The sequence below is a fragment of the Bartonella vinsonii subsp. berkhoffii ATCC 51672 genome (genome assembly GCF_902825225.1).
GTDB lineage: Bacteria > Pseudomonadota > Alphaproteobacteria > Rhizobiales > Rhizobiaceae > Bartonella > Bartonella berkhoffii.
Window position 1 is genome coordinate 57,672 of the sequence record NZ_CADEAK010000008.1, and the last position, 41,726, is coordinate 99,397.

General features: G+C 35.3%; 33 protein-coding genes, 1 tRNA gene and 1 pseudogene (1 of these 35 only partly in view). 19 read left to right on the forward strand and 16 right to left on the reverse strand.

Translation table 11 applies throughout. From position 1 onward, the window contains the following. The 6 genes from J7R10_RS05425 to J7R10_RS05450 form a co-directional block, all read left to right on the forward strand. Nucleotides 1–396 carry the 3' portion of a lipoprotein-releasing ABC transporter permease subunit gene (locus J7R10_RS05425; protein WP_010705249.1) on the forward strand. The gene continues 873 nt to the left of window position 1, outside the view, so only the last 396 of its 1,269 coding nucleotides appear in the window; its start codon lies beyond the left edge, outside the window; its stop codon occupies nt 394–396. Beyond that, nucleotides 396–1,076, forward strand: coding sequence for an ABC transporter ATP-binding protein (locus J7R10_RS05430; protein ID WP_010705250.1), 681 nt, complete (start codon nt 396–398; stop codon nt 1,074–1,076). The genes J7R10_RS05425 and J7R10_RS05430 overlap by 1 nt, the downstream gene beginning before the upstream one ends. A gap of 75 nt (nt 1,077–1,151) precedes the next feature. After that, nucleotides 1,152–1,442 (forward strand): FAD assembly factor SdhE, encoded by a 291-nt coding sequence (locus tag J7R10_RS05435; RefSeq protein ID WP_010705251.1) that lies wholly within the window; start codon nt 1,152–1,154, stop codon nt 1,440–1,442. 5 nt (nt 1,443–1,447) lie between these two features. Beyond that, nucleotides 1,448–4,948, forward strand: coding sequence for a transcription-repair coupling factor (gene mfd, locus J7R10_RS05440; RefSeq protein ID WP_010705252.1), 3,501 nt, complete (start codon nt 1,448–1,450; stop codon nt 4,946–4,948). A 265-nt stretch (nt 4,949–5,213) separates the two neighbouring features. After that, a complete protein-coding gene (locus tag J7R10_RS09905; protein ID WP_026501331.1) occupies nt 5,214–5,420 on the forward strand; it encodes a hypothetical protein in 207 nt (68 codons plus the stop codon). Between the two features lie 1,817 nt (nt 5,421–7,237). Then, nucleotides 7,238–7,849 carry an invasion associated locus B family protein gene (locus J7R10_RS05450; protein WP_010705253.1) on the forward strand — a complete coding sequence of 204 codons (612 nt, stop codon included), beginning with the start codon at nt 7,238–7,240 and terminating at the stop codon, nt 7,847–7,849. A gap of 69 nt (nt 7,850–7,918) precedes the next feature. Here the strand turns inward: J7R10_RS05450 and J7R10_RS05455 are convergent, their stop codons facing one another. Further along, nucleotides 7,919–10,549: an Rne/Rng family ribonuclease gene (locus J7R10_RS05455; RefSeq protein WP_026501332.1), complete on the reverse strand. Its 2,631-nt coding sequence runs from the start codon at nt 10,547–10,549 to the stop codon at nt 7,919–7,921. 592 nt (nt 10,550–11,141) lie between these two features. Between J7R10_RS05455 and J7R10_RS05460 the strand changes: the two genes are divergently transcribed. The 3 genes from J7R10_RS05460 to prfB all read left to right on the forward strand — a co-directional run bounded on the left by J7R10_RS05460 (nt 11,142) and on the right by prfB (nt 16,300). After that, entirely contained in the window at nt 11,142–12,368 is a 1,227-nt protein-coding gene (locus J7R10_RS05460) for an N-acetylmuramoyl-L-alanine amidase family protein (protein WP_026501333.1), read from the forward strand. A gap of 157 nt (nt 12,369–12,525) precedes the next feature. Beyond that, complete coding sequence (locus J7R10_RS05465) at nt 12,526–14,988, forward strand: penicillin-binding protein 1A (RefSeq protein WP_010705256.1); 2,463 nt, start codon at nt 12,526–12,528, stop codon at nt 14,986–14,988. Between the two features lie 183 nt (nt 14,989–15,171). Continuing rightward, nucleotides 15,172–16,300, forward strand: a protein-coding gene (gene prfB, locus J7R10_RS05470) for a peptide chain release factor 2 (protein WP_144050569.1) whose coding sequence is annotated in 2 segments (ribosomal slippage) — nt 15,172–15,240 and nt 15,242–16,300 — 1,128 coding nt in all. Because the reading frame shifts where the segments join, the coding sequence is not laid out codon by codon here. A 132-nt stretch (nt 16,301–16,432) separates the two neighbouring features. Here the strand turns inward: prfB and J7R10_RS05475 are convergent. From J7R10_RS05475 to J7R10_RS05485, 3 genes are all read right to left on the reverse strand, one after another. Next, a complete protein-coding gene (locus J7R10_RS05475) occupies nt 16,433–16,912 on the reverse strand; it encodes a peroxiredoxin (RefSeq protein ID WP_010705258.1) in 480 nt (159 codons plus the stop codon). A gap of 159 nt (nt 16,913–17,071) precedes the next feature. Then, entirely contained in the window at nt 17,072–18,325 is a 1,254-nt protein-coding gene (gene tyrS / locus J7R10_RS05480) for a tyrosine--tRNA ligase (RefSeq protein ID WP_010705259.1), read from the reverse strand. A 269-nt stretch (nt 18,326–18,594) separates the two neighbouring features. Continuing rightward, nucleotides 18,595–19,284, reverse strand: a complete 690-nt coding sequence (locus J7R10_RS05485) for an alpha/beta hydrolase (protein ID WP_010705260.1) — start codon at nt 19,282–19,284, stop codon at nt 18,595–18,597. Between the two features lie 164 nt (nt 19,285–19,448). Here J7R10_RS05485 and J7R10_RS05490 point away from each other — a divergent pair, with 164 nt between their 5' ends. From J7R10_RS05490 to J7R10_RS05515, 6 genes are all read left to right on the forward strand, one after another. Further along, the gene (locus tag J7R10_RS05490) at nt 19,449–20,594 is read left to right on the forward strand and encodes a cysteine desulfurase family protein (protein ID WP_010705261.1); all 1,146 of its coding nucleotides are present in this window, start codon (nt 19,449–19,451) and stop codon (nt 20,592–20,594) included. Between the two features lie 168 nt (nt 20,595–20,762). Continuing rightward, nucleotides 20,763–22,274, forward strand: coding sequence for a Fe-S cluster assembly protein SufB (sufB, locus tag J7R10_RS05495; protein ID WP_010705262.1), 1,512 nt, complete (start codon nt 20,763–20,765; stop codon nt 22,272–22,274). A 56-nt stretch (nt 22,275–22,330) separates the two neighbouring features. Continuing rightward, the gene (gene sufC, locus J7R10_RS05500) at nt 22,331–23,086 is read left to right on the forward strand and encodes a Fe-S cluster assembly ATPase SufC (RefSeq protein ID WP_010705263.1); all 756 of its coding nucleotides are present in this window, start codon (nt 22,331–22,333) and stop codon (nt 23,084–23,086) included. An 11-nt stretch (nt 23,087–23,097) separates the two neighbouring features. After that, on the forward strand, nt 23,098–24,360 hold the full coding sequence (sufD, locus tag J7R10_RS05505; RefSeq protein ID WP_010705264.1) for a Fe-S cluster assembly protein SufD: 1,263 nt from the start codon (nt 23,098–23,100) through the stop codon (nt 24,358–24,360). 9 nt (nt 24,361–24,369) lie between these two features. Beyond that, on the forward strand, nt 24,370–25,614 hold the full coding sequence (locus tag J7R10_RS05510; RefSeq protein ID WP_010705265.1) for an aminotransferase class V-fold PLP-dependent enzyme: 1,245 nt from the start codon (nt 24,370–24,372) through the stop codon (nt 25,612–25,614). Then, on the forward strand, nt 25,607–26,008 hold the full coding sequence (locus J7R10_RS05515) for an SUF system Fe-S cluster assembly protein (protein WP_010705266.1): 402 nt from the start codon (nt 25,607–25,609) through the stop codon (nt 26,006–26,008). The genes J7R10_RS05510 and J7R10_RS05515 overlap by 8 nt, the downstream gene beginning before the upstream one ends. 376 nt (nt 26,009–26,384) lie before the next feature. Here J7R10_RS05515 and sodC read toward each other — a convergent pair whose 3' ends face one another. The 4 genes from sodC to J7R10_RS05535 form a co-directional block, all read right to left on the reverse strand. Next, a complete protein-coding gene (gene sodC / locus J7R10_RS05520) occupies nt 26,385–26,909 on the reverse strand; it encodes a superoxide dismutase family protein (protein ID WP_010705267.1) in 525 nt (174 codons plus the stop codon). A 286-nt stretch (nt 26,910–27,195) separates the two neighbouring features. Further along, nucleotides 27,196–27,501, reverse strand: a complete 306-nt coding sequence (locus J7R10_RS05525; protein WP_010705268.1) for a hypothetical protein — start codon at nt 27,499–27,501, stop codon at nt 27,196–27,198. Continuing rightward, on the reverse strand, nt 27,488–27,838 hold the full coding sequence (locus tag J7R10_RS05530) for a hypothetical protein (protein ID WP_010705269.1): 351 nt from the start codon (nt 27,836–27,838) through the stop codon (nt 27,488–27,490). The genes J7R10_RS05525 and J7R10_RS05530 overlap by 14 nt, the downstream gene beginning before the upstream one ends. 565 nt (nt 27,839–28,403) lie before the next feature. Further along, the gene (locus J7R10_RS05535) at nt 28,404–29,630 is read right to left on the reverse strand and encodes a UbiH/UbiF family hydroxylase (RefSeq protein ID WP_010705270.1); all 1,227 of its coding nucleotides are present in this window, start codon (nt 29,628–29,630) and stop codon (nt 28,404–28,406) included. Between the two features lie 178 nt (nt 29,631–29,808). Between J7R10_RS05535 and pcsA the strand changes: the two genes are divergently transcribed. Genes pcsA through J7R10_RS05550 form a run of 3 tightly spaced genes read left to right on the forward strand, consistent with a single transcriptional unit; the run spans nt 29,809 to nt 32,092 of the window. Next, the gene (gene pcsA, locus J7R10_RS05540; protein WP_208436384.1) at nt 29,809–30,621 is read left to right on the forward strand and encodes a phosphatidylcholine synthase; all 813 of its coding nucleotides are present in this window, start codon (nt 29,809–29,811) and stop codon (nt 30,619–30,621) included. 26 nt (nt 30,622–30,647) lie between these two features. Continuing rightward, the gene (locus J7R10_RS05545) at nt 30,648–31,694 is read left to right on the forward strand and encodes an enoyl-CoA hydratase/isomerase family protein (RefSeq protein ID WP_010705272.1); all 1,047 of its coding nucleotides are present in this window, start codon (nt 30,648–30,650) and stop codon (nt 31,692–31,694) included. Next, on the forward strand, nt 31,691–32,092 hold the full coding sequence (locus tag J7R10_RS05550) for a DUF6163 family protein (protein ID WP_010705273.1): 402 nt from the start codon (nt 31,691–31,693) through the stop codon (nt 32,090–32,092). The genes J7R10_RS05545 and J7R10_RS05550 overlap by 4 nt, the downstream gene beginning before the upstream one ends. Before the next feature lie 584 nt (nt 32,093–32,676). Here the strand turns inward: J7R10_RS05550 and J7R10_RS05555 are convergent. The 7 genes and pseudogenes from J7R10_RS05555 to J7R10_RS10245 form a co-directional block, all read right to left on the reverse strand. After that, on the reverse strand, nt 32,677–33,492 hold the full coding sequence (locus J7R10_RS05555) for an MBL fold metallo-hydrolase (protein WP_010705274.1): 816 nt from the start codon (nt 33,490–33,492) through the stop codon (nt 32,677–32,679). A gap of 12 nt (nt 33,493–33,504) precedes the next feature. Further along, nucleotides 33,505–34,278, reverse strand: coding sequence for a TatD family hydrolase (locus tag J7R10_RS05560; RefSeq protein ID WP_010705275.1), 774 nt, complete (start codon nt 34,276–34,278; stop codon nt 33,505–33,507). Beyond that, nucleotides 34,268–35,827 (reverse strand): methionine--tRNA ligase, encoded by a 1,560-nt coding sequence (metG, locus tag J7R10_RS05565; RefSeq protein WP_010705276.1) that lies wholly within the window; start codon nt 35,825–35,827, stop codon nt 34,268–34,270. The genes J7R10_RS05560 and metG overlap by 11 nt, the downstream gene beginning before the upstream one ends. A gap of 61 nt (nt 35,828–35,888) precedes the next feature. Next, nucleotides 35,889–36,944 carry a DNA polymerase III subunit delta' gene (locus tag J7R10_RS05570; RefSeq protein WP_010705277.1) on the reverse strand — a complete coding sequence of 352 codons (1,056 nt, stop codon included), beginning with the start codon at nt 36,942–36,944 and terminating at the stop codon, nt 35,889–35,891. Next, complete coding sequence (gene tmk / locus J7R10_RS05575) at nt 36,937–37,611, reverse strand: dTMP kinase (protein ID WP_010705278.1); 675 nt, start codon at nt 37,609–37,611, stop codon at nt 36,937–36,939. The genes J7R10_RS05570 and tmk overlap by 8 nt, the downstream gene beginning before the upstream one ends. A 29-nt stretch (nt 37,612–37,640) precedes the next feature. Beyond that, nucleotides 37,641–38,804 (reverse strand): D-alanyl-D-alanine carboxypeptidase family protein, encoded by a 1,164-nt coding sequence (locus tag J7R10_RS05580; RefSeq protein WP_010705279.1) that lies wholly within the window; start codon nt 38,802–38,804, stop codon nt 37,641–37,643. 335 nt (nt 38,805–39,139) lie between these two features. After that, a pseudogene (locus J7R10_RS10245) lies at nt 39,140–40,011 on the reverse strand (septal ring lytic transglycosylase RlpA family protein). An 817-nt stretch (nt 40,012–40,828) separates the two neighbouring features. Here J7R10_RS10245 and J7R10_RS05590 point away from each other — a divergent pair. Continuing rightward, nucleotides 40,829–40,918: transfer RNA gene (locus J7R10_RS05590), tRNA-Ser, on the forward strand. Between the two features lie 411 nt (nt 40,919–41,329). Here the strand turns inward: J7R10_RS05590 and J7R10_RS05595 are convergent. Next, on the reverse strand, nt 41,330–41,726 hold a 397-nt coding region (locus J7R10_RS05595; protein WP_246787408.1), incomplete at its 5' end, for a DNA adenine methylase.

Genomic DNA, 41,726 nt, shown 5'->3' on the forward strand with positions numbered 1-41,726 from the left:
GCTTTAAATATTATTTCAGGATTGATTATACTTGTAAAAGATAAAAGCCATGATATTGCAATTTTACGCACGATGGGTGCACAAAAAAGTGGGGTTATGCGTATCTTTATTGTCACTGGTATGATGATTGGGTTTATTGGAACAATGTTGGGCTTAATTTTGGGTGTCATAGCCAGCGCGAATATCAATCATATTCAAGATTTTGTCTCTTGGTTATTTAATGTCGATGTTTTTAATCCTCAACTTTACTTTTTAACAAAACTGCCTGCACAAATTGATTGGAGGCAGACAGTCTTAGTTGCTGTTATGGCTTTATTTTTATCATTTCTCGCTGCACTCATTCCAGCATGGCGCGCTGCTAAGCTAGATCCTGTAAAAGCTTTAAGGTATGAATAATGACAGCTATTTTAGAGCTTGTAGAGATTGAACAACATTTTTTTGAGAGTCAAAAACCGCTTATTATTTTAGATAAAGCAAATTTTATCCTTAATCGTGGAGAACTTGTAGCTCTTGTTGCACCATCTGGTGCTGGAAAATCAACACTTCTTCATATTGCTGGATTATTGGAAAAACCAACGGCTGGTGATGTGAGATTACGAGGAATTTCTTGTGCAAAGCGCTCTGATAGTGAGCGAACAGCTATAAGACGACATGATATCGGTTTTGTCTATCAATTTCATCACTTGCTTCCAGAATTTACGGCTTTAGAAAATGTTATGATACCGCAAATGATAGCAGGATTTAAAAAATCTGTAGCAGAAGATCGTGCACTTAAATTGTTAACATATCTACGTATTTCTCATCGCGCAAATCATCGTCCATCGGAACTCTCCGGTGGGGAACAACAACGTGTTGCTATTGCACGTGCAGTAGCAAATGGTCCTTCGGTTCTTTTGGCTGATGAGCCTACAGGAAATCTTGATCCTGTAACTTCAGCTTATGTCTTCCAAGCTTTATCAGTGCTTGTTCGTCAATCTGGTCTTTCTGCTCTTATTGCAACACATAATTACGCTTTGGCAAAACAAATGCATCGCCGAATTACGCTTAAAGACAAAAAGATTATTGAACTTCTTTAAGTTAAGGTACAAAATTTATTCCACAAATTGAAAACTCCATCTATATCACTGTTTACTTAATTCAAGGAGACTTTTATGACAGTTTTTGTCGTTGACAAAAATCCACTGGACGTGCGTCGTCGCCGGTTGGTTTTTCGTGCATGGCACCGCGGTATTCGTGAAATGGATCTCATTTTTGGACACTATGTGGATACCCATATTGCTGAGATGACTGATAAAATGGTTTCTGAACTTGAGTATATTATGTCTTTTGATGATCGCGATTTATTGACGTGGATTACAGGAGAGATTTTACCTCCCTCTGAGATAGACAGTCCGCTTTTTCGTGACATTGTAAATTATCATGTTTACATAAAATTAAATTGATCCCAATGCCAATATTTAAAAAAATTGTTATTCCCAAACATATTTCTACTCCTATGATCTTTGATGGAATTACTGATGGATTTGAAGCTTTTGCGCTTGTTAAATTGCGTTCAGAAATTGCACAAAATAAACCACTTATCTATGTTGTCCGTGACGGAACAAAAATTGCTCATTTACAGCAAGTTTTAAATTTTATTGAGCCAAATCTGTCTGTACTTCAATTTCCGGCATGGGATTGTTTACCCTATGATCGTGTATCACCGGGAATTTCTATCACAGCACATCGATTATCAACGTTAACACATATAGCGAATTTGCGTCAGAATCCACGTCCTGCAATTATATTAACAACAGCAAATGCGATTATGCAAAAATTACCTCCACGTGAAATGATTGAGAGTCAGATAATTCACGCACGTGTTGGACAATCTATGAATATGGGGCATTTAATTCAATCTCTCGAATGCAATGGTTTTGAGCGTGTTACAGTTATTCGAGATGTTGGTGAATTTGCTGTAAGAGGAGGAATTCTTGATATTTTTTCTCCCGTTAATGTTGAGCCTTTGCGGCTTGATTTTTTTGGCGATACCCTAGAAACCATACGTGTATTTGATTCAGAAACACAAAGAACAACAAATAAAAAAACTGAGTTTTTGCTACACGCCATGAGTGAAGTTGTTCTCACCCCTGAGTGCATAAACCGCTTTAAAAGCAATTATATCCGTACATTTGGTGTCTCACAAAAAAACAACATGCTTTATGAAGCTCTTTCTCAAGGGCGGCGCTTTGCTGGTATGGAACATTGGTTACCATTTTTTTATGAAAATCTTGACACCTTTTTTGATCATTGTGGCGATTTACCTATTGTTTTTGAACATCTCATAGAAGAAGTGCTCACTGAGCGTTATCGTCTTATTGAAGATTATTATAATGCACGCAAAGAACGTGAAAATGATAAAGAAGCTTCTACTTCTTATCATCCGATAGAGCCTCATCTTCTCTATTTAACACCAGAGCGTGTTTTAAAATGTGCACAACAATCTGGCCAGCGTGTTGATTTTACGCCTTTTAATATTCCACAAACTTTTGAACAAACTGTTATTCATGCAAATGTTAAATTGGGGTATGATTTTGTAAAGGAACGTAATGCGCAAGAGAAAAATGTTTTTTCAAGTGTTGTTCATCATATTGCTTCATTGCGCACTGCTGGTAAGAGGGTGCTTTTAGCTTGCTGGAGTGAGGGATCTCTCAATCGTTTAGTGCAAGTTCTTGAAGAACATGGATTGAAAAAAATAGATGTTGTAAAATCATTACAAACTGTTAGCGCAACACCGCCTGATTTTATACTAGCAGCTGTAATAATGATAGAACATGGTTTTGAAACCGAAGATTTTGCTATCATAACAGAACAAGATATTCTCGGTGATCGATTAATAAGATCACCAAAACGGCGTAAACAGAATACAAATTTTATTGCTGAAATTGCGACTTTAAATTCTGGTGATATGGTTGTGCATATTGACCATGGTATTGGACAATTTGTGGGTCTTAAAACCATCACGACAACTGGAATTTTACGAGACTGTCTTGAAATTAAATATGCTGGCGGTGATCGACTCTTTTTACCTGTTGAAAATATCGAACTTCTTTCACGTTATGGATCGGATGGAACAGATGTAATATTAGACAAATTAGGGGGAGTTGCTTGGCAAGCACGAAAAACACGACTTAAAAAACATTTATTAGAAATGGCTGGTCAGTTGATTCGTATAGCTGCAGAGCGCGCTATGCGTTCGGCGCCTGTTTTGGTTCCACCAATAGGACCATTTGATGAGTTTGTTGCATGTTTTCCTTATGAAGAAACAGAAGATCAGATGGATGCGATTGATGCTGTTCTAGACGATTTAGCTTCAGGAAAACCAATGGATCGCTTGATTTGTGGTGATGTTGGTTTTGGAAAAACAGAGGTTGCTATTCGAAGTGCTTTTGTTGCAGCTTTGAATGGATATCAGGTTGCTGTTGTTGTACCAACAACTCTGCTTTCACGACAGCATTACAAAACTTTTATTTCACGTTTTCAAGGTTTACCCATTAAAATTGGTCATGCTTCAAGACTGGTAAAAGCTAAAGAACTTGCACAAGTCAAAAAGGGTATTTCAGATGGTACAATCGATATTGTAATTGGAACACACGCCTTATTAAGCGGTGCAGTTAATTTTTTACGGCTAGGGCTTCTTATCATTGATGAGGAGCAGCATTTTGGCGTAAAGCACAAAGAGCGTTTAAAAGAGCTTAAAAGTGATATTCATGTCCTTACGCTTTCCGCAACTCCTATACCACGAACTTTAGGGTTAGCTCTATCGGGGGTACGTGAACTTTCATTGATAACGACTCCCCCCATTGATAGGATGGCGGTACGTACTTTTATTACTCCCTTTGATTCACTCGTTATACGCGAAACATTGCTTCGAGAATATTATCGTGGTGGACAAAGTTTTTATGTTTGTCCTCGTACTTCTGATCTTGGCTTTGTAGAAGAATATCTCAAAACCCATGTTCCCGAACTCAAATTTGTCGTTGCTCATGGACAAATGCCTGCTGGCCAGCTTGATGACATTATGAATGCATTTTATGATGGACAATATGATGTTCTGCTATCAACAACCATTATTGAATCAGGTCTTGATATTCCAACAGCCAATACATTAATCGTACATCGCGCTGAGATGTTTGGTCTTGCCGCTCTCTACCAATTACGAGGGAGGGTAGGGCGTTCCAAACAACGCGCTTATGCACTTTTTACATTTCCTTCTGGTAAAGTTTTAACTGCTGCGGCTGATCGTCGTCTTAAGGTTTTACAGTCTCTTGATATGCTGGGAGCTGGTTTTCAATTGGCAAGTCATGACATGGATATTCGCGGTTCAGGCAATTTTTTAGGAGAAGAACAATCGGGGCATATTAAAGAAGTTGGATTTGAGTTGTATCAAAAAATGCTTGAAGAAGCTGTTACTGAGTTAAAAGATAGAGAACAAAGTGAAGATAAACAATGGTCTCCTCAAATTTCACTTGGTACAACTGTTATGATACCAGAAAATTTTGTACCAGATTTGTCACTGCGTATGGGACTTTATCGTCGTTTGACGGAATTGGATAATTTAGAACAAATTGATGAGTTTGCAGCTGAGTTAATCGATCGTTTTGGTCCTTTGCCCCTTGAAGTTCAACATCTTCTTAAAGTCTTTTATATCAAAACATTGTGTCGAAAAGCCCATGTAGAAAAACTAGATGCTGGACCAAAAGGTGTGGTGATACAATTTCGCAATAATTATTTTGCAAATAGTGTTGCTCTTGTTCAGTGGATTGGAAAACAAGGCGCGATGGCAAAAATTCGACCAGATCAGAGTATTGTTCTGGTTCGTGATTGGGCTACAGTGGATGTGAGACTTATTGGAGCAGCAACTATTATGACACAGCTTGTAGAAATGATAGAGAAACATTGCTTTTAGATTTTATCTTTATAATTAAAAGCGATAAATCATTTTATTAAAGCATATTCATAGGAATATTTGAGTGTTGAGTTTTTATAAAACGAAAGTTTTAGTTTGCAAATAAAAAGACTCTTGAAGTATTCATTTTAAGCTTTTCAATATAACACATATTGATACAATAAAAGAAATAACTTAAACAGCACAGTCATAATGAGAGATTCCAACATAGAATGGAATGGCTTTTTATAAATCTTCTCAGGAGTAAAAGAAAAAGTAGAGTAATATGATTTTTTCATCACATAAGTTGCTAACTATAGCCTTTTTATTATTAATTTTAATATGTGGATTTAAAAACGCACATGCTGAGTTTAGTTTAACAGAGTTATCTCTTTCTGGTATAATTCTTGATGAAAAGTACAAGCGTATTAAAGAAAGATTGCAAGTTGTTGAAAAGAGAATAAAGTTTATTGAAAAAACATTTGTTGATTGAACACTTTCACAAATCCGCGCTTCTAATACAGAACATGATAAACTTATACAGGAACACAAAGATCTCGTTGACGAGAGGTTTAAGCTTAGTTTGAAATTAGATGATTTAGCTAAAGAAAAAATCAATTTAGTATACAGAGTACATAGGGCAAAAGAGTATGAAGTAGGGGAGTATGAGAAAAAGTAGTTAAAGCACGGAAATATTTGAAATCACAACGCTTTTATGAAGTGGGATATCTTCATAAGAGACATATAAATGAGATGGTAAAGCTTTATCTTTCGGTTGGAAAACAGAAGATTTTAGCTGGGCAAAAGATGCAATTAAATTAATAGACCAAGAGTTAATAAAGGGTATTAAAGAAACTATGACAGTGGATTTTGCTGACTTTGAAAAAGAGTTAATGAATAGTATGAAGGAACGTGATAACACGTAATCCTTCAAGTGTGAAAGCTGTTCCTTTGTTTTGTAAAACTACCAAGAAAATATATGATATCATGCTTCCCAATAGAAGAAAGAATATTATAAACCGCATATTGGCTATCATCAACGTTCTTATTTCAAAATGAAAAGGTAAAATCGAAAAAAGTATCGAATAAAACTTGTCTTATCCTTTCATCTTTTAAAATAGCCTGTCTCGTATTAAAAACAAACCCTAAGAGATCAGCAGAAGTTCCTTTTAAAAGCTTCAAAGCGTGTAGCTATATCATTACGAAAATATTCGATTTGGGTGGTATCAAAATTAGTCAACCCTTTATTAAGGGGAAGTTTCCACTCCCAATAATGAGAATTGCATTTATAGATAATTCGTTCACTTGGATCAATATACTCAATAATAGAAGGACCGCTTCTTGGAATTTTATTCAATTCATTTTTTCAAAATCATCAATATTAATAGCATGTTTTTGTAGTATAAGCATTACGCTCGCCAAAAGAAGTAGAAATTCAAGATCTTTTGAGTGTAAAAATGCATTTTAATACCATAATTTCCAACTTTTTCAACGGATTCTATCTATTTCATATAGCCATCATATAGAGGTTTTCCTTTATCTTTAAGAAGCTTTATTGTGAATAAAACGTATAGGTTTTCCATCTAAAAAGCACGCCTTTAGATTAAGAAAAAAATAATTTCAGTGCACTCATTGTTTAGTTCAACTTTTCCTGCCAAGAGCTTAAAAGTATAAAAGCTTCATCACGAGAACATACCATTATTGTTTCATAAGCAAGACTAAAAAATTTTTTTATCAGAGAAAGTCCCTTTGCGATTGTTCTAAAACTGCGGATGACAAAATGGATTTAATCCATCAAATGTTCTAACACACTATAAGTAACTTTACCTTTTTGATTCACATCAGGAGGATACATAAGGGGAATATTCAAATATATCTCATAATTTGAGAGTTCCATGCATTGTAATACCTGCTGTTAGAGCTTCATAGCTTAAAAGAAAAATTATAAATATAACAAAAGTTAAAGTAATAAGAGCTGTAAAATAACATAGAAGTTTACTTTAATTATATTGCAATATTGATTTGTTTATGCGATCTTGCGTTATTCCTTTGCACTAAGGTATTTTATGGATAAATTTTATAAAAGACCAATACCATAAACAAGGGGGATGCTGTATATGAGTGCATAAGAGTTTCATTTGCTATTTGTAACTTTTTTCTACAAATTTGACTTTTTTCTTTATCTTGCAGTAAGAAGCATAAAGTGGGTGTCATTTCATTGGTTTAATTTAATACACTTGATTAAAATTATATTTAATATTCCTAATGTTGGGATTATTGTACAAGCGCGTTGAAAGGACTAACTTAATCATGTCGCATAAAAATATTTGTTCTGTTGTTTCAGTATTAGTTGGAGCTGCTGCCCTTTTTCTTACAATCCATAGTTCTGCGGGTGCACAGACTTTATCTCAAGGTTGGTATAAGGTTTGTAGTAAGCAGCATGATGTTGATGTTTGTAATACAATGAATACTGTTTTATCAAATACTGGACAGCCTTTGACGGCTTTTAATCTCGTTGAAATAAAAGGAAAACAAAATGAAAAACGTATAGGTATTCAAGTGCCTACAGGTCGTTTTTTGCCAGAAGGTGTTCATATTCAAATAGGAGATAATTTCTCTAAAAAAATTCCTTATGTTATTTGCAACGGGCCAAGCTGTATTGCCAATGATGTCTTAGATGATAAGCTTATTGCAACTATGAAAAGCGGTTCAAAAATGGTTATAACCACAATTAATTACCGAGGTTCAGCTAATCCTATTGAATTTTCTCTTAGTGGATTCACAGCCGCATACACAGGCCCTGGTATGGAAGAAAAAGATTTTCAACAAGAACAAATAAAATTGCAGCAAGCTATTCAATCAAATCAAAAAGAAATTGAAGATCGTATGCGCGCCGAGCAGGAAAAAGCTAAACAAAAATAATAAACGTAAAATTTTCCCTTTTTACTTATCAAAACCGCTACAAAATATTTGTGGCGGTTTTCTTATACTTTAATTTTTAGAAGGATTTCTGCGTTTCCACCAACCAATACGCCCAGTTTTAGGAGCATCGCCAGGAACTGATGATATGACAACAGGATGACTAGCTTTCTCTTCAATTTTGGAGGCAACTACTTTAACAGGTTCTTCTTCTAGAGTTTTTTGTTCTGATGTTTCTTCTGTTGGTGTTGATTTTTGAGAAAGTGATTTTTTTCGCGTTTTACGTGTTGTAGATTTTCTAGCTTCTGTGGGATTTTTTTTCATCACCTCATGAGCAGATTTATCCACTTTTTTTGTCTTAGCTTTATGTATCGAGCTTGTTGTAGACTTTTCTTCCAAAGATTCTAGTATTTTTATATTCTGATCGTTCTCAAGGGGTTGTTGATTTTGAATTGCTTTTGAAGAACGTGTTTTACGTTTTTTAGGTTTTACAACCGTATCAATTTTTACAGCTTCATCTCGTTCTATATTTAAGTGCTGTGTATCGTTTTTTGTTTCCTCAAATTGAACAGATTTAGCAGCTGAAGTGCGGTGTTTACGATGTGCTGTTTTAATTTCTTCTAACGCTTGCTTAGCAAAATCTCCTACTGGTTCTGCATAAGGAATACGAAGCTGATAAAAACCATTCTCTTGATTCCGACGACCGCCGCGACGTCCACGACGACGTCCGCGACGACGAGAATCATCATTTAGCGTATTGTCTTTTTTATGAATGCTGGAAGAAGAATCGTCATTAATCTCATCTTGATGCTTTTTACGCCGATGTTTCTGGTTCATTTCAACAGAGATTTTATTTTCGATAGATACACTGTCTATTAGAATTGTGTCGTTAGCTTCTTCTTTATCATCATCTTCAACAATTAACGGTGGTTGAGAAACTGCCTCCGCTATTGTCCCCTTAGAAATAATGAGGTGTTGCGTTCCAATGCTATCATCTGCTTCAATACTGATATTAAGCTTAAAGCGCGCTTCTAAATTAACAAGAATATTGCGTTTGTGGTTTAATACATAGAGTGCTGTTGTGACAGGTGTGCGCACAGTAATATTATGTTGCGGATTGCGAAGAAGATATTCTTCAATTGAGCGCATGACATGTAAAGCAATCGATGATTCAGAACGCACATTTCCTGTTCCCGCGCAATGTGGGCAAGGTTGTGTTGTACTTTCTAAAACCGATACGCGAATACGTTGACGACTCATTTCTAAAAGACCGAAGTGTGAAATGTGACCAACTTGAATACGAGCACGATCACTTTTTAGGCACTCTTTTAACTTTTTTTCGACCAGTCTTACATTACGTTCTTCAAGCATATCAATGAAATCAATAACAATCAAACCAGCAAGATCACGTAAACGTAATTGACGCGCTATTTCTTCTGCAGCTTCAAGATTAGTTTGTAATGCTGTTTTTTCGACAGACAATTCTTTGGTGGAGCGACCAGAGTTTACATCAATAGCAACAAGTGCTTCTGTTTGATTAATAACAAGATAACCACCAGATTTTAAAGAAACTTGTGGGTGCAACATCTTATCAAGTTGAATTTCGATATTGTTGCGTGCAAAAATAGGGATAGGGTCGCGATAGGGTTGCACGACTTTTGCATGACTTGGCATAAGCATACGCATGAAGTCTTTCGCCTCACGATATCCTTGGTCACCAGAAACAAGAATTTCATTGATCTTTTTATTGTAAAGATCCCGTATAGAGCGCTTTATGAGATTGCTTTCTTCATGGATAAGGCATGGTGCTGTGGATTTTAATGTCAATGTGCGAACAGTATCCCATAACCGCGTGAGATACTCATAATCGCGTTTAATCTCAGCTTTTGTTCTATTTGCTCCAGCAGTTCGTAAGATGACACCCATCCCCTTAGGAACGGCTAATTCTTTTACAATCTCTTTAAGACGTTTACGATCTTGTATATTCGTGATTTTTCGTGAAATACCACCACCACGTGCTGTGTTAGGCATTAAAACAGAGTAACGACCAGCTAGAGATAGATATGTCGTGAGTGCAGCACCTTTATTACCACGTTCTTCTTTGATGACTTGCACCAACAAAATTTGACGTCGTTTAATCACTTCTTGAATTTTATACTGACGTCCTTGTTTTCGCTGATAGGTAGGGAGTTCTTCACGGACATCCTCTGCACCAACCATTTCGATATCATCATGAGAAACGCTTGCATTGAATGTTTCTTCTGTATCATCAAGTGTTATTGCTTCAGATGTCATGTCATGTTCAACATCCGCTGCTATGGTACTGTTACGCTCATCTTTTTTTGTTTTTCTGGAGCGTTTTTTACTTTTGTTTGTTTCTTCAGGAAGATTCTCCGCATAATTTTCTCCTACAGCCGCTTTTTCTTCTTCTTCAAGAAGAGCAAGACGATCAGCAATAGGAATTTGATAATAATCGGGATGAATTTCAGAAAATGTCAAGAAACCATGGCGATTGCCACCATATTCGACAAAAGCTGCTTGAAGAGACGGCTCTACACGCGTAATACGTGCTAGATAAATATTCCCCTTGAGCTGCTTTTTATGTTCTGATTCAAAATCAAGTTCTTCAATTTTGTTGCCGTGAACAACAACAACACGAGTTTCCTCCGGATGGGAGGCATCTATAAGCATTTTGTTTGACATAAGTTAAAATCCTAAAGGCGACATATACAACTTTATTCAAACGAACAGTATAACTGTTCGCAAAGGTAAAGGGTTGTCTGCCATAAAAGGGAGGTACCAGAAAAACAGGATGGGATATTACGTGCAAATGCATAACTGCATTTATAGCATTTCTCAACATCATCTCCATCTGTTTTGTATGACTCATAATTTTGTAAGTCTCCGGCAAAACAATCTTTAAAAAGTTCGGATATCCGAACCAGCGAATCTTAAATAACGCAATCCTAGCTTTTGTGACATAAAGAATTTTTATCCATAAAAAGCCTAAATGTGTAATATGCAATAAATCTTCTAAAGACAACTTAATATGGACTACAGATAATTTAGATGGTCTATCAGCTAGAAATCATAAGTGTTCTTTTATGTTGATATCATGGTTTTGGCAAGTAACAATATAATGGATCCTATTATAATATCTTTGAATTGCTTTAATTGAGTTTTTAGAGATATAAAAATTCAATGATTTATCATTTGTTGAACACTATGGAGTAAATTTGAACTATTTTTTATGCGGTTGAGATCAATTGTGACGAATGTAGGGTATTTTCACTTAATGATAAAAAGAATTTTTACCCCAAAGCTAAAAATAACCTATTGTGATGTTATTTTGTTCGTCCCATATTTTTTATTGTTTTTTTTAGTATTCCAAACAAATATCCAAGCTGCAGATGCCTTAAAACTTGTCAATTTGCGAACTATTGGTGATGATACACACACGCGTATTATTGCAGTTTTTAATGCTAAGCCAAATGTTCGTTTGCAAATTTTTGATAAGCCTGCGCGTTTAGTTATCAATTTACCCATCGTTGATTTTTCATCGCAAAATACATCAAAGAAACAGAAGTCATTATCAAGTATGTTATTAGATGTGCGTTACAGTTTTTCTGATATACAGACTTCACGCATTATTTTGACAAGCAAAGTCACTTTTATTGTTGAAAAAACTACGGTACAAAAATTAGATAATGGTTTATGGCAATTGTTAGTTGATATTAGCAAAAGCACACAAGAAAAATTTAATGAACTATTTGAAAAACAACAAAAAACATATTTCAATGCACAACAAAACTTAATGCCAACACGTAATTTCCGTGTCATTCTTGATCCTGGTCATGGTGGAATTGATGGTGGTGCACGAGGTATTACTGGAATTTTAGAAAAAGATGTGACATTAGCTTTTGCACGTGTATTGCGAGACGAATTAAGAAAAGATTCTCATATTACTGTTGCTTTAACACGTAATTCCGATGTCTTTTTAAGATTAAGTGAAAGAGTTAAAAAAGCGCAAGAATTTGGTGCTGATCTTTTTATATCTATTCATGCAGATACTATTAATACGCATTCTCTTCGTGGTGCTACAGTATATACGATATCAGATAAAGCATCTGATGCAATTGCAAAATCCTTAGCTGAAAATGAAAACAAAGTTGATCTTCTTGATGGTTTGCCTGCAGATGAATCACATGAAGTTACAGATATTTTGATTGATCTTACCCGACGTGAAACGCATGCTTTTTCAGTGAATTTTGCAAACAGTGTTGTTTCAAGCTTATCAAAAAATAACATCAATCTTATAAATAACCCTCATCGATATGCTGATTTTCAAGTGTTAAGAGCTTCAGATATACCCTCAGTCTTAATAGAGATAGGTTATTTATCCAATAAAGAGGATGAAGAATTATTAAATAAACCCCAATGGAGGAAACATATGGCTCACTCTATTGCTCATTCTATTCGGCAATTTGCTGAGTATAGGCAGAAAGTTATGCAGCCTCTTTAAATTTGTGATAAAATAGAGTATCAATCTGTGCTTCTATGTATAAAGGCAAAAAATATTTTTCTTTATCTCAGTTTAGTGATGATATCCTTGTGATATTGATGATGAGATAACATATTTTATTCGATCAATTCTAAAGAAAGCGATAGCCATTTTGATAATGATTTTTTTTAGATATCTTCTTAGTCTTGTTATGACTATTGGTTTTTGGGGGGCAGTCATACAAGGGGCGATAGCAAAAGAACCCACCAGTGCACTTCCTGATTATGAAGTTCTTTCGCTCTATGAACCGCCCGTGATGACTCGTGTTCACGCTTCTGATGGTAGCCTTATGGCAGAATTTGCCACAAAACGTCGCCTTTATTTACCAATTCAGTCAATACCAAAACTTCTTAAAGACGCTTTTGTTTCAGCTGAAGATAAGAATTTTTATCATCATTTTGGTTTAGATCCTGAAGGGCTTTCTAGGGCTTTGATCAATAATATCCGTAATATTGGCTCTGGAAAACGTCCAGAGGGAGCATCAACTATTACACAACAAGTTGCTAAAAATTTTCTTTTAAGTTCAGACGCAACATTAGAACGTAAATTAAAAGAAGCTATTCTAGCAATGCGTATTGAGAAGACCTATTCAAAGGATCATATTCTTGAACTCTATCTCAATGAAATTTATCTTGGTCGTAGCACTTATGGTATCGCAGCAGCATCATTAACTTATTTCAATAAATCTGTTAATGATCTTACTTTAGAGCAATGCGCTTATTTGGCTGCTCTTCCCAAAGGACCAGCGAATTATGACCCTTTCAAAAATACACAACGCGCTCTTAATCGACGCAATTGGGTTATAGATCGGATGGTTGCAAATGGATATGTAACGCGTGAACAAGGTAAAAAGGCTAAAGAAAAACCTTTAGGAGCAACACTGCGCGGTAGCGATAGCTACGTTTTTGCTGCTGACTATTTTACTGAAGAAGTGCGTCGTCGTTTAATGCATCGTTATGGAGCAAAAACACTTTACGAAGGTGGACTTTCAATTCGTACAACGCTTGATCCATCTTTACAGCTTATTGCTCGACGCGCTTTGCATAATGGATTAATTAAATTTGATCATTCGCAAGGATGGCGTGGTGCTTATAAACATATTGATAAGAGTGATGATTGGGGCATAGAACTTGCGAATATTACGGGATTAAGTGATGTTCCTGAATGGCGTTTAGCTGTTGTTCTTTCGATGAAAGCCAATAAAATAGAGATTGGTTTACAACCACAACATGAAGATTCAGGTTTATTGTCAACGAAGCGGGAAACAGCCATTTTGTCTGAAGCCGATTCAAAATGGGCATTAAATGTTATCAAAGAAAATGGCTATCGAAAAACAGTTCGGGATTTATCTCATGTCCTGCAAGTTGGAGATGTCATTTTTGTCGAAAAAACATCAAATACAGAGAATATTTATCGTTTACAACAAATTCCAAAGGTTGAAGGTGCGATTGTTGCTATGGAACCTCATACAGGACGTGTTCTTGCTATGGTGGGAGGATTTTCTTTTGCAGCTTCTGAATTTAATCGTGCAACACAAGCCTATCGTCAACCCGGTTCTGCTTTTAAGCCTTTTGTGTATGCAGCAGCACTCGATAATGGATATACACCAGCATCGGTTATTTTAGATGGTCCTATTGAGATTCGTCAATATAATGGTGAAATTTGGCAACCTAAAAATTATGGTGGTACATTTGCAGGGCCTTCAACACTGCGCTATGGCATTGAACATTCTCGCAATCTTATGACAATACGGCTTGCCTATGATATGGGAATGCCTCTTGTAGCTGAATATGCAGAGCGTTTTGGTATTGTAGATAAATTACAGCCTTATCTTCCCATGGCTTTAGGAGCCGGCGAAACAACGGTTTTACGAATGGTTACAGCTTATTCAGTGATTGCCAATGGAGGACGCTCTATTCATCCTTCTTTGATAGACAGAATTCAAGATCGTTATGGAAAAACAATTTACCGTCATGATGATCGTCTCTGTGAAAATTGTAATGCTGCGTCTTGGGATAACCAAAATGAACCCACATTAATTGATGAGAGAGATCAAGTTCTTGATCCTATGACAGCTTATCAAATTACATCAATGATGGAAGGCGTTGTTCAACGTGGTACAGCGGCGCGTTTACACTATCTTAATCGACATATCGCTGCAAAAACAGGAACAACCAATGATTCTAAAGATGTGTGGTTTATGGGATTTACTCCTGACCTTGTCGTTGGTATTTTTCTTGGTTACGATCAACCAACACCATTGGGATATAATGGAACGGGAAGTTCATTAGCAGCACCTATTTTTGGTGAATTTATGGCAAAAGCTCTGAAAGGGAAGCCAGATGTACCATTTAAGATGCCAGAGGGGATGATTTTAATGCCGATTAATCGTAAGACAGGCATGCTTGCTGAATCAGGAGATCATGATGTCATTATAGAAGCATTTAAACCAGGAACTGGGCCTGCTGATATATATCAGGTCATTGGTGGTACCAATTCTTTTCAAGAAGGGATTCCTGCAACAACTACTTCTCCACAAGTTAACAAAGCTCTTGAAAGCGGTACGGGTGGCCTGTATTAGTCGACCAAATCTGCGTTGATATGATTTGGCAGAGTAAAATAATTTTTATCTGTTTTTTGCAGAATAGCTACAGTAAATAGGTTGATGAAGTCATGCTTTTCCTTTACGACAAGCATTGAATTTATGTAAATGTTAAAAAACATAACCAAAAAGAAATCAAAATGAAAACTACGGTGTTCAATTATGCGAGCAGAAATAGAAACATTAGTTGATGAAATTCAAAAGGCAATTACGTTGCTAAGGGGGCATCTTTGACTGGGATCAATCACTAAAACGTCTCGAATATCTCAATCAAAAAGCAAAAGATTCAACGCTTTGGAATAATGCACAACAAGCACAAGAGATGATGCGTGAGCGTCAACGTCTTGATGATTCAATCAATGGTATTCGATCATTTACAAAAACACTCGAAGAATGCATTGAATTAATCGAAATGGGCGAAGAAGAAAGTGATGTTGAGATTATTACAGATGCAGAAAACTCAATACGTAATCTTAAAAATGAGATATATAAGAGACAAATTGATGTGCTTCTTTCAGGAGAAGCAGATCAGAATGATACTTATTTAGAAGTTCATGCTGGTGCAGGAGGAACGGAAAGCCAAGATTGGGCTTCTATGCTGTTACGCATGTATACGCGCTGGGCTGAACAGCATAAAATGAAGGTTGACCTATTAGAGATTCACGATGGAGAAGAGGCAGGAATCAAATCAGCGACTATTCTTGTAAAAGGGCATAACGCTTATGGTATGTTAAAAACAGAATCAGGTGTTCATCGTTTGGTACGTATTTCACCGTTTGATTCAAATGCAAAGCGCCATACTTCTTTTGCAAGCATTTGGGTTTACCCAGTTATTGATGATAATATTGAAGTTGATGTTTCAGAAGCAGATGTTCGTATTGATACATATCGTGCCTCAGGAGCTGGAGGGCAACATGTCAATACAACAGATTCTGCAGTGCGCATTACACATATAAAAACGGGTATTGTTGTTCAATGTCAAACAGAACGTTCTCAGCATAAAAATCGAGCAACTGCATGGTCTATGTTACGCGCAAGACTTTATGAAGAAGAGCTCAAAAAGAGAGAAGAGGAAACAAATGCTGTTGAAGCTTCTAAAACAGAAATTGGATGGGGACACCAAATTAGATCTTATGTTCTTCAACCTTATCAACTTGTCAAGGATTTACGCACAGGCATTGAAAACACTGATCCACAATCCGTACTGAATGGCAATTTAGACGCATTTATAGAGGCAGCACTTGCTCAACGCATTTATGGAAAAGTTCAAGACATTGAAGATATTAGTTAATAAGATACAATCTTTCTCAAGAATTTCTTAGGTTTATTGTTTGCTTCGTTTATTTCAGATCATATACCCCAATTTACTAAAGAAAATGGAGAGCATAATTTCTGCATTTTATAAATGCTCAAGTAAAGAAACTTATAAAACATTATTATATAAAAGTGCCGCAGAAAATACCTTATCGGCATGTCCGGGGACGCTAACTTTTCGCCATTCTTCTACTATTTTTCCTCTTGCATCAATCAGAAAAGTGCTTCGTTCAACCCCCATATATTTTCGCCCATACATGCTTTTTTCAACCCAAACACCGTAAGCCTCAAGCGTCGTTTTTTCTTCATCTGAAACAAGGATGATATCAAGTCCATGTTTTGTTTTGAATTTCTCATGTTTTTTAACATTGTCTGGAGATATTCCAATAATAATAACCCCGATTTCATCGAATTTTGTCTTCAACCGCGTAAAATCAATCGCTTCATTTGTACACCCACTGGTGTCATCTTTGGGATAAAAATATAAAACAACAGCTTTCCCTTGAAGATCAGAAAGACGTAAATTTCTTCCACCATCACGTGGTAAATCAAAATCTGGAGCGAAAGTACCTTTCAGCGGTCTTGTCATTGGTTTTTATCTTTCTTTTCTGTGTAGCAGGTGTAAAGCATAGGATCATAATAAAAGAAGTAAAAATTCAGCTCTCTTGTACTTAGTTCAAAGATTTTTTATTTCTCTTAGACGGCGTATTATATCATAAAGATTGAATTGAGAAAATAAGAGAAAAAATTATAGGGGTTTTATTAAAACATGTTTTTTCTTACCGAAGGAAAGTTTAATGATTCCCTCCGCATCAATATCTTCTTCAATTATAAGGCGCGTTTCATTATCAATGATTTTATCATTGATACGCACACCTCCACCTTGAATATGTCGACGTGCTTCACTGTTAGATTTAGCTAGTCCTGCTTGTACTAAAAGAGTGAGCACTCCAACACCCGTTTTTAATTTTATGACATCAATCTCAACAGTTGGAAGGTTTTCTCCAAGTGTTTTTTCTTCAAAAGTTTTACGAGCTGTTGCGGCTGCTCCATCGGCAAGATGGCGGCCATGCAACATTGCAGTAACTTCTGTTGCAAGAATTTTCTTTGCTTCGTTAATTTCAGTTCCTTGCAATGCAGAAAGTTTGCGAATTTCATCCATCGGCAATGTGGTATAAAGCTTCAAAAACCGTGTAACATCAGCATCTTCTGTATTACGCCAATATTGCCAAAATTGATAAGGTGAAAGCATATCTGCATTAAGCCATACAGCACCATCCAATGATTTACCCATTTTGGCACCAGAAGACGTTGTCAGTAATGGGGAAGTTAATGCATATAACTGTACTGTTTCTAAGCGATGTCCTAATTCAATTCCGTTAACAATATTGCCCCATTGATCAGAACCACCTATTTGCACACGCAGTCCATAACGCTTATAAAGTTCAACAAAATCATAAGCTTGTAGAATCATATAATTAAACTCAAGAAATGACAAAGAATGTTCACGTTCAAGTCTCAGTCTAACAGAATCAAATGACAACATACGGTTGACAGAAAAATGTTTTCCTACGTCACGCAAAAATTCTAAATAGTTCAAATTGCATAACCATTCAGCATTATTGACAATGCATGCATCGTTTTTTTTATCACCAAATGTCAAATAATTCGCAAATACCTTTTTAATACCAGAAATGTTTGCAGTTATATCATCTTGTGTCAGAAGGCGTCGTGCCTCATCTTTAAAAGAAGGATCACCAATCAATCCTGTCCCTCCACCCATCAAAGCAATAGGACGATGACCAGTCTTTTGTAACCAATAAAGCATCATAATTTGAAGAAGGCTTCCAGCATGTAAACTTGATGCTGTAGGATCAAATCCAATATAAGCGCTTACAACTTCTTTTGAAAAAAGATCATCTAAGCCTTTTTCATCCGAAATTTGGTGAATAAAACCACGTTCACTCATAATGTGTAAAAAATCAGATTTAAAGGCAAGCACAGTTTTTGTATCCTAATTAAATTATATTCGTTTATACAACAGATTATTTATGCATTCTCCCTACCATAAATAATACAGTTCTCACAAGAGAATGAGAAATTGAGTCATGAAAACAAATGTTATTACCTCTTAGGGAGAAATGCTTTTTATTGAAAAATAAAAAAATTATTTTTATCTTTAAACGCAAGTGGATATGAGAGAACTAGAAAATACTATAAAAATAAGCTTTCTTGTTATTATCAGAATAACTTTTTTCATTTTTGCAAATTCTAGCTTTTGTAAGCAAGAGAAAGTATTTCAGGGGGAGGAGAGAGAAATTCACCTGTAATATGATTATCCAAATATTGTGCACATCGTTCAATAAGCTCTTTATTGCATCCACTAAAAAAGTGGTTAGCACCTTCCATTATTTCTTGTGTAATTGTGATACCTTTTTGTGTTTTTAGTTTATCCACAAGTGTTTGTACATCTTTTTGGGGAGCAACTTTGTCGATATCGCCGTGAATTATCAGCCCAGAGGAGGGGCAAGGAGCAAGAAATGAGAAGTCATAAACATTAGGTTGAGGAGCAACGGATATAAAGCCTTCGATTTCTGGTCTGCGCATTAGAAGCTGCATACCAATCCAAGCACCAAATGAATATCCAGCTACCCAGCAATTTTTAGAATCAGGATGTTGTGTTTGCACCCAATCGAGTGCAGCTGCAGCATCTGAAAGTTCTCCTATTCCATAATCAAATTCACCTTGGCTACGGCCTATACCACGAAAATTAAAACGCAATGTAGTAAAACCACGTTGTTGAAACATGTAGAAGAGATCATAAACAATTCTATTGTTCATTGTTCCACCAAACTGAGGGTGAGGATGTAAAATAACCGCAATTGGTGCATTTCTTTGTTGTGAAGGTTGATAACGCCCTTCAAGTCGACCTGCTGGACCATTAAAAATAATTTCTGGCATTAAATGCTCCTTAAATGCTCTAAAGATCCTCATTGACCTTTGTCGACTTTTACCATAGAATCTCTCAATTTATTAATAGATATTCTTTTTTAAGTGCATTTTTCAAGAAAATTGCACTATTTTTTTTAAAATCAATTGATATTGCTTAATGATTGTGATGTAAAATGGCTATAAAACGTCGATATTTTGATCATAATGCGACAACACCGCTCAAAAAAATGGCGCGCCTAGCATTACTGGAAGCTTTAGAGATATTTGGTAACCCATCATCTGTTCATACGGAAGGTCGTGCTGCTAAGGCTTTATTGCAAAAAGCACGTCGACAAATCGCTGAAAATCTCAACACACATCCAGATCATGTTGTCTTTACATCTGGTGCGACTGAAGCAGCGATGACTTTATTAACGCCCTTTTATAATATGGGAAGCTCTACAGTTCAATTCTCGCATCTTTATATTGGGGCTACTGAACATCCATCTGTTGCAGAAGGAGGCCGTTTTTCTAAAGAATTTATCAGCACTGTTGCTGTTGATCAGGATGGGCTCATTCAACAAGATAAATTAGTTTCTCTCTTAATGCTTCACGATAAAATAAAAGGGCTTCCTCTTGTTGCAATTCAAGCTGCTAATAGTGAAACTGGAGTTATTCAAAAAATAAAAGAAATATCTACTATCGTTAGGGATTTTGGAGGCATTCTTATTGTTGATTTAACACAATATATAGACAAAAATTTTGTTAATATTCATCAGATGGGAGGAGATTTTTTTATACTGTCTGCCCATAAAATTGGCGGGCCAAAAGGAATTGGTGCTTTTGTTTCATGTGGGAACCTTCTGATGCCATATCCTCTTATTGTAGGAGGAGGACAAGAAAAAGGGTTTCGTGGAGGGACAGAAGCATTGCCGCTTATTGCTGCTTTTGGAGCAGCGATGGCTGATTGTTTTACACAAGAAGAGAGAGAACAGTTAATGTTCTTACGTGATAAATTAGAAGATGGAATACAGAAAGTGTCTCGTGATGTCGAAATTTTTGGCAAACGCGTTCAGCGTTTGCCAAACACAACTTATTTCGCTGTACGCAATATAAAAGCGGAAACTATGCAAATTGGTTTTGATTTGGCAGGGTTTTCTGTATCAGCAGGTTCTGCTTGTTCTTCGGGAAAAGTAAAGCAAAACAAAGTCTTGAAAGCAATGGGCTCTGATGTCCCCCATGGTGCAATTCGTATTTCAATAGGACGTGGCATAACGTCTCAAGATATTGATGATTTTTTATTGTTTTTTTCTCAAATGATCAGTAATAAAAAGAATTAGCATTTGCCATTTAACCCTTATTAAATTAGCATTATAAAAATTAAATAAGCTTGATTGAAATTTTCCCACTTTGCATATAGCTTAGAGAATGAATTGCTTGCTTTAATTTTATAAAGAAAGCAGGACTTTTAGTCACTGGTTCTTGATGCCAAAAAATGGAGAAAGTTTATGCCGGCAGTGCAAGAAACAATACGCCAAGTACGTGAAATAGATGTTGACCAATATAAATATGGGTTTGAAACCAATATTGAAACAGATAAGGCTCCAAAGGGTTTAAATGAAGATATTATCAGATTTATTTCTGCTAAAAAATATGAGCCTGAATGGATGCTAACATGGCGTTTACAAGCTTTTCGCCGTTGGTTGACAATGCACGAGCCTAACTGGGCGCGTATTCATTATCCAAAGATTGATTTCCAAGAGCTTCATTATTACGCTGCTCCAAAAAATCATACAGGACCAAAATCTTTGGATGAAGTGGATCCTGAGTTGTTAGCAACTTATGAAAAACTCGGCATTCCTCTCAAAGAACAAGAAATTTTAGCAGGAATAAGAAAACAATCTGACCCTTCTACTTTTGAGGATAATATTTATGCATCAGGACAGGTAGCTGTTGATGCAGTCTTTGATTCTGTTTCTGTTGTGACGACCTTTAAAAAAGAGTTAGCGCGTGCTGGGGTTATTTTTTGCTCTATTTCAGAAGCAATTATCGAACACCCCGATCTGATACAGGAATATTTAGGAACGGTTGTACCTGTGGGTGACAATTATTATGCAGCTTTAAATGCAGCTGTTTTTACAGATGGTTCCTTTGTTTATATTCCCAAAGGGGTTCGTTGCCCTATGGAACTTTCAACTTATTTTCGGATTAATGAACGCAATACAGGTCAATTTGAACGAACATTGATTGTTGCCGATGAAGATTCTTACGTTTCTTATCTGGAGGGATGCACGGCACCTCAACGGGATGAAAACCAACTTCATGCTGCTGTTGTAGAGCTTGTTGCACTCAAAAATGCAGAAATTAAATATTCTACAGTGCAAAATTGGTATCCTGGCGATAAAGATGGTAAAGGCGGTATTTATAATTTTGTGACAAAGCGTGGAGATTGTCGGGGCGATAATGCTAAAATTTCATGGACACAGATTGAAACCGGTTCTGCAATTACTTGGAAATATCCTTCTTGCCTACTACGTGGTGATAATTCACATGGGGAATTTTACTCTATTGCTGTTGCAAATGGTTACCAACAAATCGATTCTGGAACAAAAATGATTCATTTGGGAAAAAATACATCAAGTCGGATTGTTTCCAAAGGCATTTCTGCTGGATTTTCAAATAACACCTATCGGGGGCAAGTGACAGCACATAGAAAAGCGCAGAATGCACGCAATTTTACGCAATGTGATAGTTTGTTAATTGGCAATGATTGTGGCGCCCATACAGTCCCTTATATTGAAACAAAAAATGCGACAGCTCAATTCGAACACGAGGCGACAACATCAAAAATTTCTGATGATCAACTTTTTTATGTTATGCAGAGAGGAATTCCTGAAGAACAAGCTATCGCACTTATTGTGAATGGTTTTGTAAAAGAGGTGATTCAAAAACTTCCGATGGAATTTGCTGTTGAAGCCCAGAAACTCATTGGTATCAGCCTTGAAGGTAGTGTGGGATAATTGTTTAGATAAAGAGCACACACTTGAAGTAAAAGAGTCGGAACAGGATTAAATTAATGTTAGAGATAAAAAAATTGCGCGCCCGTATTGCTGGGACCGATACAGAAGTTATTCGCGGTTTAAACTTGACTGTTCAAGATGGTGAAGTTGCTGCTATTATGGGACAAAATGGAGCTGGAAAATCAACTTTGTCTTATTTACTTGCTGGTCGTGATGATTATGAAGTGATAGAAGGTGATATTCTTTATAATGGACAGTCTCTTTTAGAAATGGATCCAGCAGAACGTGCTACATATGGTATTTTTCTTGCATTCCAATATCCAATGGAAATCCCTGGAGTGGCAACAATGGAGTTTTTAAAAGTTGCGATGAATTCTCAACGCAAAGCACGTGGTGATGAAGAACTTAAAATTCCTGAATTTATAAAATATGTTAAAGAAACTTCTTCTAAACTTGAAATAGATATGAACATGCTAAAACGTCCATTAAATGTAGGGTTTTCAGGTGGAGAGAAAAAACGTGCTGAAATTTTACAAATGGCTCTTCTTGAACCGAAACTTTGTATTTTAGATGAAACGGATTCCGGTTTAGATATTGATGCATTAAAAATTGTTGCAGATGGTGTTAATAAACTTCGGGATTCAAAGCGTTCATTTTTGGTTATTACTCATTATCAACGCCTGCTTAATTATATTGTTCCTGATACGGTACATGTCCTTCATAAAGGACGCATTATTAAAAGTGGGGATAAATCGTTAGCGTTTTATTTAGAAAAAAATGGATATGCTGACCTGATCAGTGAAGCGGCTTGAGATCATTGAATATGAATACACAACAAGAATTGTTAGCGGTTGAAAAAGATATAGTCAATCATTTCAACAAATGTATAAGCAATTTACCTGGCGATAATACTGTGCGGGCAGTTCGCAAAAAAGCTATTGAACTGTTTCAAACAACACGACTTCCTTCACGTAAAATTGAAAGTTGGCATTATACAAATCTGCGTACGTTATTGAAATCTGTTCGTAATTTTTCAGAAGTACATGATGAGCAATTCGTTAATGCATCACTTTCAAAGAGCGCTGTTTTTTCTATTAAAAATGGAAAAACAGCTACACAGTCAAAGATAACAAATATTACAGTAAAACGTCTTACAGATGCATTAAAAGAGAATTCTGTAAAGATAGATCAAGTTGTTTCTAATGAAGATTTTATTGGGCAATTAAATACAGCTTTTGTTACAGATGGGTGGCTTTTTCATATTCCTGAAAATACAAAATTAAATGTTCCCATCGAATTGCAAAATATTCAAACGGGTGGACAATCTCATATTTTTTCAGACATAAAAATTGAAAAAAACAGTCAAGCCGTGTTTGTTGAACATCAGATTGACAATGATAAAGATACCTTTATCAATTCGATATCTTCATTACATATTGCCGCTTATAGCGATATTACGTGGATCATCATTCGAAATCGTGGTTTTAATTCGACACAGTTTGGCCGATTTCGTGCTATTCTTGGTCAAGGAACAAAATTATCACTTTATGTGATTAATATAGGGAGTCAACTTAATCGTCAAGAAATTGATATTGAGTTACAGGGAGAGGAATCTGATTTTCAATTACGAGTCATAAATTTATTATCAGGACAAACACATAGCGATCTTACGATGACTGTTCGTCATGTTGAAGAAAGATCAACCTCAACTGAAATTATACGCAATGTGGTTACAGACAAGGCAGTTGGTGTTTTCCAAGGAATAATCGCTGTTGCTCAAAAAGCGCAAAAAACAGATGCCCGCATGGCTTGTAATAGCCTTATACTCTCAGATGACGCGGAATTTAATGCAAAGCCTGAACTGGAAATTTTTGCTGATGATGTTGCGTGTGGCCACGGTGCAACAATTGCTAATATTAATCATGATCATCTTTTTTATCTTATGGCACGTGGTATTCCTTTTAAAGTGGCTCGTGCACTTTTAATTAAAGGGTTTGTCTTCGAGCTTATTGAAGACATCAAGCAGGATAATATTCAAGATATTTTGAGAAATATCATTAGCAAGTGGTTAGAAAAAAATGCTTAAGGTAAAAAAATGGGAAATGACTTACAAACATTCGTGTATGATGTAGAAGCAATTCGGCATGATTTCCCTCTTTTATACCATGATGTTTATGGAAAGCGATTAATCTATCTTGATAATGGCGCCTCTGCTCAAAAACCACGAACAGTGCTCAATGCAATGGATAATTTCTATCAATATAACTATGCGAATGTGCATAGGGGAATGTATTTTTTAGCAAATGCGGCAACACAATCTTATGAAAATGCCCGTGAAACAGTTCGTGCTTTTTTAAATGCTCAAACTTCTGAGGAAATTGTTTTTACAAAAAATGCAACAGAAGCCATTAATACTGTTGCTTATGGCTGGGCTATGTCCAAATTAAAAGAAGGGGATGAAATTGTTCTTACTATTATGGAACATCATTCAAATATTATTCCTTGGCATTTTCTTCGTGAACAAAAAGGTATAAAACTCGTTTTTGTCCCCGTCGATGAAAAAGGTATTTTACATATTGAAGATTTCCAAGAGGCTTTAAGTGATCGAACAAAACTGATTGCTGTCACGCATATGTCTAATATATTAGGGACTGTGCCTCCTGTTAAAGAGATTGTTCAGTTAGCACATCAAAATGCCATTCCTGTTCTTGTTGATGGTTCTCAAGGTGCTGTGCATTTAACAGTTGATGTGCAAAGTCTTGATTGTGACTGGTATGTTTTTACGGGTCATAAGCTTTATGGTCCCACAGGTATTGGTGTTCTTTATGGTAAAAAATATCGACTAGAAGAAATGCTTCCTTTTCAAGGAGGGGGGGAAATGGTCGAGTATGTGATGACTGATAAGGTTTCTTATAATGCTCCTCCCTACCGCTTTGAAGCGGGAACACCTCCCATAGTTCAAGCCGTTGGATTGGCTGCAGCTATTCATTATATGCAAGAAAAAGATAAGAATGCTATTTATGCACATGAAAAAGCACTGTTAGCCTATGCACATGAAAAGCTTGAAACGGTTGAATCATTACGGATTTATGGTCACGCTCCCAATAAAGGGGCTATTCTATCATTTACAATTGAAGGTATTCATGCACATGATATTGCTATGTTTATTGACAGAAAAGGCGTTGCTATACGTGCGGGAACACATTGTGCGCATCCTTTATTACAACGCTTTGGTTTAACATCTATTTGTCGTGCATCACTTGCTATGTATAATACTTATGAGGATATTGATCAGTTAGTGGAAGCACTGAGAGAAACAAGGACATTTTTTAATGGCTGAATCAATGAAAGAATGTCATTCTACGGAATCTGCTGAGACTGTAAGCGAAAATAAAAAATCTCACATATCAGCAATTCCAGCAGACGAAATTGATCGTATGACGAATGATATTATTGCTGCTCTTAAAACAGTTTATGATCCAGAAATTCCTGCTGATATTTATGAGCTCGGATTGATTTATCGTATCGATATTGAAGATGATCGTTCAGTAAAAATTGAAATGACGCTTACAGCACCAGGATGTCCCGTTGCCGGTGAAATGCCAGGTTGGGTAGAAAATGCTGTAAGCGCAGTTGAAGGTGTTTCGCATGTTGAAGTCACCATGACGTTTGATCCACTGTGGACACCTGATTGTATGTCAGAAGAAGCACAAATTGCTGTCGGATGGTACTAAATACTTTAAGAGAATTTCATTTACTCGCATTCAAAGTGCTTAAACAAGAATATACAAGCAATGTATTCGAATATTATGAAGATCGTTTAGTCATATGGAATATTCTAAATCTTATGAGATAGGCTGATGCTATTACACATATTATTGGCTGAAACTAGTGTGCTTTTTAATATGGCATAAAAAGAGGATAGGATAATTCTTCTTGTTAACATCATAAATAGTAAAATCTTTTGATGGATTTTAAAAAATTAACACTCTGAAAAAGTAATTTTTACAAATTATTAATAACAAATAGCACTAAAACTTTTAATGATAAGCAATATCGTTGATGAACTATGGAAAAAGGTATATTTCCATAGTTCACCGTGACTTTAACTTATTCTTCAATAATTCCACATGCCAAACGTGCTCCACCTCCACCAAGCGGTAATGGGGTATCTGAATGATTATCTCCTCCTAAATGAATTATTAATGAGCGCCCTTTAATCTCTGAAAGATTTTTAATTCGTGGGGCGATAACACTCATTGTTGATCGCCCTTTATCATCAACATAAAGTGCAGGTAAATCACCTAAATGGCCATTAACATTATAAGGTCCAAGATGCTTGTTCGTATGACTCGGATCATAATGTCCACCTGCAGCACCACCAATTACACCATCTTTCGTATCACATGAAGGATTTACATGTATATGAAAGCCATGCAAACCCTCTGGTAAGGTGGATAAATTTGGCACAAAAATTAAACCATATGTGTTTTCTTCAATTTCAATTGTACCAATAGATTTTTTGTTGCTATTTTCTATCTCATAAATTTTTACTTGCATAGATTTTGCTAATACAGCAACGTTATGAGATAAAAATGTTAGTGAAGCTAAGAAGAGAAAAAAAATTTTATTCATGTAGCACCTTTTTATACTATAATTTTTATTCTTACCTAAAATTGTGTAAATCATATTTTCTTGAGACATGATTTACTAAAAACTTGATAAGCTCATAATGAGCTATTCCGGAACACTCTAAAAAATTCAGATCATTTCTTCTCTTAATAAATAATGTAGCTTTTATAGATATTTTATCTGCATTTTTCAAAAAATGTTCCTAAAAAGGATTTTATAAAATCAAGATATATAACTTGTTGATTATTTTTTGACAAAAAAATCTGCTTATTATAAAATTTAACTATCATTATGTATATAAATCTTCCATAAAGGTACAAAATAGACCAACAAAAATGCCCATTATTAATCCTATCATTGCACCAATTATTGTTCCGGTACAAAATGCTACATCTATACCCATTGCGATAATTGGACCAAATCCTGGTAGGGCAATATAACCATAAGCTGCAAGAATTGCGGCAAGAGCTCCTGATACACCGCCATTTAGAATTCCAATGAAAGAAAGCTCTTTAAGAGAATAATAGATTTTTTTAAAAAAAGTTCTCTGCGAGCTTTTAGAATCAATATTGCTATGAGTTTTAAAATGAATCATATTTTTTTCTTTTATTTTGAATGCTCATCGTTCCAGAATAATCAACTGATACGAGAAAATTGTATTTTTTAAATTCTACTAAAGCGCGCCAAATCCCTTTATCATCTAGGCGCAATCGTTTAATATCTGTGAAACCATTTTGCATGAGACAGTTTTTAATTTGTGAAGCAGTAAATGAATTTTGTCCTGGTTTAGTGATATCTTTGGTGAAAGCATACGCAGAAGCTTGACAATAAGGGGAATAAAACATCTTACTTATTGAAGCTGTCACTATAGATGAGATACATATAGTCGCTATAAAAAAAATACTTGATTTCAGAATTTTACTTAATGTCATCTTGTTATCACCTGTGATACAATACTTCATTAACCCTTTGTATTGCCAACAGGTTCCAAACAATCTTTTATTTTCAATGTTATAATTAATAACGTAAATTTTAAAATTTTGTGTTGCTTAACTAAAATTATTTTTCTTCTCTTCTCTAAAGAAACATGAATATATTGGGGCTTTAAAAATTTTTATCTCTTTAACTTTTTCAAATAACCAATTTATGTCACTCATATTATCAAGTAACTGATATATTTAAGCTTTATGATGATAAAGCGTCCACATATCATTTCTCATACGATTTATTTATTTTCTTCACTATAGTTCTATTAAAGAAAACTTCGATGAATAATGAAAAAAATAAAAGAGTTTTATTTTTGTTAAAGTCAAATATTTTATAAAAATATAAAAAAAGAAAATTTTTTCTTAGCAAAACGGGTATATTATATTGTTAACGCTGTTTTTTTGTATTTGCGGCTCTGTTTTTTTACTATCTTTATGAGTTTATGCAGTACCGCTGCCATCATTTAAACTCTTTATAAAAATTGCTATTTACTTTGATTGATTAAAAAAATTAAATCGAATTCTTTGATAGATTTCGGGGAAAGCTTTGTATAATTTTTTTTAATCCATAACCCGGATACATTCCTTCTCGCATAAATAAATTACGTAATGGTGAGCAATTACGTAATAATCCAAGTCCAACACTGCGCATGATATGAACAGGTAACATATCAGAAAGTAAAGCAGAGTTAAGTGTATGAACAGCACTGCTTCGGATCAATATGTCAGGTTTACGGCATTTATTATAGTTTGCCATAATCATTTCAAATGTAGAATCAGATAGTTGGCTAGGTAAAATATCAATCAAAGTTTGAACATCACGAAATCCTAAATTTAATCCCTGTGCTCCAATAGGAGGAAAGACATGGGCTGCTTCACCCACTAAAATCGTTCGATTGGTAGCAAAATAATGAGAGATAAGTCCAGAAAGCGGCCATACTTGAATTGGTGTTTCTAATGTCAGTGATCCAAGCATTGATTGCATTTGATGTTCGATTATTTTTGCAATTGCTTTTGATCCTATATTCAATAATTCCTCAGCACGAGGAGGACTAACAACCCATACAAGACTCGATCTTTGCCCTGGTAGTGGAACCTGTGTAAATGGACCATTTTCTGTATGAAATTCAGTTGATGTATTTTGGTGAGAAAGATCATGCGAAAAATTAAGAACAAGTGCTTTTTGTGGATAACTCCACTGTTTGACACCTATACCCGCTGCCAACCGTGTTAAAGAGTTGCGTCCATCAGCAGCAACAACAAGTGAGGTTTGAATGACTCTATCATCTGCAAGAGTTATACAAACATGATTTTTTTGGTAAAGAAAAGATTTTGCTAAAGAAACAAATCTTATAATATTGGGCGTATGCTTAACAGAATCAGCTAGAATATTGTTTAATTCTACATTAGGTATATTATAACCAAAAGCTTCTTCATCAATTTCAGTAGAAGAGAAATTCACAGTAGGAGCACGCACAATCCTAGAGGTTATATCTATGATTCTAATGAACGATAAAGCTGCTGCATGGTGTTTGAGAACATTCCAAATATTGAGTTCTTTAAGTGTACGTATTGCTGGCATCATAAGAGTGGTTGTCCGTAATTCATCTGTATGAGCTGGTGGACCAATAAGACAAACAGAGTAGCCCTTATGTGCAAGTCTAAGTGCTGCTAACATACCGACTGGCCCAGCACCAATGATAGCAATATCTTTATGTTCATTTTTTTTTAATGTCACAACTGTTTAAGCCTCTTCCCATTTATTAAATATTTTAACATTTCTAAATGAATAATCTCTTTTTATTATATGAAGTTTTTCTATTATATTATGTAATAAATATGCGATATAAAAAAGTAACCTTTTTATGATTTTTTTACAGTAGATCATACCATCAGTAGAAATGGCGTATTGGTACATGGATGAAAACTTTAGAAATGAGGATAAGCAAACTTTGAAACGTAAGCTAACAAAAAAAATCAAAACTAATGCCGATCTATTGCGCCATAAAAAAGTAACAATGCCGCAAGCAAAGGGCTTTTCAGTCCATTTACTAACAGCTTCAAGTTCGTTTTTAGCATTTCTTTCTCTTATATCAGCTTCTCAAAAAGAATGGACGGCTATGTTTTGTTGGCTTGGTCTTGCACTTCTCGTTGATGGGATTGATGGGCCAATTGCACGCAAACTTGATGTTAAATATGTACTTCCAACTTGGTCTGGAGAACTCTTAGATAATATTATTGATTACGTAACTTATGTCCTCATTCCAGCTTTTGCGCTTTATCAAAGTGGTTTGATGGGGGCAGGATTGTCATTTTTATTAAGCGCTATCATTGTTATCTCATCAGCTATTTATTATGCAGATACTGGAATGAAAACCAAAGAAAACTTTTTTAAAGGATTTCCGGTCGTATGGAATATGATGGTTTTTATGCTTTTTGTCGTAAAACCAGGGGAGTGGGTTACCTTTACCATTATTGCCTTATCAGCAATCATATCTTTTTTACCAATTTATTTTATTCATCCAGTAAGAGTCATTCGTTTGCGATGGCTTAATTTTCCAATTTTTCTTTTATGGTGTTGCTTTGGTGTTGCCGCATTTTTTTACCGACTTGATGCTCCCCATTGGGTTAAGATAGGAATTTCAATAACAGGTATTTATATGTATTGCATTGGTGCTATCATGCAACTCTTTCCTCAATTTGGTGCAAAAAATCAGAAAAAACAATAAGATAAATATTTTAGGCAGAGTATAAGATGCAAATTGATTTTGGGGCGGGTGATGACATTTTTTTTACCAAAGAGGGGCGTGCTGGTATTATAAAACTCACACGTCCTTTAGCATTAAACGCTCTTAATCAACGCATGGTTTTTGCTTTAAAAAAAGCTCTCAGTACGTGGAAAACAGATGATGATGTTTCTTGCGTTTTAATTGAAGGGGAGGGACGGGCTTTTTGTGCTGGTGGGGATGTGGTAGAAATATACCATATGGGGACAAAGGATTCTTCTTACCAATATTTTAGTGATGAATATCGCTTAAATGCGTATATTAAACATTTTCCAAAACCCTACATTTCCTTTTTGAATGGTATTTGGATGGGAGGAGGGGTAGGGATTTCTCTATACGGTTCACATAGAATTGTTACAGAAAATGCACTTTTTGCTATGCCAGAAGGGGCTATTGGATTTTTTCCAGATGTTGGTGCAAGTTTTTTCTTACCATCTCTTCCCAATTACTTTGGTATTTATCTTGCATTGACGGGGGCACGCATAAAATGGGGTGATTGCTTAAATTTAGGGTTAGCAACACATGCTGTTCCTGAAATTAAATTAGAGTGCATTAGAAAAGCTATTATTGAGCAAGGAAATCCTAAGTTTGCTTTAGAAAAACACGCAATTACAAAAGACTATGAAACAAATCATGAAACACGCGCTGTTATCAGTGTGTGTTTTAGTGTCCATACATTGGAGAAATGTATTGAATTCCTTCATAAAAAAAGCAATGAAGGCATTTTATTCGCCAAAGAATGTTATGATATTTTGCAATCACGTTCTCCTACAAGTTTAAAAATTATCTGGAAACAAATGAAACAAAATCCATCTCAAACTTTGGAAGATTGTATAAAAATTGAAAATCGCATCGCACATCATATGATCAATTCACATGATTTCTATGAAGGTGTGCGTGCAATGTTAATTGATAAGGACAAAACACCTAAATGGCAGCCAAACAAGCTTTCATCTGTTACAGATGAAATGGTAAATGCTTACTTTCAACCTGTTGAAAAAGAATTATTATTTTGAAAAATAATCCTCAAAAACAAATTTCAAAAATCAATTTAATTTATAAGTGTTATTTGCGTTTTTTGGCGCTCATTTGCTTAGGTTTAAGTGTTTTTTATTGGGTGCGTCTTGTTGGCGTATTTCCAGGCATTTTATGGTGTTTTGATCTTATGCCATGGCAGTGGCAATTCGCTTCAGCTACATTGGCTGTTGTTTATCCTATTGCCTTAATTGGACTTTGGATGTTTTCATTTTGGGGAATTGTCTTATGGTGTATCGCAGCAATTATCGAAACACTCACGATGTATTATTCCACTTCTCAATCATTTGCAACATTTCATGGAATATTGTTTTTAACTTTTATCATAATACAAATCATAATGATCTTTTTGAAAAGAAATCATATAAAAGATGACTAGGTTAAAAATAAGAATTACTACTGTTGCCATTTAAATTATCGGGCCAGAATGGACTGGCCCGTTTGTTAATTTCTCAATCTTTATTTTTAAAGATCATAAAGAAAAAGGTACCCACCACAAATCCCAAGTACTAGTGGCTTTTGTTGAAAATATCCATAGCAATGTTGCTACAGTTCCCCAAAACGCTGCTATCATAAAATATACCCCTCTTGTTTTTAAGTTTTAAAAAGTTCCATAATATATATTATGCGATAATATGATATGAAAATAATAAAAGGATTTAATCTAAATCTGTAATAAAAATAGAAAACCATACTTTAACATATTCATCACAATTAAATCGCATATTTCATCTTTTAAACAAGATTATGGCTAAATTTTGTTAATCATTAAAATAATTTGAAAATTATTTAAATATAAAAATTTAAATACTATATTTAAAAAATATGGCTTTAAGTAATATTATACTTAAAGCCAAAAACAAGTATGCTATCTGATAAAAAAAGACACAACTAGTATGAAAATGAAATAAGACAGAGACTAGAAATTTTAAAGAATCTTTTAGTTAATAGAAATATTTAGTACTAGGCTTGTGCTTCTGTTTCAAAAATAAGTCCCTGATATGCAGGCTTAACATGTGATGGGACATAGTTTATAATGTCATTATAATCAAGGGATCTATCCATATGTGTAAGTATAGCTTGTTTTGGTTTTAAGTATTTTATCCATTGTAATGCTTGATCAACGGAAAGATGACTTGGATGAGTTTCAAATTGAAGAGATTCAATAACTAAAACATCCAAATTCATTAATTTTGGTAATGTTTCCTCAGGAAATTTACTAACATCTGTACAATAAGCAACATTCCCAATACGAAAACCTAAAGAATGGATATTTCCATGACATTGCAAATGCGTATTAACGGTTATTGCTCCACCCTGCCCCTGAATAATAAATTGACTATCTTCATTGATGAGATGCTCTTTTAAAATGGGTGAATAAGAAGAACCTTTTGGTTTTTGAAAACAATACCCGAAAGCATTTTTCAAATGCTTTAGCGTGAAGGTATCGGCATAAATATCTATTAAACATCTTTGTGCAAGTGCATAACTGCGCAAGTCATCAATACCGTGAATATGATCCGCATGAGAATGCGTATAGAGTGCAGCATCAAGATGGTTTACATGAGCATCAATCATTTGTGATCTAAAATCTGGACCAGTATCAATAACGATGGTTGTTTTCTTTTCTGATGTATGAATGCGTTCGACTAATAAAGAACTTCTGTAACGTTTATTTTTAGGGTTATTAGGATCACAAGCTCCCCAATCACCATTAGGGCGTGGCACTCCCGGAGAGGGACCACAGCCTAATATTGTAAATCGGTACTTATCGCACATAACCTTTTTGCCTTACTTCATTTTGCTAAAGAAACGAAAAGCATTGTGCGTCGTTATCTGAGTTATTTCTTCAGTAGTTAAGCCAATTGTTTCAGCCAAAATAGCTGCTGTATAGCATACAAAAGATGGCTCATTTGTTTTACCTCTATGAGGAATGGGAGCTAAAAATGGTGCATCTGTTTCCACTAATAAATTCTCATGAGGCACAATTTTTGCTATTTCACGGATTTCATGTGCATTTTTAAAAGTAAGAATACCTGAAAAAGAAATATAACCACCAAGTTCAAGTCCAGCACGGGCAAGTCGCATCCCAGACGAATAACAATGAAGGACAAATGGAAAAGTACCTTCTTTTATCTGTTCACGTAATATTTCCTCCATATCCAAATCAGCATTGCGTGAATGTATGACAAGAGGAAGCTGTGTTTTTCGAGAAGCGATGATATGTTCTCGAAAAACTTTCTTTTGCTCCTCTGGTGAAGAATAATCATAATGATAATCAAGACCAACTTCGCCCAATGCAACGATTTTCGGATGCTTTGAGAGATGAATAAGCTCTTCAGCTGTAATATTTTGTTCTTCATGGGCATAATTGGGATGCGTACCAACGGAACAAAAGACTTGGTCATAGGTTTGCGCAATTGCTAAAAGCTTATCCAACTTATGAACATGTGTTGAAATCGTTATCATACGTTTAACGTCGGCATCTAAAGCCCGTTGAATAACATCATCCAAATCTTGTGAAAAATCTTCAAAATCAAGATGACAATGGGTATCAATCAACATGATAAGTATCGTCTTTCTTAAGAACATAACGAGGGAAAATGGGTTCTGGTGGTGGAAGATCAAGACCTTCTTGAATTTTTGAATGGCTAATATGATACAGTAATCGGTCTTCTTCAGCAATCGCAAGATTATCAAGAAGCTTGTTTGCAGATTGTGGTATAAAAGGCAAGAGCATAATTCCTATTCGCCTCAGAATTTCTAATGTTATGTAGAGAACTGTAGAAAATCTTTCTGGATTATTTTTTCGTAAACTCCAAGGTTGTTCGTTGGCAAAATAGCGATTAGCATCTGCTACAACTGAAAAAATAGCTGAAAGTGCTAAATGCATTCCATAAGAAGCCATTGCTTGGCGTACAGTTTTAAGCACTTGAAGAGATTGTTCTAGAAGTTGTTCATCTTGAACTAAAAATGTAGCTGGTATAGGAACTTTTGCATTGCAATTCTTGGCAATCATAGACAAAGAGCGTTGTGCTAAATTACCAAGATCATTAGCAAGATCGGCATTAATGCGATTCACAAAACTATCATGGTTATAACTACCGTCTTGTCCAAATGGCACTTCACGAAGAAGAAAATAACGAAGCTGATCAAGACCATAGTGATCGACCATTTCAAAAGGATCAACAACATTTCCAATGGACTTTGACATTTTTGCTCCGCGATTGAGTAAAAAACCATGAGCAAAAATATGCTTAGGCAACTCAATTTCAGCAGACATTAAAAATGCTGGCCAATAGACGGCATGAAAACGAAGAATATCTTTACCAATGATATGCGTATTTGCAGGCCAAAAATTACGTTTTTTTGAATTTTCATCGAAAAAGCCAATTGCTGACAAATAATTTGTAAGCGCATCAACCCAGACATACATCACATGCTTTGGATTCCCTGGAACAGTAACTCCCCAATTAAAACTTGCCCGTGAAATAGAAATATCTTTTAAACCCGATTTGATAAAACTTATAACTTCATTACGCCGTTCGGTTGGAGCAATAAAATGAGGGTGTTTTTCATGATGTTCAAGAAGGACTTTTTCATAACGGGAAAGTCTGAAAAAATAACTCTCTTCTTCGTTCCATTCAACTGGAGAACCTAACTCCTTCTCACGACGGATGTTATCTTCTCCAATTTCAGTATCTTTTTCTTCATAATATGCTTCCTGACGAACCGAATACCAACCACTATACCGACCAAGATAAATATCGCCATTCGCTTCCATTTTTTTCCAAATTTCTTGACAAGCTTGATTATGGCGCTCTTCTGTCGTACGGATGAAATCGTCATGAGAACAATTTAATACTGCAAGCATTTTTTGAAATACTGTACTGTTTTGGTTTGCAAGCTGTTTAGGTGTTATACCTAATCCTGCTGCGGTTTGTTGCATTTTTAAACCGTGTTCATCCGTACCCGAAAGAAAAAATACATTTTTGCCATCTAATCGTTGAAAACGGGCCAAGACATCGCTTGCAATTGCACTATAGGCATGACCAATATGTGGAGAGCCATTGGGATAAAAAATTGGAGTTGTTATGTAATATGTGTCACGCATGTCATACTCATTGTGAAAGGCAATAAAAGATACACTGACATAACGCCTGTTAATCACATTGTCACGGAAAAAGCGCACCCTCGCGAATGATCTTCTGAACTTTAAAAAGTAAGTTAATAATGAATTGCTTCTTATCGAGATTAAATGATTGCGTTTCCCCTATCTCATGATGAACTTCCTGCCATGCTTGCGCACATTGTTTTGAGAGAGTTAATTCCCCATTTTCAATAAGCATGATAGCTTTTTTTTGAATTTTATCAAGAATTTCATCACAAAATTGTTGAAATTGAATATCCGAAGAAAGAGATGAAAGTGTTTGTGCAAGAGTATGCACAACAGTTGGATTGCAAACAGATTGTTCCAAGAGAGTATCGATGGTTTTAACAATTTCAAAAGCACCATGGCAAATAAGCAAGGCAGCTTTTCTAGGATTTCCTTTGGATCTTTCTATAACCATTTCAATAATTTTTTCATCTGCTAAATTCTGACGGGAAAAGATATGTGTAAGGACTTTTTTCACTTCATCATTATGCAATGGTCGCAAAGAAATTTTTTGGCATCGTGAACGAATTGTTGGAAGCAATCTTCCTAGAGAATGGGTAATAAGAATGAATAGCGTCTTTTTAGGAGGTTCCTCAAGTGTTTTAAGAATGGCATTAGCAGCACTTTTATTCATATCATCTGCGGGGTCAATGATAACAATACGCCACCCATTATCTTGTGATGTTTGATTTAAAAAATGCATAACATCACGTATATCTTCAATCAGTACACCTGTTTTGAATTTTTGCGTTTTTAAATCAAAGCGACGTGAAATATGCAAAAGACTAGGATGACTGCCTTTAGTAATTTGGCGCCAAATAATAGAATTATGCTCTGGTTGCAAGAAGTTGCCTTTTTGAGAGCTTAAAATATTCCAAGCAAGATGAAATGCCAATGTGGCTTTTCCAATTCCCTGCTCTCCTTCAAACAATAACGCATGATGTAAACGCCCCGCTTTATGCATTTGTGTTAAAAAGTGGCGTGCATCCTGATGACCAAAAATCATATTATTCTGTGAAGGTGATAAAATTGTATCGATATCATCATATTGACGTAAAGTATTTACATCATTCATAAAAATAGTCCATCATTGCTTGATCACAAATACTTTTTATTTGATCTGCAACAACGCGCATTGTATCCGTTGCATCAATCACACAAAACCTATGAGGCTCCTGTTCTGCCAGTCGAAGAAAAGCTTTGCGTCTTTGTTCTTGAATTTCCAAATTGTCTTTTTCAAAATAATCAATTGTTTCTGCTTTTTTACTTATACAATTTATGCTTTCCAAAAACCTTCGAGTATTTGCACGTTCCATAGCATATTCTGCCGATATATCTAATAAAAATGTCAAATGAGGCATGATTCCATTGAGTGCAACACGTTCTAAAACAGAAAGAGTAGAAGAATTTACTTTATCATTGAGTCCTTGATAAACACGTGTAGAATCAACAAAGCGATCACATAAGACGACTTTTCCTTCTTGCAAAGCAGGTGCAATTACCTCAGTAACATGATCGATGCGTGCAGCTGTAAACAAGACAGCTTCAATTAAAGGTCCATACTGTTGTGTTTGACCCGACAATAAAATATGGCGGATTGCTTCTGCACCTCGCGTTCCTCCTGGTTCTCGTGTCATAACAACTTCATAGCCCTTGTCTTTAAGATGCTCATAAAGATTATGAAGTTGCACTGATTTTCCTACTCCATCCCCCCCTTCAAATGTGATAAAATACCCTGACACCTATAGACCTTTCCCTTATTTATCACATACTATAAATATTTTCGTAACCATCCAATTGTTATTTCATAGAATGCATCCTTTACTTTTGTAAAGAAACTTCCTTCCTGAATATTGTTTCCAGCAAAAACTGGTTTTTCAAGAAAAACTTTTTTATCTTCTAAAATTTGAAGAATACCAATTGGTTGTCCTGAAACGATAGGAGCTTTCAATGGACCATGATATTTAATTTTTGCTTTAATATTCATTTTTTTTTCATTTGAAAGCATAAAGCTTATGGGCTCTTTAACAATAAGTGGAACAGAATTTTGTACCCCACCATACACAGAAGCGTGACCAATTGCTTCTCCTTTTGTGAAAATCGTTTTAAGATCAAAAGCTGTCATTCCCCATTGAAGAATGTGTTCTACTTCTTTCGTATAGTCTTTCTTCTTTTGCAAACCATTTATTGCTAAAAAAAGACGTCGATGATTTTTATAAACAGTAGTAACTATTGAAAAACCTTCTTCTTCACTGTATCCGGAGCAAAATCCTTCAACACCAATTTTTTTAGAAAGAAGAGGATTTTTGTTCCGTTGAAAAATCTTATTCCAAGTAAAATCAGGTTCACGATAAAGCACATAGTAATCGGGATATTCATGAACAATATGTCGCGCTAATATAATCATATCACGCAATGTCACAAACTGGCCCTCTTCAGGGAGTCCCGTTGCGTTAACAAAGTGGCTATGCAACAATCCGAGTGCTTTAGCTCTCTGATTCATGCGTTTTGCAAAATTAGCCTCACTTCCCGCTATTCCTTCAGCAAGGATAATCGCTGCGTCATTCCCATTAACAATAATTAAACCACGCAAAAGATCAGAAACATTCATTTCTGTCTTCACTTTTGCAAACATCGTGGTTGTACCGGAAGGTGCTCCACCCTTGCGCCAAGCATTTTCACTTACCTGGAATTTTTGTGTACGACTTAACAAACCTTCTTTTAATTGATGAAAAACAACTTCAGCCGTCATCAATTTTGCTAATGAAGCAGGAAAAAAAGCACTATCACTTTTTTTTTCATAAAGTATTGTATCTGTGTTATCATCTAATAGCAGTATTTGTGATGCAGAAATTTGAAAGTTTTGTGCCCTTCCCTGCTCCTCCAGCATCAACATACAAAGTAAGGTAAATAAAACCCTTAATGCTACACACATAGCCGATTCTCCCATATCTCAAGATATCAGCATAAAGAAGCGTATTATAAAAGAAAAGATTTGTTTATTTCTGCAAACTGAGAATCACCACAAACTTAGAACCAGTTGCTCTTTTACTCAGTCGCCTAAAAATAAACCAATATTCTATGCTCTTTTTTTCATTGGATACGTAGAATTTATTTTTAATTTTAGGTAGGCAAAGCGTAACAAGCCTTTCAAGCATATTTCCCTTTAAAATAAGAATCTTAATAAAAACAATCACTTTTATTAATTGTCTGTAATTCGAAAATTACACAGTCTAGAAATAAAATTTCTTTTGCTCACAATAGCTTTAATCAGTTGATTGTTATTTTTTTGCTTGGCTTATTCATAAAAGCTACTTGATCAAGTAAAATCGGCTTATTAACCAAAACAGGGCCAATTTCCGGTAATTTTATTGAAAGTGCTTTGTTGAATTTTTTTTGTTCAATTGCAACTTCGTCTAACCGTTTTTGATTCACTGCAGAAAATCTTGCTGGCATGACGTTTTCTCTCTCTTTCTGGAGATTTGCCAATACTGGATTGTCATTTCCTGACGTATAAGAAGCCATTAAATAAGCAGCATCATAATATCCCACCGGTGCTTCAGAAATATACTCCACTTTAACATTTGCCACACCTGAATTTGCATAACCAAGTATTTCTGCAGCTTGTTTTGATAAATCAATGATTCTCTCTTTCATAAAAGGACCACGATCGTTCACTCTAACAATGATAGAAGATCCATTTTTCAGATTAGTGACACGAGCATAACTAGGCAAAGGCATTGTGGGATGAGCAGCCGTTAAGAGATTCATATCATAGATTTCACCGTTTGCAGTTAAACGTCCATGAAAATCTGAACCATACCACGATGCTTCTCCAATACGTTTATAGGCTGGGTCATGTTGGGGATAATACCACTTTCCTTTGATTTGGTAAGGTTTACCGACAATGGACCGCCCGCTTCTCTTTTCTTTTGATTGATTTTGCTCACTTGATTTTTTTTAGAAAGAACAGTAGTTTTTACGTCAGTTGGCTTATTATTATGATAAAAACTTTTTACTCCCCAAAACGCTGTTTTACTTGCGCAGCAAGATACTAATAACTGAGAAACAGCTATTATAGAAATGAATTGAAATGTCGAATTAAGAATGGAAGTAAATTTTTCTTTGCTAATTAAAAGCATCTGTCAGCCCGCTTATTTCTATTGAGTATATACTGCAAAAAACACACCGCACCTTGCTGCATGCGATAGGGAAATTCATATTTTTAGATTTTAGATGATTCCCCTCGCGTGCTTATACTATCTCGAAAAATTAACCTTAATCAATAAATTAATGCAATATTAACTATTCTGTGATTTTTTGCAAGGAAAAAATGCAGTATAAATTGAAGTGAAAAAATAAAGAAATCAGCATATTAATAAAGGATAGGATATTCGCAACATAAACTGTGAATAAGTAGGATAATTCTACATTACAAATGTTAAATCACTCCCATTTAATGCGAAAAAAGCGTAAAGCTCAACAAACGCTCCCAATAATTAGATATCATTTTCTAAAATTTTGAGACATTAATACGTGAACTATTCTACTCTGAAATAATATGAGGAACTGGACTTACTCAATAAAAGATAGTTCTAGAATAAATCAAACCTGTCAATATTGTATCATAAACTGGATACAATGAAGTTTATAAGAGTGCCTGTTTCTTTTGCGACTACAGAAATTAAAATAGAATAGAAAAGAAGTGAAATTATTGAATTCTCAGAGCTTCTGTAGATAACGAGATGGGATATTTCATTGGATATTATATCAACTTTTCATTTCTTTCGGAAAAAATATTTACTTTAAAATAAGATTACTGGTTTCAATGCTCTTCTGAAAAGTATCGGACTTAAAAATTATTTGATTTGAATTCAAACAGTTTTATTAAAAACGTTTAGAACCCCATTTAAATGATTGACCTTTTGCAAGAACTTTGTAAAAAAGCATACTTAGTTTGGAGGGGTGGCCGAGCGGTTTAAGGCACCGGTCTTGAAAACCGGCGTGCAGGAGACTGTACCGTGGGTTCGAATCCCACCCCCTCCGCCACTTAGTTTTTACAAACCAATAACTTATTGATTTTACATGTGTTTTTTTAAGGTTCGGGATGTAGCTTGCCATCAGGTTTTGTATATTTTGACAGTAGGTTTTGTACCAATTTATTTTTTTTCAAAGGGGTTTTGAAGGATCATTTAGAGCTGCTTTTATGAGTCTTATTTTGCTTGGCTCAGAATCGTAGTTTGAGATGCTTCATCTTTTCCATCAATCCCATTATTTGACAGCTAAAATCTGTAAGATATGCATACAGAGACCAACAAATTTTGTCTAATTCGCATCATATTTTGTAAAAATGACCTCCTTTTCAAAGGATTTTCATTTTTTCAAAGGGTTCTCAAAGGGTCTTCAAAGACCTTTCAAAGGTCATTTAAAGCCCCCTTTCATGAATCTTTTTTTCTTTTCCTAAAGATCGCAATTTGAGATGATCAACTCTTGAGCCAGCATCGGATTATTTGATCCACATGTATAAGATGTATTCACCTCTTTTAGTTTAAATTGGCTAAAGGTTTTTCGGATCTCTGGCACATCATTGAGAGACAGAACAAACTTTCCCTTTAATTGGGCAAGCAGTGTGGACATTTTCTGGTAATCCTCTCGTTTAAACAAATCTTTGCCATAGCAATTCTCAACGCCAAAATAAGGTGGATCAAGGTAAAATAAGGTCGTTGACCGGTCATAACGCCTAATAAAATCAAACCAGTCTAAATGTTCAATGGTCACATTTGATAAACGCCGGTAAATCAGCTTTAAGAACCCTTCAAGTTTGAAAGAGTTAAACCGTGCACCACGGTAGGGATTA

Excerpts from the sequence above, each read along its gene's own strand:
- sufC (WP_010705263.1), top strand. The coding sequence starts at position 22,331 with ATGTTAGAGATAAAAAAATTGCGCGCCCGTATTGCTGGGACCGATACA.
- J7R10_RS05545 (WP_010705272.1), top strand. The coding sequence starts at position 30,648 with ATGCAAATTGATTTTGGGGCGGGTGATGACATTTTTTTTACCAAAGAG.
- J7R10_RS05510 (WP_010705265.1), top strand. The coding sequence starts at position 24,370 with ATGGGAAATGACTTACAAACATTCGTGTATGATGTAGAAGCAATTCGG.
- J7R10_RS05450 (WP_010705253.1), top strand. The coding sequence starts at position 7,238 with ATGTCGCATAAAAATATTTGTTCTGTTGTTTCAGTATTAGTTGGAGCT.
- J7R10_RS05475 (WP_010705258.1), bottom strand. The coding sequence starts at position 16,912 with ATGACAAGACCGCTGAAAGGTACTTTCGCTCCAGATTTTGATTTACCA.
- metG (WP_010705276.1), bottom strand. The coding sequence starts at position 35,827 with ATGCGTGACACATATTACATAACAACTCCAATTTTTTATCCCAATGGC.
- J7R10_RS05455 (WP_026501332.1), bottom strand. The coding sequence starts at position 10,549 with ATGTCAAACAAAATGCTTATAGATGCCTCCCATCCGGAGGAAACTCGT.
- J7R10_RS05430 (WP_010705250.1), top strand. The coding sequence starts at position 396 with ATGACAGCTATTTTAGAGCTTGTAGAGATTGAACAACATTTTTTTGAG.
- sufB (WP_010705262.1), top strand. The coding sequence starts at position 20,763 with ATGCCGGCAGTGCAAGAAACAATACGCCAAGTACGTGAAATAGATGTT.
- sufD (WP_010705264.1), top strand. The coding sequence starts at position 23,098 with ATGAATACACAACAAGAATTGTTAGCGGTTGAAAAAGATATAGTCAAT.
- pcsA (WP_208436384.1), top strand. The coding sequence starts at position 29,809 with ATGGATGAAAACTTTAGAAATGAGGATAAGCAAACTTTGAAACGTAAG.
- J7R10_RS05580 (WP_010705279.1), bottom strand. The coding sequence starts at position 38,804 with ATGTGTGTAGCATTAAGGGTTTTATTTACCTTACTTTGTATGTTGATG.
- J7R10_RS05570 (WP_010705277.1), bottom strand. The coding sequence starts at position 36,944 with ATGAATGATGTAAATACTTTACGTCAATATGATGATATCGATACAATT.
- J7R10_RS05530 (WP_010705269.1), bottom strand. The coding sequence starts at position 27,838 with ATGACATTAAGTAAAATTCTGAAATCAAGTATTTTTTTTATAGCGACT.
- J7R10_RS05555 (WP_010705274.1), bottom strand. The coding sequence starts at position 33,492 with ATGTGCGATAAGTACCGATTTACAATATTAGGCTGTGGTCCCTCTCCG.
- J7R10_RS09905 (WP_026501331.1), top strand. The coding sequence starts at position 5,214 with ATGATTTTTTCATCACATAAGTTGCTAACTATAGCCTTTTTATTATTA.
- sodC (WP_010705267.1), bottom strand. The coding sequence starts at position 26,909 with ATGAATAAAATTTTTTTTCTCTTCTTAGCTTCACTAACATTTTTATCT.
- J7R10_RS05560 (WP_010705275.1), bottom strand. The coding sequence starts at position 34,278 with ATGTTGATTGATACCCATTGTCATCTTGATTTTGAAGATTTTTCACAA.
- J7R10_RS05485 (WP_010705260.1), bottom strand. The coding sequence starts at position 19,284 with ATGCCAGAAATTATTTTTAATGGTCCAGCAGGTCGACTTGAAGGGCGT.
- J7R10_RS05490 (WP_010705261.1), top strand. The coding sequence starts at position 19,449 with ATGGCTATAAAACGTCGATATTTTGATCATAATGCGACAACACCGCTC.
- J7R10_RS05460 (WP_026501333.1), top strand. The coding sequence starts at position 11,142 with ATGATAAAAAGAATTTTTACCCCAAAGCTAAAAATAACCTATTGTGAT.
- J7R10_RS05465 (WP_010705256.1), top strand. The coding sequence starts at position 12,526 with ATGATTTTTTTTAGATATCTTCTTAGTCTTGTTATGACTATTGGTTTT.
- J7R10_RS05515 (WP_010705266.1), top strand. The coding sequence starts at position 25,607 with ATGGCTGAATCAATGAAAGAATGTCATTCTACGGAATCTGCTGAGACT.
- J7R10_RS05525 (WP_010705268.1), bottom strand. The coding sequence starts at position 27,501 with ATGATTCATTTTAAAACTCATAGCAATATTGATTCTAAAAGCTCGCAG.
- mfd (WP_010705252.1), top strand. The coding sequence starts at position 1,448 with ATGCCAATATTTAAAAAAATTGTTATTCCCAAACATATTTCTACTCCT.
- J7R10_RS05435 (WP_010705251.1), top strand. The coding sequence starts at position 1,152 with ATGACAGTTTTTGTCGTTGACAAAAATCCACTGGACGTGCGTCGTCGC.